51 protein-coding genes and 1 pseudogene (2 of these 52 cut by a window edge) are annotated in these 57,671 nt (G+C 55.2%); 13 read left to right on the top strand and 39 right to left on the bottom strand.

The genetic code is table 11. From position 1 onward, the window contains the following. The 7 genes from fdh3B to WD823_RS05705 all read right to left on the bottom strand — a co-directional run. Nucleotides 1-9, bottom strand: the 5' portion of a protein-coding gene (gene fdh3B / locus WD823_RS05735) for a formate dehydrogenase FDH3 subunit beta (protein WP_368428517.1). The gene continues 576 nt to the left of window position 1, outside the view; 9 of the gene's 585 nt are visible here — the first part of the coding sequence; the start codon lies at nucleotides 7-9; its stop codon lies off the left edge, out of view. Nucleotides 10-30: 21 nt separating this feature from the next. Continuing rightward, nucleotides 31-2,958: a formate dehydrogenase subunit alpha gene (locus WD823_RS05730; RefSeq protein ID WP_368428516.1), complete on the bottom strand. Its 2,928-nt coding sequence runs from the start codon at nucleotides 2,956-2,958 to the stop codon at nucleotides 31-33. Nucleotides 2,959-3,041: 83 nt separating this feature from the next. Beyond that, nucleotides 3,042-3,260, bottom strand: coding sequence for a hypothetical protein (locus WD823_RS05725; protein ID WP_368428515.1), 219 nt, complete (start codon nucleotides 3,258-3,260; stop codon nucleotides 3,042-3,044). Nucleotides 3,261-3,334: 74 nt separating this feature from the next. Continuing rightward, on the bottom strand, nucleotides 3,335-3,985 hold the full coding sequence (locus WD823_RS05720) for a molecular chaperone (protein WP_368428514.1): 651 nt from the start codon (nucleotides 3,983-3,985) through the stop codon (nucleotides 3,335-3,337). 201 nt (nucleotides 3,986-4,186) lie between these two features. Beyond that, nucleotides 4,187-5,953, bottom strand: a complete 1,767-nt coding sequence (locus WD823_RS05715; RefSeq protein WP_368428513.1) for a 4Fe-4S binding protein — start codon at nucleotides 5,951-5,953, stop codon at nucleotides 4,187-4,189. A gap of 5 nt (nucleotides 5,954-5,958) precedes the next feature. Then, the gene (locus tag WD823_RS05710) at nucleotides 5,959-6,507 is read right to left on the bottom strand and encodes a DUF3306 domain-containing protein (protein ID WP_368428512.1); all 549 of its coding nucleotides are present in this window, start codon (nucleotides 6,505-6,507) and stop codon (nucleotides 5,959-5,961) included. 76 nt (nucleotides 6,508-6,583) lie between these two features. Further along, entirely contained in the window at nucleotides 6,584-7,096 is a 513-nt protein-coding gene (locus WD823_RS05705) for a DUF3305 domain-containing protein (RefSeq protein ID WP_368428511.1), read from the bottom strand. 423 nt (nucleotides 7,097-7,519) lie between these two features. Here WD823_RS05705 and moaA point away from each other — a divergent pair, with 423 nt between their 5' ends. The 3 genes from moaA to WD823_RS05690 all read left to right on the top strand — a co-directional run bounded on the left by moaA (nucleotide 7,520) and on the right by WD823_RS05690 (nucleotide 10,378). Next, a complete protein-coding gene (gene moaA, locus WD823_RS05700; protein ID WP_368428510.1) occupies nucleotides 7,520-8,503 on the top strand; it encodes a GTP 3',8-cyclase MoaA in 984 nt (327 codons plus the stop codon). Between the two features lies 1 nt (nucleotide 8,504). Continuing rightward, nucleotides 8,505-9,395, top strand: a complete 891-nt coding sequence (locus WD823_RS05695) for a formate dehydrogenase accessory sulfurtransferase FdhD (protein WP_368428509.1) — start codon at nucleotides 8,505-8,507, stop codon at nucleotides 9,393-9,395. Between the two features lie 107 nt (nucleotides 9,396-9,502). Then, nucleotides 9,503-10,378, top strand: a complete 876-nt coding sequence (locus tag WD823_RS05690; protein WP_368428546.1) for a substrate-binding domain-containing protein — start codon at nucleotides 9,503-9,505, stop codon at nucleotides 10,376-10,378. Nucleotides 10,379-10,485: 107 nt separating this feature from the next. Here WD823_RS05690 and WD823_RS05685 read toward each other — a convergent pair whose 3' ends face one another. The 9 genes from WD823_RS05685 to WD823_RS05645 all read right to left on the bottom strand — a co-directional run bounded on the left by WD823_RS05685 (nucleotide 10,486) and on the right by WD823_RS05645 (nucleotide 19,170). Further along, a complete protein-coding gene (locus WD823_RS05685) occupies nucleotides 10,486-11,547 on the bottom strand; it encodes a tartrate dehydrogenase (RefSeq protein WP_368428508.1) in 1,062 nt (353 codons plus the stop codon). A gap of 216 nt (nucleotides 11,548-11,763) precedes the next feature. Continuing rightward, nucleotides 11,764-12,975 carry a nitrate/nitrite transporter gene (locus WD823_RS05680; RefSeq protein WP_368428507.1) on the bottom strand — a complete coding sequence of 404 codons (1,212 nt, stop codon included), beginning with the start codon at nucleotides 12,973-12,975 and terminating at the stop codon, nucleotides 11,764-11,766. 98 nt (nucleotides 12,976-13,073) lie between these two features. Continuing rightward, entirely contained in the window at nucleotides 13,074-13,403 is a 330-nt protein-coding gene (locus tag WD823_RS05675; protein WP_368428506.1) for an AzlD domain-containing protein, read from the bottom strand. Continuing rightward, nucleotides 13,400-14,080 carry an AzlC family ABC transporter permease gene (locus WD823_RS05670; protein ID WP_368428505.1) on the bottom strand — a complete coding sequence of 227 codons (681 nt, stop codon included), beginning with the start codon at nucleotides 14,078-14,080 and terminating at the stop codon, nucleotides 13,400-13,402. Before WD823_RS05670 ends, WD823_RS05675 begins: the two co-directional genes overlap by 4 nt. A 284-nt stretch (nucleotides 14,081-14,364) precedes the next feature. Beyond that, nucleotides 14,365-15,249: an ABC transporter ATP-binding protein gene (locus tag WD823_RS05665; protein ID WP_368428504.1), complete on the bottom strand. Its 885-nt coding sequence runs from the start codon at nucleotides 15,247-15,249 to the stop codon at nucleotides 14,365-14,367. Further along, nucleotides 15,249-15,992, bottom strand: a complete 744-nt coding sequence (locus tag WD823_RS05660; RefSeq protein WP_368428503.1) for an ABC transporter ATP-binding protein — start codon at nucleotides 15,990-15,992, stop codon at nucleotides 15,249-15,251. The genes WD823_RS05665 and WD823_RS05660 overlap by 1 nt, the downstream gene beginning before the upstream one ends. Next, entirely contained in the window at nucleotides 15,989-16,885 is an 897-nt protein-coding gene (locus tag WD823_RS05655) for a branched-chain amino acid ABC transporter permease (RefSeq protein WP_368428545.1), read from the bottom strand. The genes WD823_RS05660 and WD823_RS05655 overlap by 4 nt, the downstream gene beginning before the upstream one ends. 89 nt (nucleotides 16,886-16,974) lie before the next feature. Then, complete coding sequence (locus WD823_RS05650; protein ID WP_368428502.1) at nucleotides 16,975-17,874, bottom strand: branched-chain amino acid ABC transporter permease; 900 nt, start codon at nucleotides 17,872-17,874, stop codon at nucleotides 16,975-16,977. A 57-nt stretch (nucleotides 17,875-17,931) separates the two neighbouring features. After that, on the bottom strand, nucleotides 17,932-19,170 hold the full coding sequence (locus WD823_RS05645; protein ID WP_368428501.1) for an amino acid ABC transporter substrate-binding protein: 1,239 nt from the start codon (nucleotides 19,168-19,170) through the stop codon (nucleotides 17,932-17,934). 535 nt (nucleotides 19,171-19,705) lie between these two features. Here WD823_RS05645 and WD823_RS05640 point away from each other — a divergent pair. Further along, nucleotides 19,706-20,929 carry a pyridoxal phosphate-dependent aminotransferase gene (locus WD823_RS05640; protein WP_368428500.1) on the top strand — a complete coding sequence of 408 codons (1,224 nt, stop codon included), beginning with the start codon at nucleotides 19,706-19,708 and terminating at the stop codon, nucleotides 20,927-20,929. A gap of 30 nt (nucleotides 20,930-20,959) precedes the next feature. Here the strand turns inward: WD823_RS05640 and WD823_RS05635 are convergent. The 9 genes and pseudogenes from WD823_RS05635 to WD823_RS05595 all read right to left on the bottom strand — a co-directional run bounded on the left by WD823_RS05635 (nucleotide 20,960) and on the right by WD823_RS05595 (nucleotide 30,070). After that, nucleotides 20,960-22,181, bottom strand: a pseudogene (locus tag WD823_RS05635) (alpha/beta fold hydrolase). A gap of 72 nt (nucleotides 22,182-22,253) precedes the next feature. Beyond that, complete coding sequence (locus WD823_RS05630) at nucleotides 22,254-22,706, bottom strand: MaoC family dehydratase (protein ID WP_368428499.1); 453 nt, start codon at nucleotides 22,704-22,706, stop codon at nucleotides 22,254-22,256. Nucleotides 22,707-22,796: 90 nt separating this feature from the next. Beyond that, nucleotides 22,797-23,525, bottom strand: a complete 729-nt coding sequence (locus WD823_RS05625) for an amino acid ABC transporter ATP-binding protein (RefSeq protein ID WP_368428544.1) — start codon at nucleotides 23,523-23,525, stop codon at nucleotides 22,797-22,799. 22 nt (nucleotides 23,526-23,547) lie between these two features. After that, nucleotides 23,548-24,231, bottom strand: coding sequence for an amino acid ABC transporter permease (locus WD823_RS05620; protein WP_368428498.1), 684 nt, complete (start codon nucleotides 24,229-24,231; stop codon nucleotides 23,548-23,550). 7 nt (nucleotides 24,232-24,238) lie between these two features. Further along, the gene (locus tag WD823_RS05615; protein ID WP_368428497.1) at nucleotides 24,239-24,979 is read right to left on the bottom strand and encodes an amino acid ABC transporter permease; all 741 of its coding nucleotides are present in this window, start codon (nucleotides 24,977-24,979) and stop codon (nucleotides 24,239-24,241) included. Between the two features lie 158 nt (nucleotides 24,980-25,137). Then, complete coding sequence (locus WD823_RS05610) at nucleotides 25,138-26,037, bottom strand: transporter substrate-binding domain-containing protein (RefSeq protein ID WP_368428496.1); 900 nt, start codon at nucleotides 26,035-26,037, stop codon at nucleotides 25,138-25,140. Between the two features lie 197 nt (nucleotides 26,038-26,234). After that, a complete protein-coding gene (locus WD823_RS05605; protein ID WP_368428495.1) occupies nucleotides 26,235-26,456 on the bottom strand; it encodes a DUF6494 family protein in 222 nt (73 codons plus the stop codon). 45 nt (nucleotides 26,457-26,501) lie between these two features. Continuing rightward, nucleotides 26,502-28,592 (bottom strand): ATP-binding protein, encoded by a 2,091-nt coding sequence (locus WD823_RS05600; RefSeq protein ID WP_368428494.1) that lies wholly within the window; start codon nucleotides 28,590-28,592, stop codon nucleotides 26,502-26,504. Between the two features lie 41 nt (nucleotides 28,593-28,633). Then, nucleotides 28,634-30,070 (bottom strand): sigma-54-dependent transcriptional regulator, encoded by a 1,437-nt coding sequence (locus tag WD823_RS05595; RefSeq protein ID WP_368428493.1) that lies wholly within the window; start codon nucleotides 30,068-30,070, stop codon nucleotides 28,634-28,636. 323 nt (nucleotides 30,071-30,393) lie between these two features. On the opposite strand from WD823_RS05595, the gene WD823_RS05590 reads away from it, so the two are divergent. From WD823_RS05590 to glp, 4 genes are read left to right on the top strand one after another with little or no spacing between them, the layout of a single operon-like run. After that, entirely contained in the window at nucleotides 30,394-30,585 is a 192-nt protein-coding gene (locus tag WD823_RS05590) for a hypothetical protein (RefSeq protein ID WP_368428492.1), read from the top strand. 46 nt (nucleotides 30,586-30,631) lie between these two features. After that, on the top strand, nucleotides 30,632-31,264 hold the full coding sequence (mobA, locus tag WD823_RS05585; RefSeq protein WP_368428491.1) for a molybdenum cofactor guanylyltransferase MobA: 633 nt from the start codon (nucleotides 30,632-30,634) through the stop codon (nucleotides 31,262-31,264). After that, nucleotides 31,265-31,834, top strand: a complete 570-nt coding sequence (gene mobB / locus WD823_RS05580; protein ID WP_368428490.1) for a molybdopterin-guanine dinucleotide biosynthesis protein B — start codon at nucleotides 31,265-31,267, stop codon at nucleotides 31,832-31,834. A gap of 13 nt (nucleotides 31,835-31,847) precedes the next feature. Continuing rightward, complete coding sequence (gene glp, locus WD823_RS05575) at nucleotides 31,848-33,122, top strand: gephyrin-like molybdotransferase Glp (protein WP_368428489.1); 1,275 nt, start codon at nucleotides 31,848-31,850, stop codon at nucleotides 33,120-33,122. Between the two features lie 190 nt (nucleotides 33,123-33,312). Here glp and WD823_RS05570 read toward each other — a convergent pair whose 3' ends face one another. Then, entirely contained in the window at nucleotides 33,313-34,203 is an 891-nt protein-coding gene (locus WD823_RS05570) for a fumarylacetoacetate hydrolase family protein (protein ID WP_368428488.1), read from the bottom strand. Between the two features lie 111 nt (nucleotides 34,204-34,314). Between WD823_RS05570 and WD823_RS05565 the strand changes: the two genes are divergently transcribed. After that, nucleotides 34,315-34,542 (top strand): hypothetical protein, encoded by a 228-nt coding sequence (locus WD823_RS05565; RefSeq protein WP_368428487.1) that lies wholly within the window; start codon nucleotides 34,315-34,317, stop codon nucleotides 34,540-34,542. 79 nt (nucleotides 34,543-34,621) lie between these two features. On the opposite strand, the gene dctP is transcribed toward WD823_RS05565, so the two are convergent. From dctP to WD823_RS05505, 12 genes are all read right to left on the bottom strand, one after another. Next, the gene (dctP, locus tag WD823_RS05560; protein WP_368428486.1) at nucleotides 34,622-36,673 is read right to left on the bottom strand and encodes a TRAP transporter substrate-binding protein DctP; all 2,052 of its coding nucleotides are present in this window, start codon (nucleotides 36,671-36,673) and stop codon (nucleotides 34,622-34,624) included. 319 nt (nucleotides 36,674-36,992) lie between these two features. Then, nucleotides 36,993-38,384 carry an NAD(P)(+) transhydrogenase (Re/Si-specific) subunit beta gene (locus WD823_RS05555; protein ID WP_368428485.1) on the bottom strand — a complete coding sequence of 464 codons (1,392 nt, stop codon included), beginning with the start codon at nucleotides 38,382-38,384 and terminating at the stop codon, nucleotides 36,993-36,995. Between the two features lie 10 nt (nucleotides 38,385-38,394). Then, on the bottom strand, nucleotides 38,395-38,676 hold the full coding sequence (locus WD823_RS05550) for a proton-translocating transhydrogenase family protein (RefSeq protein ID WP_368428484.1): 282 nt from the start codon (nucleotides 38,674-38,676) through the stop codon (nucleotides 38,395-38,397). Nucleotides 38,677-38,678: 2 nt separating this feature from the next. Then, nucleotides 38,679-39,824 carry a Re/Si-specific NAD(P)(+) transhydrogenase subunit alpha gene (locus WD823_RS05545; RefSeq protein ID WP_368428483.1) on the bottom strand — a complete coding sequence of 382 codons (1,146 nt, stop codon included), beginning with the start codon at nucleotides 39,822-39,824 and terminating at the stop codon, nucleotides 38,679-38,681. 583 nt (nucleotides 39,825-40,407) lie between these two features. Then, nucleotides 40,408-42,543 carry an acetate--CoA ligase family protein gene (locus tag WD823_RS05540; RefSeq protein WP_368428482.1) on the bottom strand — a complete coding sequence of 712 codons (2,136 nt, stop codon included), beginning with the start codon at nucleotides 42,541-42,543 and terminating at the stop codon, nucleotides 40,408-40,410. Nucleotides 42,544-42,683: 140 nt separating this feature from the next. Beyond that, entirely contained in the window at nucleotides 42,684-43,916 is a 1,233-nt protein-coding gene (frc, locus tag WD823_RS05535) for a formyl-CoA transferase (protein ID WP_368428481.1), read from the bottom strand. Nucleotides 43,917-44,008: 92 nt separating this feature from the next. Beyond that, complete coding sequence (locus tag WD823_RS05530) at nucleotides 44,009-45,742, bottom strand: thiamine pyrophosphate-binding protein (protein ID WP_368428480.1); 1,734 nt, start codon at nucleotides 45,740-45,742, stop codon at nucleotides 44,009-44,011. A gap of 72 nt (nucleotides 45,743-45,814) precedes the next feature. Beyond that, a complete protein-coding gene (locus WD823_RS05525) occupies nucleotides 45,815-46,507 on the bottom strand; it encodes a GntR family transcriptional regulator (protein ID WP_368428479.1) in 693 nt (230 codons plus the stop codon). Nucleotides 46,508-46,754: 247 nt separating this feature from the next. Next, nucleotides 46,755-48,965 carry a formate dehydrogenase subunit alpha gene (gene fdhF, locus WD823_RS05520; RefSeq protein ID WP_368428478.1) on the bottom strand — a complete coding sequence of 737 codons (2,211 nt, stop codon included), beginning with the start codon at nucleotides 48,963-48,965 and terminating at the stop codon, nucleotides 46,755-46,757. Between the two features lie 3 nt (nucleotides 48,966-48,968). After that, nucleotides 48,969-49,643: a 2Fe-2S iron-sulfur cluster-binding protein gene (locus tag WD823_RS05515; RefSeq protein ID WP_368428477.1), complete on the bottom strand. Its 675-nt coding sequence runs from the start codon at nucleotides 49,641-49,643 to the stop codon at nucleotides 48,969-48,971. Next, a complete protein-coding gene (locus tag WD823_RS05510) occupies nucleotides 49,643-51,283 on the bottom strand; it encodes an NADH-ubiquinone oxidoreductase-F iron-sulfur binding region domain-containing protein (protein ID WP_368428476.1) in 1,641 nt (546 codons plus the stop codon). Before WD823_RS05510 ends, WD823_RS05515 begins: the two co-directional genes overlap by 1 nt. 378 nt (nucleotides 51,284-51,661) lie before the next feature. Continuing rightward, nucleotides 51,662-52,657 (bottom strand): oxidoreductase, encoded by a 996-nt coding sequence (locus WD823_RS05505; protein ID WP_368428475.1) that lies wholly within the window; start codon nucleotides 52,655-52,657, stop codon nucleotides 51,662-51,664. 371 nt (nucleotides 52,658-53,028) lie between these two features. Between WD823_RS05505 and WD823_RS05500 the strand changes: the two genes are divergently transcribed. The 4 genes from WD823_RS05500 to sucD all read left to right on the top strand — a co-directional run bounded on the left by WD823_RS05500 (nucleotide 53,029) and on the right by sucD (nucleotide 57,322). Then, nucleotides 53,029-53,796 carry a fumarylacetoacetate hydrolase family protein gene (locus WD823_RS05500; protein WP_368428474.1) on the top strand — a complete coding sequence of 256 codons (768 nt, stop codon included), beginning with the start codon at nucleotides 53,029-53,031 and terminating at the stop codon, nucleotides 53,794-53,796. Nucleotides 53,797-53,920: 124 nt separating this feature from the next. Further along, nucleotides 53,921-54,937, top strand: coding sequence for a 2-dehydropantoate 2-reductase (locus WD823_RS05495; RefSeq protein WP_368428473.1), 1,017 nt, complete (start codon nucleotides 53,921-53,923; stop codon nucleotides 54,935-54,937). Nucleotides 54,938-55,268: 331 nt separating this feature from the next. Continuing rightward, a complete protein-coding gene (sucC, locus tag WD823_RS05490) occupies nucleotides 55,269-56,441 on the top strand; it encodes an ADP-forming succinate--CoA ligase subunit beta (protein WP_368428472.1) in 1,173 nt (390 codons plus the stop codon). Between the two features lie 2 nt (nucleotides 56,442-56,443). Further along, nucleotides 56,444-57,322 carry a succinate--CoA ligase subunit alpha gene (gene sucD / locus WD823_RS05485; protein ID WP_368428471.1) on the top strand — a complete coding sequence of 293 codons (879 nt, stop codon included), beginning with the start codon at nucleotides 56,444-56,446 and terminating at the stop codon, nucleotides 57,320-57,322. Nucleotides 57,323-57,384: 62 nt separating this feature from the next. Here the strand turns inward: sucD and WD823_RS05480 are convergent, their stop codons facing one another. Further along, nucleotides 57,385-57,671, bottom strand: partial view of a cytidylate kinase family protein gene (locus tag WD823_RS05480; RefSeq protein WP_368428470.1) — the 3' end only. Its footprint extends 544 nt past the window's final position; 287 of the gene's 831 nt are visible here — the last part of the coding sequence; its start codon lies beyond the right edge, outside the window — the gene reads right to left on this strand; it ends in the stop codon at nucleotides 57,385-57,387.

Raw genomic sequence — 57,671 nt, 5'->3', positions numbered from 1 at the left:
TCGTGCCATGGTGGTTGTCTCCTAGTTAGCTCAAGCGGCCTTGATCTGGCACAGCGTGGTCTTGGTTTCTTGCATCTGGGTGACGGAGTCATATCCGTAGGTCGTGGCGGTGTTGCAGGCCTCGCCGCGAACATACGGTGCCGTCCCTTCGGGATATTTGTCGATCAGGTCCTTGCCCTGGAACCAACCACCGAAGTGGAATGGCGTCCAGACCACGCCGCGTCCGACCCGTTCCGTGACCATGGCCATTATCTTGATGCGGCCACCTTCGGGCCCTTCCAGCCAGACTGTCTGGCCGTTGCGGATACCGCGGTCGTTGGCATCCGCCGGATTGATTTCCACGAACATGTTCTGTTGCAGTTCCGCAAGCCATGCATTGGAGCGGGTTTCTTCGCCCCCGCCCTCGAATTCCGTCAGGCGGCCGCTGGTGAACACCAGTGGATACTGCTTGGAATAATCCTTGGCCTGCTGAATCGAGGCGTAGCGTGTCGGCAGCCGCCAGAATGCCTTGCGGTCGGCATAGGTCGGGAAATTCTTGACCAGGTCGTAGCGTGGTGAGTAAAGCGGCTCGCGGTGAATAGGTACGGGATCCGGCCACTCCCAGACGATGACGCGGGCCTTGGCGTTGCCGAACGGCGCGCAGCCGTGCTTGATGACCACCCGCTGGATACCACCGGAGAGATCGATTTTCCAGTTCACACCCTCGGGTTTGTCCTTGCCGATTCCCTTGATTACCGCTAATTCCTTCGCGGTCAAGTCCTTGTCCCATCCCAGTTTTTGCAGGATGCCATAGGTAAATTCCGGATAACCATCCTTGAGCTCGGACCCTTTGCTGTAAACACCGTCCGCCAGCAGGCTTGTACCCTCGCGTTCCACGCCAAAATTGGCGCGGAAAGTCAAACCGCCTTTCGCGACCGGTTTGCTTGGATCGTACAGGAGCGGCGTCCCCGGGTGTTTCATCTCGGGAGTTCCCCAGCAAGGCCATGGGAGTCCGTAGTACTCACCGTTGCAGGGGCCGCCTTTTGCTATCAGCGACGTGGTATCGAAGGTGTGCTTGTTTTCCAGATGTTTCTTCAAACGCTCCGGGCTCTGGCCCGTGTAACCGATGGTCCAGACGCCGCGGTTGATCTCGCGCAGCAGGTCTTCCACGACCGGCTCGTTTTTCACGATTTTGATGTTTTTGAACATTTCTTTCTCGAAGCCGAACTTCTTGGCGAACAAGTAGAGCACCTCCGCGTCGGTCTTGGACTCGAACACCGGATCGATGACCTTCTCACGCCATTGCAGCGAGCGGTTCGAGGCGGTCACGGAACCCGCCTGCTCCAACTGCGTGCAGGTGGGCAGCAAGTAGGTATTGTTCTTGCGATCGCTCATCACCGCCATATGGGTCGGGTACGGATCCGAGATGACCACCAACTCGACCTTCTCCAGCGCCTTTTTCATTTCAGTGCCGCGTGTCTGGCTGTTCACCGCATGTCCCTGGAAAAACACGGCGCGAATATTATCCTTCTGCGACATATTGGCTTTGTCTTCAAGAATACCGTCAATCCACCGTGAGACCGGGATGCCGGGGATTTCCATAATCGGCGTTCCCTTGCCTTTGCCTTCGTCATAGGGCTTGGAGTTATCAAAGCGGGCCTTCAGCCAATCGAAGTCTACCTCCCACACTCGCGCCCAATGTTTCCACGAACCTTCCGCCAGGCCGTAATAGCCTGGCAGTGTGTCGCTATTGGGGCCGACGTCCGTCGCCCCTTGGACGTTATCGTGACCGCGGAAAATATTGGCGCCGCCGCCGGATACGCCGATGTTGCCCAGTGCGAGTTGCAAGGCACAGTAGGCGCGCACGTTGTTATTCCCGATGTGATGCTGGGTGCCACCCATGCACCAGACGAAGGTTCCCGGCCGGTTCTCGGCCAACGTCTTGGCCGCCTGATACATCTCTTTCTCCGGGATACCAACGACGTTTTCCACCAGCTTCGGGTTCCAGTTCGCGACTTCTTTGCGTACATTATCCATGCCATACACACGCTGGCGGATATATTCTTTATCCTCCCAGCCGTTCTTGAAGATGTGGTACAGCAGGCCCCAGATGAAGGGGACATCCGTGCCCGGACGAAGGCGCAAGTGCTGATCGGCGTGTGCCGCGGTGCGCGTGAAGCGCGGGTCGCACACAATCATCTTGGAACCTCTTTCCTTGGCGCGCAGGATATGCTGCATGGCGACCGGATGCGCCTCGGCGGCGTTACTGCCGACAAAGATCATCACCTTGCTGTTATGCATGTCGTTGTACGAGTTCGTCATCGCGCCGTAGCCCCAGGTGTTGGCAACTCCCGCAACCGTCGTCGAGTGACAGATGCGCGCCTGATGGTCGCAATTATTCGAGCCCCAGAAGGCGGCGAATTTCCGCTGCAGATAGGCGCCTTCGTTGCTGGCCTTCGACGAACCCGCAAACCAGAACGCATCCGGCCCAGACTCCTTGCGAATCTTGAGGATCTTGTCACCGATTTCATTGACCGCCTCATCCCAACTGAGGCGTTTCCACTTTCCGTCCACCAGTTTCATGGGATACTGGATGCGCCGGTCGCCCATGCCATGCTCGCGGATGGAGGCGCCCTTGGCGCAGTGCGCACCGAGATTAAGCGGTGACGCGAAATCCGGTTCCTGACCGGTCCAGACTCCGTTCTGGATCTCGGCAATGACGCCGCATCCCACCGAGCAGTGCGTACAGACGGACCGGCGGATTTCGGTTTTGATTCCAGCTTTCGGAGCGAATTTGTCGGTGGCGGCGCGCGCCTTTTTCATCATGGCCACGGGCAGCGTGGTGGCGACCACGGCCCCTCCTAAGGCCAGTCCGGAGCGGCGTAAAAAGGTGCGTCGGTCTATGGCTGCGCTAAAAAGACCGCTGGATGACTGACCGGAAGATGCAGTTATCGAAATCTGCTTTTTGATCAATTTCATCGCTCAATCTCCTATTTTGTGTTCACTGACGTCGGTCAGTATCAGTACATTTAGTATTTGTTAGCTCGACTTCCCGTTATTTTTTAGAATCTGGCCCTTTCGTAGTACTCGCGAATGTGCGCCGTTTCCTGGTATCCCTTGGCCGTTTCAGTTGCTGCCGCTGCCGTTGGCTTGGCGTCCGGTTTTCCCACCGCACCGGCACTGCCAACCGCGGAGAGTGTCGCGGCACCGCCGATGGCGACCATGCCTTTCAGCAGAAAATCACGGCGGCTGTGTTTTACGGACTTGGTTTTCTTGCTCATGTTGGTCGTCTCCTTCGAGTTCGCCAGAATATTAAAATTCAAAAATGTTTTAAGCTGAAAAGCATCACCCTCATTCACATGGTCATGCCGAAATATTTTTTCTCGACTTTTATGAACTGCTCACCAAGCAGACCTATGGCGGAGTAGTATCGCGCTGATTTTGCCTTTTGTAAATCAGTAAAAAATTTTCCCATCCATGTTTCAAGATGGTTGAGGAAAAATTTTTGTTGAATCTCCAGTGGTATCTCCTTGCTATTTTCTATTATCAGACTCATCGTCTCGCACAGCGCGCTGACATGGTCTTCCGGCTCGCATACTTCCTGTTGTCGCTCTATGCCCAGTTCAGCCAGATCTCTTCGTAGCAGGGCAAGCGGCCGATCCATCATGAAACCGGTCAGGTACCACGACCCGTACGGCACCAGTTCACCACGCCCGATACCGATAAACAAATCGTGATACTCATCGTCTATAGCTTCAATCGTGGCACGCTCACTGGCGATTTTTAGCGTCTGCCACGCCTGGGCCATCCCGGTCCCGGCATCTGCATCACCAATTCCGGTACCTCCGATCTTCTGCAGAGAATCCAGCAGATCCCCGGTTACCGGTGCGGCCAGTAACCTGGCCAGCAGCCGGTAAGTATTGGCCCTGAGAACATCGATAGAAAAGCCATCCATCCGACCGCTGTTCTGATTCACGCTTTCCGGCGATAGCTGATCGGTTTCCATCACCAATCTCCGCCTTGCCAGATACTTACGTGCTCGGGCACACGTGACTTAGCAAGAAACAGGCCAAGCGCGTTGAGAAAAAGTACGGAAATTACGGATGAATACTGAAGTAACAATCTATTATTTGACAGTGCTGTTGGGGTTCTACCGGACAAAATGTCCCACGGTGCAACATTATGACGTATACACCCGATGATTGGGCTATGGCTTCTTGTAGACATGATCCATCCCTCCCGCTTGCATAAACATATCCTTGACCCGGCAATCGTCGCACATCTGGATCCGTCGCTTCGCGTCATTCGTCTGAAACATCCAGTGTCCGGCGAGCTTTTCGCTCATGCGATCCATCAACCGTTGGGTGGCAAACGGTTTGCCACAGGAGACGCAGCAGAATACCTTGTCCTCATTCAGTATTCGCGATGTCCGCCTGATATCGGGGTCGTAGACAAAACGCGCAGCACGGGTGATGACCTGCTCCGGACAGGCGGTTTCGCACAGTCCGCATTGAACACAATTCCATTCCGTAAAATTGAGCTGGGGCAGTTCTCCGCCATCAGTCAACGCGGATGAGGGGCAGACGGAGACACACGAGAGACAGAGCGTGCAACCTTTGCGGTCGACCATAATCTGTCCGAATGGCGCCCCATCCGGCAACGCCGTATACGGCTTGCGCTTGGGCGCCTGATCATACAGATGGTCCACCGCCATTCGGATCATGGTGCGTTTCTCATTCAACGCGGCAAAATTTGCCGGTTTAATTTCCGCTTGCGGCGGGTCAATAAGCGCCACGGGGGGTGCAAAATCATCATTGGTCTGAATCAGCTGCAGACACTCACTGGCATATCCCATTCCGGAAAGAATGCTGCCGGCATATTTCGCCTGGTTTTCCAATTCCTGCCGGACCGCAGGCGTAATCGCGGTCGTCATCAGAACTCTGACAGCGCTGGCGCCGTAGGCCAGAGTCGTAAGCCAGGTATCCATGCCCAGCGAGCCAACTTCTTCCACCTCGAAGGGAATGATGTATTCGGGCAATTGGGCCGCCATGCGCTCAAAACTTTGGCGGCCGATTCCGGCGTCGTAAAACAATACAACCGGTTGCCGCCCACTCTCGTTTCGATAGTACTTGAGGACCGTTCTAACTCCGTCCAGCAAGTCGCCGGGGCTGGGATAAACATAGGTGATGGCACCGGTCGGACAGGCGCTGGCACAACTGCCACCCCCCTGACAGAGATAAGGATCCACGGAAATTTTGTCGCCTATGGACGTGATTGCCAGGGTCGGGCATGCCTCGAGACACCGCTGACAACCCTTGATACCGCTGGCTCCGTGCGCGCAAATATCAGGGTTGTAATGAAAATATTTGGGTTTCTCGAACTCACCCACCATGTCCGGAATTTCGCGCAATGCCCGTTCCAGCGCCGCCGCATCATTTCCGGGCGCATAGTAGCCGAATGGCGGAATTTCACTCCCGATATGCGCGGGTGAAGTCAAATCCAGGACCAAATCAAAAGCCTTATGCGTTCTGAGTACTAGTTCAGCCAGGTTGACGTCGCCTTCTTCACCTGACACGAGCACGGTAAATTGGCCGAGACTGCCGTGCAGAGCCGTTAGTATTCCCGTGACCACGCTTACACCATCTATTTCACCTACATGAAGCGGACCTTTGCTGCCCGTCTTGGTGTTTTTCGAGGGTGATTTACTGGCATGGAATTTATGGGCATTACTGTAGACAAGCAAAGTGCAGCGTACCTCAGTTGGCAGACGTTTTATCAGTGGGATCGAATCCTTTATTTCCCCGATGACCAGGAGATGGCCTGTTGATTTATAAGACACCAGCGATACCGGCGTGCGCTCGGCTATCAGATTCGCCGATAACGCCGCCGCGCGCGCACGACCGTTCGCTGTTGTCGCTGTCAGCAAATCGGCAGTTCGCGGGATAGATTCAACGGCGGTGGCTGGTTCGCTCATCGTCTTCAACCTTTCTTGGTTTTGTCCATTGTCGACGTCTGGGTCTTTGGCGTCGGCTCATCAACTGATTCTTTCGGAAGTGCTGCAGCATGGTTAGATTCGCTGACGGGTGTTTCGCTCGCCGCCGCATCCGATGTTTTTTCGGTTACACGCTTGTCATCGGTCTCTGACGTCAAACGTTCCTTTAGGGCAATGAGCTCGCGCTCCATATGGTGGCGCATGTCCGCGGTAATAATATCGCCCAGGGGCGTGAAATTCCTAAAATCCCCGTTGCAAAAATCCAACTCGTCGCGAAAGTTATATTGCGGCAAATGAAACAGTTTTCTCATGGCCATCCGACGCAGTTTTTCGCTCACCTTGGGCGATAGAAACGCGGCAAAGTCACTGTCCTCCTTAAGCGAGTCTATTGCTGGCATATCGGCATCGGTCTTTTCGGACAGCGACAACGCGCTCGCCGCGGCGGTGCGTGCCGTATCTGCTTCGATCCGGCGCGGAACCGAGGCAGATTTTTGCCGACCACGGACCATGGCTTTGCGGCGCGACCAGCGCGCCAACCCGCTTTTCGGGAGCGACTCGGTTTGCCGAACAGTGTTTTCACCGGCGTTGGCGTTTCGACGCCGGTCCTTTGCCTTAGCCACTTTCCCCTTCCTTCGTCCAGTTCGCGCGGCGGCGTTTTTTCGGTTCCTGGGGCTGGTAGTTTTCAACCACATAGCGTTCCAGCCATTGATAGATCACCGGCGGAATCGGGGCGGAGAACACCGTTCCACTTACCTCCATAAACGCGTTGGCCTCATCGTAATTCGCGCTCACGATAAATGGCGCCATCCCGTACTCATCATGCTCCCGGCAGAGAACAAAGAGATACGGATTGGCGCCAACCAGGTTGTACCAATAACTCTCGGCGCTGTCTTTATAGAGCCTTACGGTATAACCGGTCCACAAATACTGTTCACGGCCAGCGCTTGAATGGATGACCGTGCAATGGCGATCGTCCCGGACAATATGCTCGCCGGCGACAAACCCGACAACCTTCCATTGCGGGAATGTAATATCCCGGTGTCGCACTTCGCTGCGTTCCATGATAATGGAGACGGGGAAAGAGTCGGTGATCGCATTCTCCGCCATGCTCTTTGATTTAGCCATCGATCGCCCCAGAGCCAACCGGTCCGTTAGGATGCGGATTCGGCTGGAAACCTGTCCAGCTGATTTGCAATATGCATACCACACGATATTAACAGGAAAGGTGCGGGCAATTGTACAATTGAAACTTCAAGCAGGAGACGAACTGGTACAAAATTAACCAGATTCACATGGATTGGATCAATTTGTCCCAGATAGGGGCAGGGTAATAAAAGGCTACTGATTCCAAGCCTGCTAAATAACAGCAAATTCTTCACTTGGCGCCGAAATCACATTCACGTAAATTACTAAGGTATGTTTCTTGCAGTTCAACCATTCGGCGTATAACAACAAACGCGCGACATCAGGGAAAGCAGTTACTCATAGGCTCTAGAAGGAACACAAAACGTGAACGGAGCTCCCATTACCACACCTCAGACTACGCCAATGCTTATCGATCGATTCGGCCGCAGCGTAACGTATGTACGCCTTTCGGTCACGGATCGCTGCGATTTTCGCTGTGTGTACTGCATGAGCGAAAAGATGACTTTTTTGCCTCGCGCCCAGATTCTGACACTGGAAGAAATCGCCTTTATCGCCCGCGCCTTCTCGGAACTGGGCGTGTACAAGATCCGGCTGACGGGTGGTGAGCCGCTGGTGCGGGAAAACGTAATTTGGCTGTTCCGCGAAATCGGCCAGTTACCGCAACTGCGCGAGATGGTGCTTACCACCAACGGCTCCCAGCTGGAAAGAATGGCGACCGGGCTGCGCGCCGCCGGCGTGCGGCGTATCAATATCAGCCTGGACAGCCTCGATCCTGAACGCTTCCGCCAAATCACGCGCGTGGGAGATCTGAACAAGGTTTTACGCGGCATTGCGGCGGCGCAGGCGGCCGGTTTTGAAAAAATCAAGCTCAATTCCGTGATCCTCAAAAATCGTAACCACGACGAGGTGTGCGATCTGGTCAATTTTGCCATCGACCGGGGCATGGACATCAGTTTCATCGAGGAAATGCCGCTGGGGATCATCAACGAACACGATCGCGCCGAGGCCTATTATTCGAGCGATGAAATCAAGCATGATTTGGAGCAGCGCTATACGCTCATCGCAACCACCGAAACGACCGGGGGACCCTCACGTTACTATCGCGTCACCGGAACGAACTCCCGGGTCGGTTTTATTTCCCCCCACAGCCATAATTTCTGCGCTTCGTGTAACCGCGTGCGCGTGACGACCGAAGGCCGCCTGCTGTTGTGTCTCGGTCAGGAACATTCGGTCGATTTACGCCGCGTTGTCCGCGGTTATCCCCGCGATCTCGATCGCCTCAAGCGGACTATCGCCGAGGCCATGGCGATCAAGCCCAAGGGGCACGAATTCAACCTGAAGGAACAGCCCGTTATTCTGCGCCACATGAGCGTGACCGGTGGCTGACATGTCGGATGAAGTAGCGCCCTATCGTCCGCGGCTGTCGAACGCGGGACTCGCCCCGACACACGCGGTCGTGGCGGTCGATGAATCGGGGCATGAACGCGACATGCACATTGCCGGGGAATTCCCCCTGACGCTCAAGGTCGACGGGCGTGAAGTGGTAACGCTGATGACGCTGGGTACCCGCCCCGAGGAACTCTCGCTCGGGTATCTGCGGAACCAGCGCCTGATCGAGGATATCGAACAGATCAAATCGGTTGAGGTGAACTGGGACCGGGAGGTGGTGCTGATCGAAACCACCCATGGTCAGGGCATCATCGATTGGGAACAGAAATTATCGAAACGCACCGTGACCACCGGTTGCGGCCAGGGAACGGTGTTCAGTTGCACCCTGGATAAACTCTACGATGTGAGGCTGCCGCGGGTCACGCTGCGTCAGTCGATGATTTACAAGTTGCTGCACTCCATCAGTCAATACAACGAAATTTACAAGCAGGCCGGTGCGGTACACGGTTGCGCGCTGTGTCGGGCCGATGAAGTCCTGATTTTCGTCGAGGATGTCGGCCGGCACAACGCCGCCGACGCCATCTCGGGGAGGATGTGGCTGGACCGGGTCACGGGCGAAGACAAGATCTTCTACACCACGGGCCGTCTCACCTCGGAAATCGTCATGAAGGCCGCGCACATGGGGATACCGGTGCTGTTGTCACGCTCGGGGATCACCCACATGGGACTGGAGCTGGCGCGCGAGCTGGGAATAATCATGATCGCCCGCACCAAGGGCAGGCATTTCCTGGTCTACCACGGGTCCGACGACATCGTCTTCGATGAACCGCCGGCAAACAAAAATATGCCGCCCCAGTCCAAGGCGGCCGGCTTTTCAGGCGACGCATGACGCAATCGATCGCGGACAAATCGGCCTCCGCCGTTTCGCCGGCGCTCAAGCTCGTTGACGAAACCCCGCGCGCGGCCAAGACGGCGGTCGAAGAACCGCCGCGCTTCATGAGCGTCCGGCAGGTGGCCGACTATTTGCATCTGAACGAGAAAAAAATCTATGCCCTGGCCAGCGAGGGCAATATCCCGGCGACAAAGATAACCGGCAAATGGCTGTTCCCGCGCCACCTCATCGACCAGTGGTTGCTGGAATCGAGTCACGGCGGCGTGCTCACCGACCGGATAGTACTGGTGGGAAGCGACGATCCGTTGATCAATCGCGCCATCATGCTGCTCACCAACCAGATTCAGACGCGCGCGCTGGTCAGCTACACCTGTACCGGGACACAACTCGGTCTGTCGTTGCTGGCGCGGCATCGCGCAGATATCTGCGCCATTCATTGGGGACCGGCCGCGGAAAGCGAAAAGCGGCATCCAGCCCTGATTGCCCAATTCCCGCAGCACCGCGATTGGGTGGTGGTTCGGGCATTTTATCGGGAACAGGGCCTCATTCTGGCGCCCGGATTCAAAAACCCGACCGACGATATCATGTGCCTGTTCGCGCCCGAGGTTCGCTGGGGGATGCGTCAGGAAGGCGCCGGATCGCAGCGATTTCTCGCCGAGACGCTCGCGATGCATAACGTCGATCCCTCCCGGCTCCGGGTTACGGCCCGGGCCAATTCAGAACGCGAGGTATCCTCCCTGATTTCCATGGGACAGGCGGACGTGGCTCCCGGCGCGCGCAGCGCGGCCACCGAGTTCGGGCTCGATTTTATTCCCATCGGGTGGGAAGCGTACGATTTCGCGTTGTACCGGGGTGTTTATTTCCGTGCCCTGTTCCGGAAACTTCTGGAACAATTGCGAGGACCGGAGTGTCAGCGCCTGGCGCAATTACTCGGCGGCTACGATTTCACCGACATGGAACGTCTGGTGTGGAGCGATTAACCACCGGTCAGGTTCGCGTTGCGTTGAAAGTTCAATGTAACTTGTAACGCCAGGGAGACGGATACCCAGCGTTTGAATACCCTTGCCCACTCCAAAACCTGTCACTATCACTTAACCAGTTCAGCGATCGCCTTGCCGAGGTCCACGGTTTTGGCGCGACCCCCCATGTCCGGAGTCAGCAGCCGAGGATCTTGCATCACCTTTTCAATCGCCCGTTCGATGGCGGCGGCCGCTTCCTTGTGGCCCAGATGCTCAAGCATCATGGCGCCCGACCATATCTGGCCAACGGGGTTGGCGATACCCTTGCCGGCGATGTCGGGCGCCGAACCGTGCACGGGCTCGAACATGCTGGGGAAATTTCGCTCCGGATTGATATTGCACGACGGCGCGATGCCGATCGTGCCCACGACCGCAGCGCCGAGATCGGACAATATATCGCCGAACAGGTTACTGGCCACGACAATATCGAACCGGTCGGGATGCAAGACAAAATGGGCCGACAGGATGTCTATATGATATTGATCCGTCCGGATATCGGGGTATTCGCGGGAAATCGCGGCAAATCGTTCGTCCCAGTATGGCATGGTGTGGATGATGCCGTTTGATTTTGTGGCCGACGTGACATGGCGCGCCTTGCGTGTGCGCGCGAGTTCGAACGCATAACGCATGATGCGATCGACTCCGGTGCGGGTAAACACGGATTCCTGCATGGCCATTTCGGCCGCAGTGCCGGCATAGATTCGACCACCGATGTTGGAATACTCGCCTTCGTTGTTTTCGCGCACCACCAGAAAATCAATGTCGCCGACCTGGCGGTCGCGCAACGGGCAAGGCAGGCCTTTCATCAGCCGCAGCGGGCGCAGCGAGACGTATTGCTGAAATTCCCGCCGGATAGGGATCAACAGTCCCCAGAGAGAAATATGATCCGGCACGCCGGGATAGCCGACGGCCCCGAGGTAAATCGCATCGTAATCACGCAAGGTCGCCAGCCCGTCGTCCGGCATCATGCGCCCCGTTTTATGATAGACCTCGCAGCTCCAGGGAAAGTGATCCCAGGAAAAACCAAAACCGAAGCGGCGGCCGGCCGACTCGAGTACCCGTATCCCTTCGGGCACGACTTCCTTGCCAATTCCGTCACCGGGTATCGTCGCGATTTTGTAACGCTTCATCGGCATTCCTCGTAATAAAATCAAATATTTCGGTGAATGGCATTTATCGTGCCGCCGGCGAAAGGATGGAATCTCCGGGGCGACTTGCAGCATTGCCGTCGCCGGTCCCTGCCGCGATTAAATCACGTTTTCCGGCTTCCCTGGCATTTCATATTCTCGTATTGTGCAAAGTACTTTACGCAGCACTGCCGATGAACCGGCACGCGCGGAGGACACTTAGCGTTGCCGGGACGGCGGCATGTAACCACGCAGCCATAGCAACACCAGTGGTCCGAAAACATAGCCCAGCGCGAGACTGGCGAATGCAAATCCCCATGCCAGGGGACTGTTGTTTCCTCCGGCAATATCGAGCACGCCGCCAAACACGACCGGCGCGACAAAGCCCGCTCCGAAACCCAGCATGGAATAGACCGCCATGGTGGCCCCACGCTGAGTCGTGAACGACGTGGCGACGACCCCGGCGGTCAATGCGGCCGAATCTCCCATGATGACAAGAAAGTACACAATGATCGTTGCCAGCACCAGACTCCAGGGTAGCGTGGCGGAAAATCCGACGACGCAAGCCAGTACGATGGAGGCCGTCATTATCGCTAACACCACGCGTCGGCGTCCCCAGTGCACAGCCAGTTCGTTCCCGATAATGCTCGCGCCAGGCCCCAGCAGATTGACGATGGCCGCGAACGTGGCGGCACTCCGGATCGGATGTTCCGTCCCCGATTGCAGGCTCAGCGCAAAGGCGAAAAAAACCACAACCCAGGAACGGAATCCGAACAATTCCCAGCAATGCGCGGCATAGGCCAGGATGTATCGGGTGGCGGATCGATTGCGGAATATGGGGCGAAAATCGAGCAAGTGGCTTGTGTGCGCGTGCGCCTGATCAGGCGATTTCGGTGGGAAAACGCCCATCACCAGCATCCCCGCGATCGCCGGCCCGATCGCAGCCAGGCCGAATGCCCAGCGCCAGTCAACCGCGGTGGCGATGGTTCCGGCGAACCACAGCGACAGGCTTGCACCCACGCCGAACGTTGACGTATAAAACGCCACGGATCGCGATTGTCTTTTTCCGGCGATGTGGTCGGAAAGGATCTTCAATCCCGGCATGTAGGTACCCGCCAATCCGGCTCCGGCAATGGCCTGAAACAGCAATGCCGACCAGAAACCATCCGCCCACAGCGCAAAACCCGAAGCACCGATCAGGGAAAGCGTGGTGGCGAACAGATAGATCCGGCGCGCGTCAATCCGGTCGGTAAGACTCGTAAGCACGGGAACGGCCGCCATGTAACCGGCGAAAAAAATACCGGTGATGAGACCGGCCTGAGAATTTGACAGACTCCAGGTATCGATCAGCAACGACAGCAAGGCCGGAGCCGTGGCAAACGGAATCATGCTCAGCACCTCTGCCGTGCATAGCACAACGACCACCTTCATATCGGGTAATTGAGTGGAGACGGTTCGGGTCACGTCAGCATACCGTCAGTTTAATATCCCGCTGGGAAATATAGACTCTGGCCAAAATACTTCATGACTTACATCGTCAGCCATTTCCACAACACAGCCACACCGACACCGCCGAACAGCGCGACAAGCAGATTTTTCGTTCGATACTGAATGATCAGCGCCGTCATCACGGCAGCCACCTTGATGGCCAATTCCGGCGGCTGCCCGACCGAACCCCCGTCGAACACGATCGAACGCGCCACAATACCGGCGGCGATGGCGAGCGATACGAAGGTCAAAAAGCGTAGATTGTTTTGGCCGACACGGTAAAGCCGGAGGGACATAAACGGGGCGACGCGGAGGGCATAAGTGCCAAATCCCGCTCCGGCGATCACCAGAGTCCATTCGATGGCGTTCATCTTTTTTCCGCAACGGTAATCGCGGCGCCCACACCCAGTGCGCTGACAAACACACCCCAACCGGGAAGTAACATTTCTACCGGCGGGGTAAAAACGAAACCGCACAGCACCGCCATGATTTCGTACCGGCCTTTGACGTCACTGGATAACAACAACGCGAAGTAAACCGGAAGAAACAGGGAGGCGCCGAACATAAACGCCGGTGGGAGATTGGCCCCGAAGGCGACGCCGATCAGCGTTCCAACCACGGCGGCGGGAAATACCACCACCGCCATACTGATAAAAAACTCGTGAAGATTAACGTGCTCGCTTTTTTTGCGCGATTGGAAAAAAGTCAACAGAAACGTCGATGCCGCCACAAATTGCGCCGAGGCCAGCATCCGGAGTCGTGGTACGCCGCTGAAGAGATGCGCCAACGTCAGGCTCATGAGGAAGAATCTCAGGTTTATCAGGACGCCGGCAAAAATCATTTGCACGATTGCCGCCGCACCCTGACCCGTGAGTTCGATTATCGCGAATTGGGCCGGAGCCGCGAATATAGCGATCGTAAGCAATACCGCGGCCGGCGCGGGCACGTCCGCCACACGAGCCGCGACGCCAAAACCGATGAAGATAGCTATAAAACTGGGGATTACTGAAACGCCCGCCCTGAACCCTTGCTTGCGGCTTGCATTCATATATTCATTTAAGGTTAAAACGTGATGCGCTACCTTGTCAGGTAACCATCGCGAAGCAATTCCCGTATCATGGACAAGACGCAAAGCCCGGCAATGGCCCATCTACCGGTGCACCCGGGATAACCGCCAGACAACCGGCCAACCCAACCGGGCATGGGCAATTACGGATAGCACCGGGTCAGAGCCGGACGTAACATCCGGGAAAATGACTGTGTTCGCGGGACGAGTCGCACACCAACGCATGCTTCACTGCAAACACATTCCTTGCTCGTGCGCTGCGGTTTTCAACCGCCAAGAAACAACCGGCCGACGTCGGGGTGCTCCAGCAGTTCACGTCCCTTGCCGGCTATGGCGACTGAACCGGACACCAGAACATATCCGATGTTGGCAAATTCAAGACCTTTCTTGGCATTCTGTTCCACCATCACGATAGCCTTGCCTTCGCTCCGTTGCAGATCGGTTAAAATTTCGAACACCATACCGATGAAGCGCGGCTCGAGTCCGATCGATGGCTCGTCGACCAGCAACACGCGCGGGTTCATTACCAGCGCGCGCGAAATTTCGAGCAAACGGCGCTCGCCGCCGGAAAGCACCCGCGCGGGCTGATTTCGGCGCTTGGCCAAACGATCGTATTTTTCAAACACACGTTCCGCCGATTCTTTGGCTTGGTCGGTTTGTTCCATCAGATATCCGCCCATCCACAGGTTTTCCTCGACGGTCATGTCGGGAAATACCGAGTTATCCTGAAGAATGTAGGCGATCCCCGCCTGCTTGAGTTTCTGGTTGGGGGATAACTTGGTGACGTCCTGGCCATCAAGGGAGATGCCGCCGGAAAAAATGCGCGTGAAGCCGTAAATCGAATGCAAGATCGTGGACTTGCCGGCGCCGTTCGGACCGATGAGACAAAGCGACTGGCCCGATGCCACCTGCAGGTTGATGCCGTGCAGAATTTCCATCATGCCGTAGCCGGCGACCAAATTGTCAATGCGGAGCAGCGGCGCGTGATTCGCAAGTTCGCCGATGCGTTCGATACCCGGACCTTGCTTGGCGAGCTGCGCGGCCTTTTCATCGACATCGTCAACCGACAGGATGTCATCGCCGGTTTTAGCACCCAGCACATAATCGTGCCCCGTGTCTTTGCAGGTGGAAGATTTGCGCTTTTTCGCCATCAGTGCGCGCCCAGATAGGCGTCGATCACGCGCTGGTCGTTTTGTATCTGGTCAGGCTTGCCTTCGGCGAGGAGTTCCCCGTGCGCCAGGCAATAAATGTATTCCGCGAGGTTCATGATCACGCGCATGTTGTGTTCGATGACGAACAGGGTAATGCCGAATTCCGTGTTGACCCGCTTCAAACGGTTCATCAGACCGTTGATCAAGGTAGGATTAATGCCCGCGGTTGGTTCATCGAGCAACAGCATCTTGGGTTTGGTCATCAGCGCCATGGCAAATTCGAGCAGCTTTTGCTGGCCGAAAGAAAGATCGCCGGCGCGCAGGCGGCGCTTGGAGTAAAGTCCCACGAACTCGAGCAGGCTCTCGGCCTTTTCCGTATCTTCGGCGTCCAGCCGGGAAAACATCGAATACCATGTCGCTTCACGCTGCGGGAGGCTGATGAGCATGTTTTGTACGCAGGTCATCTTGCCGTAGATGCGCGTCTGCTGAAACGTGCGTAACATCCCACGCCGCGCGATCTGCGGAACGCGCAGTTTCGAAATTTCATCGCCTTCAAAGCGGATGGTGCCGGCGTCGATGGGATGATAGCCGACGATTGAATTGAAAAGCGTGGTCTTGCCCGATCCGTTGGGACCGATCAGCCCGATGATCCTGCCTTCGTGTACCTTGAGGCTGATGTCATTGTTGGCGACGACTCCGCCAAAGGTCTTGCGCACGCGGCTCACTTCGAGGATCGATTTCACTCCGTCGCCCTCGCGTCGGGTTTTTCCTCAACCACGTGGCCGAAACGCTCCGGCCAGCGCTCGCGCGCCCAGCCCAGGATGCCGAGCGGGAAAAACACGACAATCAACACGATGAGCAGGCCCAGCGCCACGCGTTGCCAGCCCAGCAAATACGTCCAGAAAACCTCCTGGGTAACGTGAAACACCACGGCCCCGAGCACCGGTCCCCAGAGTGTTCCCTTGCCGCCGAGGATCGCCATGAGAACCATCCATACCCCGAAGGTCGGGCCGGCGAACGCCACGTCGCGCGGGTCGATAAATCCGATCATGTTTCCGACCACCGCGCCCGTCAAACCTAGAAAAAATGCCGAGATACACCAGGCCGTGATTTTGTACCGTGTTGTATGGATCCCCATCGCCTCGGCTTTATCCTCATCGTCGCGGATGGCGTTGAGCGCCAAACCAAATCTTCCGGAATACAACCAGCGCAAAACCGGAAACGTGATCACGGCCAAGGCAAACATGACGTAGTAAAAGAATTTCTCGCGGCCCCCCGGTTCTCCGGGGAAGATCGGTGTCACCATGCCGGAGCCGGCCCCGATGTAATCCCACCCGCTGGCGAATTCACCCGCCGCGATGCCGAGCCCAAGCGTGCAAATCGCGAAGTAGTGGCCCCGCAATCCCAGTATGCCTGATCCGAAAATCGCCGCGAAAACGACCGCGACCAGCGCACCCGCACCCATCCCCAGGAAGAGCGCGGGGTAATATCCCAAACCGGAGTCGCGTTGGATGACGGCACAGACATACATGCCGACACCGAAGAACAGAATATTGCCAAACGAGTTATAACCCATTTGGCCGCCGAGGATGTCCCACGTCAGCGCGAAAACAACCATCACCCACAGGAAAGCCATTTGCGTGCGATAATCCGGGGCGACCGAAGGGGCGGCGAGCGCCACGGCCACGATAATTGAATAAAACAATATGCGTTTGACCGTATCCGTCATTTCAAATACCGGCGCTGGCGGTTCAGCCAGAAGCGACGCCACATCAGGATAATCACCAGCAGTCCGAATACGAACGCCGCCTGGTATTCGGCGCCGAAAATAAATCCGGCGAAGTTTTCCGCCGCGCCGAGCCCCAGGCCCGCGGCCAACACCGCGGCCACGTTACCCAACCCCGCCACGATCACGATCATGAAGGAGCGGATGGTATACGGCAGTCCGAGATAAGGATGGATGATCCAGGTCATGGCGACGAGCGCGCCGGCGGCGCCGCAGATCGCGGCGTTGAGGCCGAAGGTGGCGGCGTAAACCCGGTCGGTGTCGATGCCCATGATGCGTGCGGCCCGCGCGTTCTGCGCCGTGGCGCGAATCGCCTGTCCGAGTCGCGATTGCTTGAGAAACAACAGCAGCAGCCCCCCGAGTGCCAGGGCCGCAATGAAGGCGACGAGCTTGATCTCCGCGACCGTTACCTGACCGTCGAATAACACCAGCGTTCCAAATCCGGACTCGGCGGTACGGACGTCGGCGCCGAAAAGTTCGTTGGCGAGCTGTTGCAGCAGGATACTGAGGCCGAATGTCGCCAGGATTGAAATGAACAGATCCTTGTCGACGACGCGAAAGATGATGGTTTTATACAGCGACCACCCGAAAATAAACAACACGACCGCGGCCAATGGAATGCCGAAGAACGGATGGATACCGGCGGCGTAAAGAAAGAAGGCGACATATCCCCCGAGCATCACGAACTCGCCCTGGGCGATATTGATCACGTTCATGACGCCCCAGACCAGCGCCATGCCGAAGGCGGCCAGGGCGAAGATGGCGCCGATCAGCATGCCGTCGAGCAGCAGTTGCACCGACAACACCGGGGCCTGAAAGAGAAGCTGGATACTGTCCATGGCCGTAGAAATCGCCCCGCCCGGACTTTATTGCCGGGACGGGGCGTTTACTTTTTTTTATTGCGGCAACTTGCGTGGGTACTCCAGCTTCGCGGCCGCGTACTTGGACGGCGCCACCACGTTGTACTGTCCCTTCTGGATTTGGTAGAGCACCATCGGCTTCGCGGTGTTCATGCCGGTCTTGTCGAACTTGACGGGCCCATAAAACGTCATGAGGTCCGTGGCGGCAATGGCATCGCGTACCTTTTCTTTGTCGAACGATTGGGCGCGCGTGAAGGCATCGATGTAGACCAGCGCCGCCGCCGTCGACTCGGCCGCCTGGTAAGGAGGAGTATAATTAAACTCCGCCGCGAACCGGTTGGCATAATCGTCTGCCGATCCAAACCATTTGTCACGATAGCTTAACGTCCGGTCCCACTGCGATGCACAAAGAAGGCCTTCCGACTCAGCGGGCATGGTCTGGGCCAGTTTAGCCGAGTCGCAATGGGTCGTGGCAATCATAGGAACGTCCACTTTCATGTCCTTCACTTGGCGCGCGACAAGTACCGCACCCTTGGCATGACCCGAAACAACCAGCAGATCGGGTTTCACCGCCTTGACCTTGGTCAGCGTGGCCGACATGTCGTTGAGTTCGGGCGGCAGCTTGTCGTCGATCACGATCTTCATGCCGTGACGCTTGGCGTCTTCAACGACGCCGTCCCGCACGTCCTGGCTGAAGGGGTCATTCTCAAACGCCATGGCGATCTTCAGCTTGGAGGGGTCTTTACCCTGACTTTTTGCCATTTCAGCCGCCAAGTTTACGGCCTCGCGCAAATAATAGTCCGAGGTCGACAGCACGGCGAACAGATAGCGGTAGCCTTGCGTGAACAGCTCGCGGGCGGCGCCGTTGCCTTCCACATGCGGGATTTTGTACTTCTCGGTTACCGGCGCGATGGCCTTGGTGAGTCCCGAGCTGTACGGCCCAAGGAGGAATTGCACCCCGTCCTGGTTGATCAGCCGTTCGGCGAGCTGCGCGCCGCGGGCGGGCGTGGATTCATCGTCGTAGTAGGTTACCTTGAGCTTGTAGGATTTCCCGCCGACTTTGACACCACCCATTTCATTAATGCGCTTGACGGCAAGATCGTAGCCGTCCTTCGTGTTCTTGCCGTTGGTGGAATACTTGCCGGTCAAGGATACCGCGGCGCCCAGAACTATCGTATCGCCCTCTACTTTGGCGTTGCCGGTACCGGACACCGCGAGAAACAGCGATGCGACACCGAGCGCCAAAAACAATCGTGTGTTCTCAAATTTCACCATTTGCCCCTCCTGTTTCGTTTAAGTTGGTGTAATGGGTTCCGATCCGAATTCCGGCTCGACCCTATCCGCTGTTGTAAAAACCAAGTCAGTCTAACGTACATTATCCGCTCTGGCGAGCCACCCCGGATTCAAATCTTGCCCTACAACATCAAGGAAATTATGTGTCACCGGTATATTTGCAAACATGCGCCAGCACCATGGCATCAGCATACCTGACGAAGCATGTATCGCCAACTGTAGCGAAACATATCCCGTAAACTGTCTCCGGAGCTGTATATATGGATGGAGTATTTAATGTGAGAAAGCGGTTACCTTGCGATTATTTGTGAAAAACAATCGATTAAGTCTATTAATCTTTTCAATTCAAACACAATTTCCATTATTAATCAGTTATCATGATACGGAAAATTATTCCTGACTGAATCGACGGTTTGTTCGTATTGCTTTAAAATCATTCTTAAAATTGACCCCTAAACCGGGCGCATGATATATCACGTCCGGACGAATCCCGGTTTTCCCCGGAGGAAATCACCAGATGCCCGTCCTTAGCCGCCGTACCAGTGAGCTCGGTACCGAAAATGCCTTCGTGGTACTGGCGGAAGTCAGCGATCTGCAACGACAAGGCCAGGACATCATCTCGTTCTGCATCGGCCAACCCGACTTTCCCACTCCGGTCAATATTCAGCAAGCGGCGATCAAGGCGATTCATGACAACAAGCACGGTTACACGCCCTCTGCCGGCATTCTCGAGCTGCGCGAAGCGGTGGCCCGGGACATTGGGCAACGGCGCGGCGTTCCGGTCAGTCCGGACGATGTGGTGGTGGGCGCGGGAGCCAAACCGTTTATCGCCTATACCATTCTTTCGGTTACAGATCACGGCGCGGGCGATGAGGTCATCTACCCGAATCCCGGATTTCCGATATACGAATCGCAGATTCGCGCCCTGGGCGCGGTACCGGTACCGATCCCGCTGCACGAGGCGCGCGGATTTAATTTCGAACCGCGCGAGCTGGAATCCAGAATCACGCCGAAAACCAGGCTGCTGATTCTGAATTCACCGCACAATCCAACCGGCGGAATCATCCCGCGCCCGGCGATGGAGGCCATCGCGAATATTCTGCGCCAACATCCGCAGGTATGGATTTTCGCCGACGAGGTTTATTCCCGCCTGGTGTACGAGGGCGATTTTGTCTCGATCGCGCAATTTCCCAGCCTGCTTGAGCGCACCATCATTTGTGACGGCGCGTCAAAAACCTGGGCCATGACCGGATGGCGTCTGGGCTATGCGGTAAACAAGACGCTGGCGCCCACCTTCGCCCGCTGGGTAACCAATACCGAGTCCTGCGCCTCGCACATCAGCCAGTGGGCCGCGGTCGAAGCCATCAACGGCCCGCAGGACGCGGCCGGACAGATGCGCGATCGTTTTATGGAACGCCGCAATTTGATCGTCAATCTGCTCAACCAGGTGCCGGGAGTCAACTGCCAGAACCCGGGCGGCGCGTTTTACGTGTGGCCGAATGTGACCACAGCGTGCGCGCTGATCGGCGCCAAGGACTCGGAGGAATTTCGCTCGCGGCTACTGAACGATGCCGGTGTCGCGGTGCTTGCCGATATTCATTTCGGTGCGCGCGTGCTGAATGAAGGTCAGCACATTCGTTTCAGTTACGCGGCTTCCCGGCAAGCCATTGAGCAAGGTGTGGCGCGCCTGGCGGATTTCATCCGCGCCAATACCCGGGTCAGGGAAAAAGTCGTTACCTAAAAACTCCCCGGCGACGGGCTATGACTGGGGTCAGTCGATGAGCCGTGTCGGAACAATCACTTCGGAATACAGTGTCCGGTGCACCGGGCATTTGTTGGCAATGTCGAGCAATCGCGCGCGCTGGGAAGCATCGAGAGCGCCCTGCAACTCAATCTCCCGATCGATCCTGTCGATCTTTCCCTCCTTCGTTTCGCATTCGGCGCAGTCCCGGGCATGGATCTTTTCATGCTTGAGACGCACTGTGACATGCTCCAACGGCCAATTTTTCCGATCGGCATACAGACGCAGCGTCATGGACGTGCAGGCGCCGAGACTCGCCAGCAGCAAATCGTAGGGCGAGGGACCGGTATCGGTGCCGCCAAAGCTTTCCGGCTCGTCGGCGCGCAGATGATGACCGCCGACGGCGATCGATTGCGTGAATTTGTTCTCCAGCGTTTCGCTGACGGTCACCACGCCTGCTTCCGCAGGAACAGCCGGGCGGCGGAGCCGGTTTGACATAACGGCTGGCCCACGAGGCCAGAACGGAAGCGACATAAAGCGCGTCTTCCTTTCGCGTCAGGAGATGGTCGGCGTCGTCGAGCGATATAAAACTTTTCGGATGCTTCGCGGCCGCAAAGATCATCCCCGCATTCTCGATACTGACCGTGGTATCGCGGGGAGAGTGAAATATCAATAACGCCTTGCGCAGATGGGCAAGGTACCGGTTGCTGTTCTGACTGGAAATATCGTCCAGAAACTGCTGTTTGATGCGGAATTTTCTTCCGGCAATCGTGACATCGGCCGCCCCCGCCGCCTCGATTTCCGGTGTCACTCCCTCCAGCAAACGGCGCACATGCGCCGGATCGTACGGCGCGCCGATCGTGGACACTGCCGCCGATTCAGGAATTTGTTCCGCCGCAGCCAGGACGGCCGCTCCCCCCAGACTGTGACCGACCAGAATACGGGGAGCCTGATGGTGCTCACGCAGCCACGAAGCCGCCGCGACGAGATCGGCGACATTGGAGGAAAAATTCGTGTTGGCAAAATCTCCTTCGCTCGCGCCCAGACCGGTAAAATCAAACCGTAAAACACCCAGGCCGTTATCGGTCAGCGCGGCGCTGATGCGGGACGCGGCGAGGCTGTCCTTGGAACAAGTGAAACAATGGGCAAACAGGGCGAACGCCGCGGGCGGCGTTACGGGCAGATCAAGACGGGCCGCGAGCCGGTCTCCCAGGGCGCCGGGAAAATGGATCAGTGCGCGAATCTTGCTCATGAGGTAGTCCTCCAGGATTCAAGTCAGATGCCGGCGATCCGGCTCATGGCGAGGAGTGTGCAGCGATTCAAGTCACCGCTTTTCATTCTTTTTCAGCAAGTGGTTTAACACAAATGACAACACCTCATCACCGTGCTGGTTCATGGCGGAGTAACGCAGCCGCAGAATTCCCCGGTCTGGTTTCGACGAGGATGGCTTGATTTCCAGCACTTCGGTTCTGGTTTTCAGGGTATCGCCGGGTCGCACGGGCGCGCGCCATTTCAGATCGTCGATTCCCGGCGATCCCAGGCTCGATTTCGCCAAAATTCCTTTCTGGATGAACAGGCGGAAACAGACGGCCAATGTCTGGAATCCGCTCGCAATCAATCCTCCGTAAATGGAATCTGCCGCCGCATTAACGTCCAGATGAAAATGTTGCGGATCGTATTTCAGGGCGAAGTCGATGATTTCGCTTTCCGTGATCGTTACGCCGTCAGACAGGAAAGTATCTCCTGCCTTGAAGTCGTCCAAAAACAATTCCGCCATGATAAATTTCCCCAGAATTTAGAAAAAATAGAACTGCGGGTAAACGCTGAGCGCGACAAACCTCATCTATTCTTTCGGGCGAATCGTGCCCTAATCATGCAGGATTTTCGACAGAAATTCCCTTGCCCGCTCGCTGCGCGGCGTTCCGAAAAATTCTTCCCTTCCGGCATCCTCGACGATCCGGCCTTCATCCATGAAAACAACCCGGTGAGCGACCTTCTTGGCGAAACCCATTTCGTGGGTGACCACCATCATGGTCATGCCTTCCTTGGCCAGTTCCACCATCACATCCAGCACTTCATTAATCATTTCCGGATCCAGAGCGGAGGTCGGCTCGTCGAACAACATGCAGATCGGATCCATGGCCAAGGCCCGGGCAATCGCGACGCGCTGTTGCTGGCCGCCGGAAAGCTGGCCGGGGTATTTGTGCGCCTGTTCGGTCAATCCCACCCGCTTCAGGAGTTTTTGACCTCGCTCCTCCGCCTCCTCCCGGGTACGACCGCGCACCTTGGTCTGCGCCAGACAGAGATTATCGATGATGGTCATGTGAGGGAACAGTTCAAAGTGCTGAAACACCATGCCCACCCGCGACCGGAGTTTCGAAAGCTTGGTTGTGGGAGCGCCCACCGAGATCCCGTCAACAGAAATTTCGCCCTGCTGGAACGGCTCGAGCCCGTTGACACACTTGATCAGCGTGCTCTTGCCGGACCCGGAAGGACCGCACACGACGACCACCTCGCCCTTGTGAATTTCGGTCGAACAGTCGTTCAATACCTGGAACTTGCCGTACCACTTGCTTACATGCTTTGCGACAATCATCGGTTCCGGCATGATACGATCCTCAGTGAACGATGGCGATCCGGCTCTGCAACCGCTTCACCATTTGGGACACGGTGAAACAAATCACTGAGTAGACAAGAGCGACGAACAGATACATTTCCACCAGACGACCGTCGCGCTGGGCGACCTTGGCGGCCGCGCCCACGAAGTCCGTCGCCGAAATGACGTAAACCAGCGAGGTGTCCTGGAAGAGAATAATAAGCTGGGTAAGCAATACCGGGATCATGTTGCGAAACGCCTGCGGCAGAATCACCAGGCGCATGGTCTGGGCGTAGGTCAGTCCGAGCGCGTAGGCCGCGTACACCTGGCCTTTTGGAATCGACTGAATACCGGCACGCATGATCTCGCAAAAGTAGGCTGCTTCGAACATAATGAAGGTAATAATCGCCGTCCGTTCGGCGCCCATCTGCGGCGGACGCTCGGCACCGGAAATGCCCTGCACTACCAGAGGAACCAGAAAGAAAAACCAGAAGATAACCAGGATGAGCGGAATGGAGCGCATCAGGTTCACGTAGCCGGCGGCAACATAAGCCAGAAATTTGACCGCGGAAAGCCGGGCAAGCGCCAACAACGTGCCGAAGAAGAGTCCGCCGAGTGCCGCCGTGCCAGTCAACTGGACGGTGTACTGGAACCCTTTCCAGAGATAGGGCAGTGAGCGCTGAATGACGTCGAAATCGAGCGTCATGGGCGGTTTACCTCGATCCACCGGCGATAAAGCCGGGGACGGCGGTTTTTCGTTCGATAGTCGCCATGACCCGGTTGGCGGTCATCGCAATGACGATATAGATCAAGGTCGCGGCCGTGAACGCCTCAAAGAAATTAAACGTGTATTCACCCATCTCGCGCGCACGGAACGTCAACTCCGCAAGGCCGATGGTCAAGGCAATCGAGGAATTCTTGATCAGGTTCATGCTCTCGCTGGTCAGCGGCGGAATGACGATGCGAAACGCCATCGGCAGCAATACATGCCGATAAACCTGCGTTGGCGTAAGCCCGAGCGCCATGCCGGCATAACGCTGACCGGTCGACAACGACTGAATGCCGGCGCGAACCTGTTCGGCAATCCGGGCCGACGTGAACAGCCCCAGGCACACGATCGCCGCCAGAAATTGAGCGGTTCCCGGATCGACTTGAATCACCCAGCGCTTGAGCGGCGGAATAAGTTCCGGCGCCACGAAATACCAGAGAAACATCTGCACCAGCAAGGGTATGTTGCGAAAGACCTCAACCCATGTCTTGGCCAGGAGCACCAACCAGGGATTGGTTGTCGTGCGAATAGTGCCGATCACAGAACCGAGCGCCAGGGCGATAACCCAGGCGCAGGCCGACACGGCCAGCGTCCAGCCGATTCCCGCTACGATCAGCTCCCAGTAATACTCACCGCCGCCAGGAACTTCCTGAAAGAAGACGCCCCAGTTCCAGTGATAATTCATCGAACACCATGCCCTCAAGCTGGCGCCACGGGAAGCGGCGCAACATTTTTCGTTTTACGGCATATATCAGCGGCTAGACAATTTACCAAAAAAAGGGCCGGCAGCGGTTTCTCGCGCTCCGGCCCATGATTATTTCAGCGGGCTGAGGACGGTCCCGATTATTCAACGCCTTTGTCGTTCGGGTTCTTAAATGCTTCCTTGATCTGGGGCGTCTGCGGGAAATTCATGTTGATCCCCTTCGGCGGGATCGGATTGTTAAACCACTTGGCGTAGATCTTGTCGATTTCACCGGATTTCATGACGCCCCCGACGGCTTTATCAACCAAGGCCTTGAATGGCGGATCGTCCCTGCGCAGCATCATGCTGTAAGGTTCCTGCCGCAGCGATTCCTTGAGTATCGTGAAATCACCCGGGTTGCTTGAATTGGCAATCTGCCCGGCGAGCAGGATATCGTCCATAATGAACGCCGCGGAGCGATCCTGCGCCAGAAGGAGAAACGATTCGGCGTGATCCTTGCCGTAAATCTCCTTTACGCTCACATTGGCGGTTTTTTCATATTTCTTGAGCAATGGAACCGAGGTGGTGCCCGATGTGGTTGAAATCGTTTTGCCGTTCAGGTTAGCCAGGCTCCTGATGCCTGAATTCTTCTTGACCGCCGCGGTGACGTTGATCACGAAATACGTCGGGCCAAAAGCCACCTGCTGTTGCCGGGAAACGGAATTGGTGGTCGAACCGCATTCGAGATCGATGGTGCCGTTCTGCATCAGCGGAATCCGGTTGGCCGAGGTAACCGGCTGGAGATTGACTTTCAGATTCGGCATCTTGAGCTCGGTTTTGACCGCGTCAACAATCTTCATGCATAGGTCCATCGCATAGCCCACCGGCTGCTGCTTATCGTCGAGGTATGAAAAAGGGATCGAGGATTCCCGGTGTCCGATGGTGATCGAGCCTGTGTCCTTGATTTTTTTTAGCGTACCGGTCAATTGCTCCGCCATCGCGGGAGCGACCAGCAAACCGAATGACACTACCCAAAGCAGCAAACTTGCCGAACGTTTCATGATACCTCCTACCGCCTGATGTTATTGTGAGGTGCCGACCCTTAAAATAGAACGACACAGCTAAAATCCGTGCAATCTAGACTACCCATTGGACGGGATATTGTCCATATTGTGCCCGCGGCGCAGTAACTTCCCATTAGTGCCGCCCGTGAATTTTTCCGTCGTTGCTGAACCGGCCTCGGGACGGCCTTAAAGATTTATCCCAGAGTTATGTCATCCTCCACGGTATGGCGCAAGCCAATTCCTTTTATTTCAAGCGTCATTTGCGCCTTGAGATTATCGCCCGCTTTTACTTTACCCGCGTGATGACTCTCACGCACGGCGCGCTCAATTTCGCGCTGCGAGGTGATACCGACTTTTTTCAGAAATTTGCGAATTGCCATGTTAAGTTTCTCTTCATCAATGGATGATTTAGTCATACTTTTTCTCCATAACGCACGACCGTTCATAAGCCCGGCGCCGGTTCAAGCTTGCAGCGAATAATCTATCACCTCAAGCTGTGGCGCGAATACCGGTTCTTGAGGGAGCCAGACATGGAATACGCTGCCCTTGCCCGGCTCCGATTCCACCGTTATGTCGCCGCCGTAACGGTGTATGAGACCATAACTGATCGACAGACCAAGACCCGTTCGCCGTTGCGGGTCGGTGGTAAAAAACTGGTCAAAGATACGATGCAGCATTTCCGGCGGAATACCAATACCGTCATCCCGTACACTGATGACCACGCCCCGGTGATCCCAGTCTGCCGTGCTGATCTCAACGATTCCGCCCGGCGACACGGCATGATACGCGTTAATCGTCAGATTGATCAAAACCGCCTCGAGATCATAAGGATTGATCCGAATCAGCCGGGTTGCGGCAAGGCGCTGGCGGAATGTGATGGACCTTTCCTCCACCATATGTCGCACCAGGGGCACGGTATTTTTTATCAGCTGGTTAATCTCGACTTCCACCACCTCGCCGGTTTCCCGAGATGGCCGCGAGAATTGCAGTAACCGGTTGACAATATGGCGTATTCTTTCCACCTGCTGCATGATCAAATCAATTTCGGTCCTGACCGGGTCGATGGCCGAGCCGAGTTCAGTGGCCAGGATGTCCAGATTTCCCAGAATAACCGCCGTGGGATTGTGGATATCGTGTGCCACGCCGGCTGCCAACTCTCCAACGGCCGCAAGTTTTTCCGCCATCACCAGTTGTTGCCGAGTCTTGTGCAACAGATCCACTGTCGCCTCGAGATCGGTGTTCTTCATTTCCAGTTCATGTGTGCGTTCCTCGACCTTGGTTTCGAGCTCAGCCGCGGCCCGCTGAATTTCGCGGTTTCGTTGCTGCAACAAATCCAGCATAGAGTCGAATTGGCGCGCGAGTTCCCGGAGCTCGTCTCTCGAATCAATCTCACCGATACGCCGTTCAAGCCCCGCTTGCGTGGCCCGTACTACCGCCATCATTTGCCCGACCGGTTTGAGAATTCTCTTGGCGCCGCGATAAGCAACCCATGCCGACGCGCTGAACAGGGCCAGTAATATCAGCAAGTGCAACAGTGCCGCCCAATAATAAGCGCGCCGATACGGCGCTTCGAGAAAGCCCGCATGCAGCACTCCAACACCCCGATCATGCACGTCGAAGAGCGGCGCATAACCGGAGATATACCATTGACCTCCATGAAAACTCCGGTTCACCAGCATTTCACCGTTTTCCAGAACTTTTTGCCTAATTTCCTGGGCGGCACGCCCTCCGACCGAATCAGTTCCTTGCTGGTTCGGGATATTGCTGCTGACGGTAACGTCATCCAGCATAAACACCACGACACCTAGCCCGCCTGTCGGCAGCGTACCGGGGCCGTAAATCCGGTCACGCACGGCATTTACCACCTCGGTGTCGTTATTGATCATCACCCCGCCGTCCAATACCGCCATGAGGTTTCCCTGCTTATCGGTTACGGGATAAACCATGCGCAATATCAAGGCACGTTCCTCGAACACGGGTACGCGGGCTGGTTGCGGCGCTCGATAAATTTGCTGCACGGCATTTTCTTTAATGCCCAAACGCGCACGGGACAACAGGCCCGGGTCTTCGCGCCGGAGATTTTCCGCGGTGAAAACTTCCAATGACATGCCCGTCAGGCCGCGAACGGCGCGACTGGTAAGCGGCGTCGGTTTGCTACTGGCGTTTTTCTGTTGATTGCCCTCGAAGAGCCAGTTGCCCAGTTCGCCCGTGACGTGCAAAAAAGCAAAAGTCTGCTCCTTTTGCAATTGTTTCAAGGCACGAGTGATGGATGCTGCATCGCTATTACGGATCATTGCGCGGAATTCATATGAATCCGCCAACCGTTGGAGGGCGGCAAGATAACGTTCTCTCCCGACTTGTTGAATGGACTGCTGCGCGAGCGCCAGGTCTGCCTTGGCCTTGAGGAACAGGTTGTCCCGTGTGATGCCGTTAAACCAGTAAAAGGTGTATCCCAGCGTGGTGATCATCGCGAGGACGGTGGGGAGCAATACCAGGGCAAATAATTTATTGCGGAGTGATGATCCAATCCGTTCGCGGAATTTGACAAACATGACTCGCTACCGTTAACCCGCGGAAAGACAACCGGTGAATATCAGGATAATTCGGGCCAGGAGCGCAGCTTGCGTTCCATGGTTTTTCGCGAGATCCCCAGACGTCGCGCGGCTTCCGATTTATTTCCATCGGCCGCACTAAGGACCTGCAGCATGTGCTGTTTTTCAACCTGTTCCAGTGTCAAATCAGCGGAAAACTCAAGCGTAGTTTGGTTTGGGGTCGCGGATTCCGCCTGGCCGGAATTACCGGATATGGCCTCCCAGGGAAAACTACCGAGCAGCAACGCGCGCTCCACCAGGTTTTTCAATTCACGGACGTTGCCCGGCCAACGGTAGGATTGCAAGCGCGCCATATCATCCTGGCTGAAGGAAAACGGTTTGACACCCAATTCCAGGGCGAGGGATTGTGTAAAGATACCGACCATTTCCGGTATATCTTCAACATGATCTCTCAGCGGCGGGCATTTTATCGTCACCACGTTAAGACGATAATAAAGATCTTCGCGGAAGGTACCCGCTATCACCGCATCTTCAAGACAGCGGTTGCTGGCCGCGATAAGCCGAACATCCACGTTTATCTCCCGGTTGGATCCCACCGGACGGACCCGGTGGTTTTCAAGGACGCGCAGTATTTTAGCCTGCAACGGCGATGGCATTTCCGAAATTTCATCGAGAAACAACGTGCCACCGTTGGCAAAGCTGAACAGCCCGTCACGCGATTGATGAGCGCCGGTAAACGCGCCTTTGGTGTGGCCGAACAGTTCACTTTCAAACAAATCGGGCGAAATGGCCACGCAATTAACCGGCACGAATGCCCCTTCGCGTCCGCTAAGACGATGAATGGCGCTCGCCGCCAGTTCCTTGCCGGTGCCGGTTTCTCCTTCGATCAAAACCGAACTTGGCGTCGAGGCCACTCGCTTGATCATGTCGCTGACGGTTTTCATCGCCGAACTCCGGCCCAGTATTCCCGAATTCCCATAAAGCCGCTCGGAAATGTCATTTACTTGCCGGCGCAGTGTAAGATTTTCCCGAGCCAGCATGCGCCGCTCGAAACTGCGCTCGACTGAAGCCAGTATTTGTTCAAGACGGAAAGGTTTGAGAATAAAATCAGTTGCCCCCGAACGCAGTGCGCTGATTGTCGTGGTGAGATCGGCATAGGCGGTTATGAAAATGACGTCGACGGTATTTCCGCGGCGACGCAGTTCTTCCACCCATTCCAGACCCGAGCGATCGGAAAGCCGGATATCCACGATTAACAGATCAAAATGGCACCGCTGACGAAGCTCTTCCGCCGTCTCCACCGACTCAGCGACTTCGACCAGGCCGTATTCTTTGATGAGGGCGCGATGAAGGAAATTTCTGATCCCTGCCTCGTCATCAACCACCAGGATCGAACCGCTCCGTTTCGAAGGCAGTTCAGTCCGGGAGTATTTCTCGGACGGCAGGGATGACGCTTGTTGAACCGTGCTGATGGACATAATCTTTACGCCTCAATAAACTTTGTGACACAAGCGGTTCACTTACGAACTGTGGGCACACCAACCATCGGAAAATAACTCATGAAAATCAACAGAATCACAAAATCAATGCGACAATCTGACGCAACGCAGGATTAAGGTGCGCCAATTTGACGCGGTTGTCAAACTGTTGTGTTTCATGAAGTAAAAAGGCCCCATGTAATATGCATGAAAATGATCATAAAAAGAAATGGCACCGGAATTGCACTAACTGGAGCTAAAAAAGCACATCGTAAAGGAGATTCTCTTACAATTCACGTCTGCATTATGGCGCTTCCTGCTGCATGGCGATCCGCTATCCAGCATGGATCTTGAATCGCGAGAACGCACCCATTTATCTGATTCAACGATTCATTACGGAAAAAAGTGGCGTCGTCATTACCTGCCGTGAATTACAGCAGGCCGCCGCAATCGGGGATGGTCTTCTGCGATTGCATGACAGAAAATACATCTGGTGGATGATCTTTCCGACATGAATCAAGGATTTCCTGCAGCAGTCAACCGGGGGGTACGAGTGGAATCATGAATCCCTCCATGCCTTCACCTTCAACTTTCAGGCGGGAAATTACCGCGGTCATTCTCGCCGGCGGACGTGCCCAGCGGATGGGGGGAATCGATAAAGGGCTGGTAATTTTGAATGGCAAACCCATGGTCGAACATGTCATCAATGCCCTACGGCGTGAAGTCGATAATATTTTTATTAACGCAAACCGAAATCTTGAGCAGTATCGAGCCTTCGGTTTTCGGGTAATACCGGACATAATGGATGGATTTCAAGGTCCCCTCGCCGGTATGGCGAGCGGAATGCAGGCGGCCCGGACTAAATATATCGTCACCGTGCCATGCGACTCACCGCTCATCAGCGATGGCCTGGTCAGACGCCTGCATGAGGCCATGGAGCGCGAGAACGCGGATATCAGCAGCGTCCATGACGGGGACCGGACGCACCCCGTGTTTGCATTGATCCGATGCGTTCTGTTGCCTGACTTACTTGAGTTTTTAAACGCCGGTGAGCGGAAGATTGACCGCTGGTACGCCCGGCACCGGTTGGCCATCGCCTATTTTGATGACACACCCAATTCGTTTCTCAATGTAAACAGTCCGGAAGAACGTGCCGATCTGGAAAACAAACTGGTCGCGGAGCGAAACCAATAAATGCTGAAAAACACTGCCATTCCTATAGTGGGTTTTGCCGCCTTCAGCGGCGTGGGCAAGACAACGCTATTGGTAAAACTGGTGACCGCGCTCCGCCGCAGCGGATATCGTGTCGGCGTGGTAAAACACGCGCATCACAGCTTCGATATCGATGTACCGGGGAAAGACAGCTATGAGTTACGCAAGGCCGGCGCCATCCAGACTCTGGTGGGGTCGCGACATCGATGGGCGCTGGTCGTCGAAACGGAACCTGCTCAGGAACCGTGTCTGGAAGAACTGCTGCATCACCTCGACCAGTCATCTTTGGACTTCATTCTGGTGGAAGGATTCAAAGCCGAGCAATTTCCGAAGATCGAACTCCATCGTCCGAGCCTGGGGCACCCGTTGCTTTATCCCGATGACAGCTCGATTATCGCCATTGCCTCTGATGCTCCATTGGCGGTAAAAACAAGTCTGCCGAGACTTGATCTCAATCGACCGGAGGAAATATCCGAATTTATCGTGGGATTTCTGGATAAATCGGCAGGAAAGCCGGTTCATGCATCGAACAACCCGAAACGCAACTTATAGTACAGACAAAATCATGAGCGATGGCAAAACTTCTTCCCTCCCTGCTTGCGGCGACAAACAAGCTGCTTCCGCCCTGAGCGTGGATGAAGCACGAAAACGCATCGAGTCCGGTGTAAACCCTGTTTCCGGCGCCGAGAAAATCGCTCTGCGCAGCGCGCTGGGGCGTATCCTGGACGAAGATATCCGCTCTCCCATCAACGTTCCATCACACACCAATTCCGCCGTGGACGGATACGCCTTCGTTCATGCTGATCTGGCCGCTGCCGGAACGGCTGCGTTGCGCGTAATCGGAACGGCTTGGGCCGGAAGGCCGTTCGATGGCCATGTTCACGCCGGTGAATGCATACGCATCATGACAGGCGCGGCGGTCCCGGCGGGTGCCGACACGGTCGTGATGCAAGAAAATGTGCGAATCGAAAATAACATGATCCGGATCGGAACTGCCTTAAAAGAGGGAGAAAACATTCGTGCCGCCGGCGAAGATCTGGCAACAGGCCAAGTGGCGCTTACCAGCGGGAAACAGATTATGCCCCCCGAACTGGGCTTGCTGGCTTCGATCGGACTCGGGGAAGTATCGGTCAGACGGCGGATTCGCGTTGCCTTTTTTTCGACCGGCGATGAATTGCGCTCTATCGGTCAACCCATCACTGAAGGACAGATTTACGACAGCAATCGCTACACACTCTACGGGATGCTCACGCGCCTGGCCGTAGACATACAGGACATGGGTGTCATCCGCGACGATCGCGACGCCATCAAAAAGGCGTTTATCGAGGCATCGGAGAATGCCGACGTCGTCATCACTTCCGGCGGTGTTTCCGTAGGGGAAGCCGATTACGTAAAAGAAACGCTCGAGGCACTCGGTGAAATCGGTTTCTGGCAAATCGCCATGAAGCCGGGTCGTCCACTCGCTTTCGGACGAGTGCGGGGAGCGACATTCTTCGGTCTTCCGGGTAATCCGGTTTCAGTCATGGTGACTTTTTACCAATTTGTCGAACCGGCGCTGCGCCGAATGATGGGCCAAACCGGCACACATGCCGGGATGATGACCTACAAGGTTCGATGTATATCGAGATTTCAGAAAAGGCCGGGGCGAACGGAATTCCAGCGTGCCGTGCTGGAACGCGACGTCAGTGGAGATTTGATTGTCCGGGCCACCGGGAAACAAGGTTCGGGCATTTTACGCTCCATGAGCGAGGCCAACTGTTTTGTGATCCTTCCACAGGATAGCAATGCCGTTGAACCGGGAACAATTGTGGACGTGCAGCCTTTTTACGGCATGCTTTGAAGTTCACGGAGTTTTCAGGATTGACAATCCTAGACGCGAACAGAGAGGAACCATGACCTCACCTCCACGCTTCACTCCCGCACGCTGGCAGCTGGATTACCGGAGGCAACCGTGCAACCTGGTGGAGTTAATGCCGCGTCTACTTGAGTTGTAATTCTTGAAACATGGAACAATGCGTTTTTTCATTCTTCTAGGCCACTGCGTTCTCCAGCCTGCCGATACGATCAACGGTAACGACGACCACATCGCCTTTTTTTAAATATTTTGGCTGCTTGAACCCGGCACCCACTCCGGCCGGCGTTCCCGTGGCGATAATGTCGCCCGTCTCGAGCGTCATCGTGCGCGACAAAACCTCGATCAAAGTTGGAATATCAAAGATCAATTCAGAAATAAGCGCCTGCTGTCGCAATTCACCGTTCACGTGGGTCTGCAAGCGCGATGAACCGATATCCGGCACTTCATCGACGGTAACGAGAGCCGGACCCATGGGGCAGTAACCGTCGAGACTTTTCCCGAGAAACCACTGCGCATGGCGACGCTGCAACCCGCGCGATGTTATGTCGTTGATAATCGTGTAACCGTAAACATGCCGCATGGCTTCGGCGCGGGTAATGCCGCGCCCCCCGGAACCGATAATCACGCCGAGCTCGCCCTCGTAATCGGTGGAGGATTCCGGATCGAGCCATCCCGGAATCGGTTCGTTCGGTCCGATCACGGATGAGGTTGCCTTGGTGAAAAAAATCGGGACTTCGGGAATAATCTCCCCGGAATTGTCGTTCAGCACATTGCTCGATTGCAGTTCCCTGGCATGCTCGCGGTAATTCTTGCCAACACATAAGATATTTCGGCGCGGATTCGGCATCGGTGCGAGCAGACGTACTGCCGAGACCGGGACGCGTCCTGTCCCGCGCTTGATGGCAAGCCTGGCCTCGGTCAGTCCCGCGTTTCCCAGGGCAATGAACGACTGCATCGTATCCGGCAAGTCCGGCGCGGCTTGGGAAAAATCGGTAATTTCAGCGGATGAAGGATCGAGTATCCCGATACGACTCCGGCCAGCACTCTGGAAAGTAACAAGATGCATGCTGTTATATTAATTCAGCCCGGGAATGAAGCTTCGCTGTTATTTTTCCGGAGAGAGGGAACAGGGAGCTGGTCTACAATGTTCCTGGCACCGAAACTCTGCGCATATAACTTGAATAATACGCATCTGGCTTGGCGCGCGATAGAGTTCGAAGCGGGGAATTTAACGCCAATCGTACATGAATATCCCATCATCTCAAAGCACGATTTTCGTACCGGCGCCACGATTGCTGTCGACGCACCGGTTCATACCAGTCTGCGAGGATCGATTGATCAGAACCTAGAAGTAAAAAAACAATATCCCCAAGCCGGAACCAAGCCCACGCGTCACGACCTGTAATGACCTCAAAATCGACAGTCGCGCTGACAGGTGAGACTCTGGAATCTTTATTGTCGTTAACAAACGATTCGAACAAATTTCAACGATGTGAAACCCGGCGAGGCGCGTGCGCGCCCTTAATCCGATGCCCCGCCTGGCGTTGGATTTGTGTCATGACGCTATCGCCGATCACCCCGCAGAATTGCTCCCAGACCGGATGCATTTTCTCAACAAATGCGTCTCGCTCATCCTGAGTCAACTGTACAACCTTTACTCCATGGGCCTGCATAGCAGCCAAAGCCTCGGCTTCGGCCTTTTGCGCCAGTTCTCGCTGCCAGGGAATGGACTGACGAATCGTATTGTCAAGAATTTCACGCATTTCCGGAGACAGGTTATTGATAACCTGCTCTGATCCGAGTATCGCCATGGCACCCTGGGTATGTCCGTCAAGTGTCAAGTAGCGGTGATACCGGTGAATGCCCAACTGATAAATAGTCGGCAAGGGATTTTCTTGTACCTCGACGGCTCCCGTGCGTACGGCTTCGACCAGTTCGTTATAAGGCACTGCCTTCGGCTTGGCGCCCAGCGCATGGCACAGCGCCTTGAAAAGGCTGGATTCCATCACCCGTATTACCAGTCCACGCAAATCTTCGGGACGATGTATCGGCTGCTTGTTATTGGTAAAGTGTCGCGCTCCATAGTGCAAATAACCATAAGGAATCATGCCCAGCTGACGCAACGGATCGAGCAGACTGGTGCCCAGAGGTCCATCCAGAACCCGGAAGGCTTCATCCGCATTACGGAAGGCATAAGGCAGATCCAACGCGTTGAGCGCGGGCGCATAGTTTGCGAGCACGGCCGAGGTGGCGATACCCAGGGCGAACTCGCCGCTGCGCAATCCCCGCAGGATGTCCCGATCGCCAAGACCGGTTTGTTTGCCGGCGACTATTTCTCCCTTTAGACGACCTTTTGAGGCTTGCTCGATTTCTCCGGCTATCCGTATGAGCGTCTGGGCAATCGGATGCGTGGTTTCAAGCATTGTGACCAAAGGCAAAATCGTCCCGCGTCCACGCCGACGCACACGATGTTGGTGTGTCGCCGCAAAGCCGGATTTTATTTCATCGGCCAATACCCAAATGCTCTGGCTGGCCTGTGACACGCGCATCGCTTCAGAGGAAGAGGTGGTTGACGCGGCCGCAACTTGCTCCATGGCTTGGGTCACATCCATGGTGGCATGCGCCTGCTGATCAGCCGCTTCGGCGATTTGCCCGATTCGCCCACGAACTTCACTGACTCGCTGTTCAATTTGGGTAAAACTTTCACCGGCATATTCCACCAACTGCACACCGCTTTCCACATCACCGCTGATTGTTCTCAACACTCCGCCGGCGTCGTTGATTTGCTGCATCAATTGTTCGATCATCTTGCTGATTTCCGTCGTGGCGGCGGCCGTCCGTTGTGCCAGGTTGCGCACCTCACCCGCCACCACCGCGAAACCGGCGCCGTATTTTCCCACGCGCGCGGCTTCGATCGTTGCATTCAGCGCCAGCAGATTTGTCTCGTTGGCGACTTCTTCGATCACACCTACAACCTGACCGATCTGCAATTGCACCTTATCCAGGCTCTCGACCGCCCCGGCTGCCTTATCAACTGCCTTTGCCATGCGCTGGATCGCGGCGACGGCTTCCCGCGCGCGCTCCGATCCCGTGTGCGCCGTCTCGAACGCTTGCTCTGCTTCGTTTGAGACCTGTTGCGTATGGGTCGCTACTTCCTCAATCGAGGCCGACAGTTCTTCCATCGACGCGGCGACTTGTGATGTGCCTAACGCCTGTCCTTGCGAGCCGGCGGCTATTCGATCGGCTAATTCCGCCAGCGTTTGAGAAGTGGTCACCAGTTCGGGAACCATGCGTCCAATGACTTGCGTCCGTCCATCGCTCTGGCGGGTCATCCCGGCCATAAAGCGCAACCCCCAGTAACACAAACCCCCTGCACCCAGAACCGCAGCCGCGAGCAAAGTTATCCACCCGCCCCACAACGCCCAGATAATCGCCAGTACCAGGAATGTTCCGGCGATTCCGATTCCCCAAAACCACTTCCTCGAACTCAGGAACGAGGCTTGATCCATGTTTTCCATGACATTTTCAATTTTCACTCGGTGTGCTCCCCTGCCTGATATCGACAAGATTAATATGCAACTTATATGCCGAAAAATCGTGTAAGTTCATTATCTTGGCCATGTCTGCTCACGAGAAAAATTTGTATGAGTGACGAAATTGCTTCGCGACACTGACGGTCAACGCTGGACATGTGCCCTAGGGAAAGTATAGACACTGGATATTGATGTGAAATGGAACCGCAGGCCGCAAGACGCAGATAAGCAAAAACTGCTTATTACATTGATTTTATATGTTTTTCAGAGCGCGGCTTAAGAGAGCGCGCTCCAACATAAGGGGGAAATGAGCGGATTTCGGCTAAACAGACCTTAACTCCGCGGCCATATTCTCGCAGACCTTCTTGGCATCGCCGAAGATGAGCGCGCAGTTATCCTGGTAGAACAGCAGGTTGTCCACACCGGAATAACCCGGGCTCATGCTGCGCTTGATGAAGAACACCTGCCTGGCCTTATACACATCCAAGATTGGCATTCCGTAGATCGGGCTTGTTTTTTCGCTCTTTGCGGCGGGATTGGTTACATCGTTCGCCCCGACAACGATTACCACATCCGCCGTGGAAAATTCCGGATTGATTTCATCCATTTCAAACACGCGGTCATACGGTACGTCGGCCTCGGCCAGCAAGACATTCATATGTCCCGGCATTCGCCCGGCCACTGGATGAATGGCGAACCGGATGTTGACTCCCTTGCTTTCCAGCAGATCCATGAGTTCCTTCAACGCGTGCTGCGCTTGCGCCACGGCCATTCCGTAGCCCGGCGCGATAATCACCTTGCTGGCATTGGCCATGAGAAATACCGCGTCTTCCACGGAGGCGGTTTTGACTCTTCTGTCGGCCGCAACGGCGACCGCTTGATCACTTCCCCCGCCGCTTCCGAAACCCCCCAAAATGATCGAGACAATCGAGCGGTTCATGGCGCGCGACATGATGTAAGACAAAATAGCTCCGGAAAATCCGACCAGCGCGCCGGTTATAATCAGCAGATTGTTTTCCAGCGTAAAGCCGGTGGCGGTCGCGGCCCAGCCGGAATAGGAATTAAGCATGGACACCACCACCGGCATGTCAGCCCCACCGATGGGAACAATCAGCAGGACACCGAGTAACAACGCCAGCGCGAGCATTATGAAAAGTGCGAGCAGATTGTCGTGCATCACAAATTCGATTCCGCACGCCACCGCCACCAGGGAAACAACAAGATTAACCAGATGTTGTCCCCTGAAAACCAGTGGTTTGCCGGATATCAGCGCCTGCAATTTTCCGAATGCGACAAGCGACCCGGTAAATGTTATGGCACCGATGAATGCACCGATAAACAATTCAGTCATCAGCACCGGGTCCGGAGAACCGAGGACCGCGCGGTCATAATATGTGCCGACCGCCACCAGCACCGCTGTGAGCCCAACAAAGCTATGCAGCAAGGCCACCAGTTGTGGCATGGCGGTCATCTTTATCTTGAGTGCGATGACCGTGCCGATCACCGCCCCGATCACTACACCGGCGATTATGAAGGAATACGACTTCATCGCCGGGTTGAGCAATGTCGCCACCACGGCCAGAATCATTCCCGCCATGGCATAATAGTTACCGCGGCGCGCCGAAGCCGGGTGGGTCAGTCCCTTTAAGCCCAGAATGAACAGGGTCGCGGATACAAGATAGGCCAGTGCCAATAAATCGGTACCGAGTTGCATGGGAAAGTATTTATTTTTTCTTTTTAAACATGGATAGCATGCGTTGTGTCACCACGAAGCCGCCAAAGATATTGATCGAGGCAAATAGCACGGCCAGGAAACCGAGAAAATCGGCGATACCTCCTGTGCCGGCGCCCGCCACCAGAATCGCGCCGACGACAATAATGCCGGAGATGGCATTGGTCAGCGAGATAAGCGGCGTGTGCAGTGACGGCGTGACGCCCCAGATAACCCAGTATCCTACAAAACACGCGAGCACGAAGGCATACAATGCGGCCATGGTTTCTGACATGGTTAGCCGGCTCCTTTCTTTTTAGCCATTTTCGTTGTTTCGAAACGCACTTTAGCCTGATGGGTGATAAGGGTCATGTTGGTGATTTCATCGGCGAAAAAATCCCTGAATCGCAATTCACCGTCTTTGTCCTCGATCATCAGCATAAGAAAATTATAAAGATTGCGTGCGAAAAAATTGCTGGCGTCGCTCGGCATCAGGGCAGGAAAATTCGTGATCCCGCAGATAATCACTCCATGCTTGATCACGACCTGATCGGGAACGGTAAGCGGGCAATTTCCACCTGTCGCCGCGGCCATGTCGACAATGACAGCGCCTTCATGCATGCCGCGAACAGCCTCCTCGGTAATCAGCACGGGGGCCGGCATGCACGGTATCAATGCGGTGGAAATAATGACGTCGGCCTTCTTGAGTTCATCGGTCAGCATCTGCTCCTCTTTCTTGCGCGCTTCGGGAGAAAGCTGCTTGGCATAACCACCTTGGCCCGTTCCGGACTCTCCCAATTCGAACTCAATAAATTTCGCGCCAAGCGACTGTACTTGCTCTTTTACTTCAGGACGCACGTCATAGGCCCAAATTTGCGCACCGAGTCTCCGCGCAGTGGCGATCGCCTGAAGGCCGGCCACTCCGGCACCGATTACTATCACACGTGCCGGTTTGGCCGATCCGGCCGAAGTCATCATCATCGGTAAAAAACGCCCATAGAGCCGCGCCGCTTCCAGGACCGCGCGATATCCGGCAATCCCGGCCTGCGAAGAAAGCGTATCCATGGCCTGGGCGCGCGCAATGCGTGGTATCATTTCGAGCGCGAAGCTGTTTACGCCCTGGTCGGCCAGCGCATCGAAAGTGCCATCGTCATGACACATGTCGAGCATCGAGACCGACACCGAACCGCTTTTCATGTGTCGAATTTCATCAAATGTCGGTTTGTGCACCTTGAACACCACGTCGGCGGAGAGTGCGCTGACATGATCCACGATCTCGGCACCAGCCATACGATACGCGTCATCCGTGAAGTGGGCGCCTTCACCCGCGCGGTTTTCCACGGCAACCGCCAATCCCTTGGCCCGCAGTTTACGGGTCGTTTCCGGAGTCGCCGCCACACGGGTCTCACCCGGCATGATTTCTTTAGGTACGCCGACTTTCATCAATATTGACCTGTCAATTATCACCTGAACATGCTTTCTGCGGCCCAGCGTGAAACGGTGATGAATAAAGCCAAGCCGGGGACAGTCTCGATCTGGAGGAGTCAATTTTACCGGAGGATGCAACGTCGATACTTGGCATAATATCGATGGATACGGCCTTCCACTGGGCCGAATCACTAGAGGTTAACTTCATCGCGACCATAAGCTCCATATTCCTTGACCAATCACATCAAGACTAGAACCTATCTCAAAATACCCTGTTTCTGTTTTCGTAGGGTGCGTCCCACGCACCAATGGCTTCGTTTAAACCGTAGATCGGTGCGCAGGGCGCACCCTACATCGTTTTGAGACAGGTTCTAAATATTAATCACCCCTGGCAGAAACGGGATGGACGCTGGAGGACGCGGGATGGCCTTATTGCGTCCTCGGTAAAGATTTACCGGGTGACAGCGGGGCTACGCCCGCGCCGGGATTGCGGCACACCTGCTCACGCGCATTACCAAGCCAAGGCCCGCCATGAATCCACCGGTGCTGGTTTCTCCTTGCGCGCCTAATCGCGCTATACACCTTCCGGCCTATCCGGTTACAGCAAACCGGCGTTTCTCGCCCAGCGGTATTTGGCGCCGAGCACAGTAACCGGAATTTCCGTGGTGTAGGGGTACGCAACGATTTTACGATCGAATAAATAATCGCATGCCTGCTCCACCTGCACGTCACCGACGAGCGACGCCACGACCGGTTTATTGATTCCTTTTTGACGGCATTCCTCAACCACTTCTGCCAGGAGTTCGGCGAAAACCATCGGTGGGGTCACGATCGTATGCCAGTATCCCAGAATCACCGCATGAATGCGCTCATCTTCCAAGCCGAGCTTGATTGTATTTTTATAAGTGCTGGGCGGTTCGCCACCGGTAATATCGACCGGGTTGCCGGAGGCGCCAAACGGCGGAATAAATTTCTTGAACGCCTCATCCAGATCCTTCGGCATTTTCATCAGTTGCAACCCGTTATCCACACACGCATCCGATAGCAGTACACCGGAACCGCCGGCACCTGTGATGATGATCACGTTCTCGCCCTTCGGAGTCGGCAGGATCGGCAAACACCGGGCGAACTCCAGCATATCGCGCATGTTGTAGGCGCGTATTACGCCACTCTGGCGCAGCACATCATCGTAAATCTTGTCGTTGCCTGCCAGCGCGCCGGTATGTGAACTCGCGGCACGCGCGCCCATGGACGTCCGCCCTGCTTTCAGCATTATCACCGGCTTCTTTTTCGATACTCGACTCGCGATCTCGGCAAACGAACGCCCGTCTTTCAGGTCCTCCGCATGCATGGCAATCGCCTGAGTATTGGGGTCCTGCTCGAAGAAGGTAAGCAGATCATCCTCATCGATATCGGATTTGTTGCCCAAACCCACAATCGCGGATACGCCCATCTTGGCCGAACGACTAAACCCGATTATCGCCATGCCGACGCCGCCGCTCTGAGACGACAGCGCCACTTGTCCTTTGACATCGTAGGGGGTGCAGAATGTGGCGCACAAGTTTTTAGGGGTGTAATAAAACCCGTAAATATTCGGTCCCATGAGGCGTACGTTGTACTTGCGCGCCACCGCCACGACTTCCTTTTGCAGCTCCACTTCCCCGATCTCGGCAAAGCCGGAGGGGATCAGAATCGCGCCCGGAATCTTCTTATCGCCAACCTCAGCAAGGGCCTGTGCGACGAATTTGGCCGGGATGGCGAAAACGGCGATATCCACTTGCCCGGGTATGTCTTTAACGCTCTTGTAGCATTTTTTCCCAAGAATCTCGTCGGCCTTGGGATTGATCGGATAAATTGCACCTTGGTAACCGCCGTTGATCAGGTTCTTCATGACTGCATTACCTATCTTCCCTTCTTCCGAGGAAGCGCCGATCACGGCGACGGAATCCGGCTTCATAATACGATTCATCGCGCTCAGGATCTCTTCCTGGCTCGGACGATAACGCGGTATGGCCGGCGTGAAGTCGACAACAATACGCACGTCTACGGCCGTAACCCCATCCGGGCCGGCAAAAACCGGATTAAGGTCCATTTCGGATATTTCCGGAAAATCGGTCACGAGTTGCGAAACGTTCACTATCAGCGTGGATAAGGATTTGCGGTCTACGCCCCGCGCGCCACGCACACCGCGCAAAATTTGCGATGCGGCGATGCCGTCCAGCATGGACAATGCTTCTTGCTGGGTCGTCGGAGCGAGGCGAAAGGTCACGTCTTTTAACACCTCCACCAGCACGCCGCCCAAACCGAAAGCGACCACCTTGTCAAAACTGGGATCGGTCACGGCACCGATAATGACCTCCTGGGCTTCGCCCTTGGTGAGCATTTGCTGCACCTGAACACCGATAATCTCGGCATTCTTTTTGTAGGCCTTGGCGCTTTTGATGATTTTGGCATAGGCCTTTTCGACTTCGACGGGCTTGCTGAGGCCGACGATAACCCCACCGGCTTCGGTCTTGTGGAGGATGTCGGGCGAAACAATCTTCAGGACAACGGGGAAGCCCACTTTTTTTGCCAGTTTGGCCGCCTCCTTCGACGACGTGGCCAGCCCCTCTTTTGGCACCGGGATACCGTAGGCATTACAGACTTTTTTGCCTTCCGGAGCAGTCAAAGAGGATCGTTTCTCGGCCCGAACCGTATCCAATACTTTTTGAACGACAGTTTTTTTATTGCTCATGGTTATCCTCGCAAAAGAATTCATTCAATCCAGTTTCATCTTGGGCGCGTGTCGGCACAAGAGAGATGCGCTGAGTTTAATTTTCCAAATTACCGTTTTGTTCCTTTTCCAGCTTGCTTCCGGACGCATCTTGTCTGTGTCTAAATTGCGCCTTCGGCGCGCAGCTGTGAAATCGCTTTATCGTCGTACTTGAGTACCTGTTTGAGAATTTCATCGGTGTGCTCTCCCAGCAAGGGGGACGACCACACCTCGACGGGAGAGTCGGAAAGATTAATCGGGCAGCCCACGTTTTTAAACACGCCGCGCTGTGGGTGCTTAACATCAACCATGATTCCGCGTTCCTGCAATGATTTATCTTCAATCAGGTCCTTCATGCTGAGTATCGGCCCGCACGGTACGTCGATCTCGTTCAACATACGCATGACTTCAAATTTGGTGTATTTAAGCGACCAACCCTCGATATTCTTCCACATTTCATCCTGGTGCTTGCGGCGTTCACCGATCTTGGCAAACTTGGGATCGGTGAGCATGTCTTCGCGCCCGATCAGCTTCATAAACGGTTCCCAAATAGCCTCTTGTGCGATGACATAGATATAATCATTCTGGCCGCCCGGCTTGCACCGCAAACCATGCCCAAGCTGGCCTCCGCCGGAGGCGTTTCCCGATCGCGGAACTTCATCGCTGAAAGTTTTGTTCGGGTATTCCGTCAATGGTCCGTGCTTGAGGCGTTGCTGGTCACGCATTTTGACACGGCACAAATTCAGCACCGCGTCCTGCATGGCAACCTCGACCCGTTGGCCCCTGCCGGTGACGGTGCGCTGAAACAGCGCCGCGAGTATTCCCGCCAAGGCATGAACGCCGGTTCCTGAGTCGCCGATTTGCGCGCCGGTGCTGGTCGGCGGTCCGTCCGGCCATCCGGTGGTGCTCATGGCGCCGCCCATGGCCTGCGCGGCGGTTTCGTAGGCCTTACAGTCGGCGTAGGGACCGGGCCCGAATCCTTTGATGGAGGCGTAGATCACCCGCGGATTGATCTGCCGGATTTTTTCCCAGGTAAATCCTTGTCGATCCAGCGCGCCGGGGGCAAAATTTTCCACCAAAATGTCCGATATCTTCAGAAGTTCTTCGATAATCTTCTTACCTTTCTCGGATTTCATATTAACCGTGATGCTGCGTTTGTTGCAGTTCAGCATCGTGAAATAAAGGCTATCCACGTTCGGGATATCGCGTAATTGACCGCGCGTCGCATCGCCCTTCCCGGGCAGCTCAACCTTGATAACGTCGGCGCCAAACCACCCCAAAATTTGAGTACAGGAAGGACCTGCCTGTACATGGCTCATGTCCAGCACTCGAACACCGTCCAATGCTTTTGCCATCGTAGACCTCGTTAACTAGTAGTGTGAAGTATTGTCATAAGCGACAAAACAGAAACGGAGCCAGCGCGGCTCCGTTTCTGCAAAGTTTCGCATTACTTGTACATCGTCTGGTTCTTGGTACCCGGCGCCCAGACGTCGATATCGACCCAGATGTTGACCAGTGCCGGCTTGCCGCCGGCAACCGCCGCGCGCGCGCGATCCAGCGCCGGACGGATCTGCTTTGGATCGCGAACCTCTTCCCCATGACCGCCCAGCATCTTGGCGAATTCACCGTAGGGGACGTCGCCGAGCATATTGCCGACATTGCCGCGCTCCTTGCCGTACTTCATGATTTGGCCGCAGCGTATCTGGTTCATGGCGGAGTTGTTGCCGACAACGCCCAGGAACGGCAGGTTGAACCGCACGCAGGTTTCAAAATCCCATCCGGTGAGCGAGAACGCTCCATCCCCGAAGTAACACAACACTTCCTTTTTCGGGTGCGCGAATTTGGCAGCCATGGCGAACGGCACGCCGACGCCGAGGGTTCCGAGCGGGCCGGGATCCATCCAGTGCCCCGGCGAACGCGGCTGCACGGCTTGCGCGGTAATCGTGACCACGTCGCCGCCGTCGCCGATATAGATGGTGTCTTCGGTCAGAAACTCGTTCAGTTCCCAGGCGACCCGGTAGGGATTGATCGGCGTCGACTCCGATCTGAACTCGGGCTCCAATTTCTCATAGGCCTTCTTCTCCGCGGCATGCAACTCGTCGATCCACGCCTGGCGTTTCTTGGCACCGTTGTCGCTGCGGCCGGTGGCTGCTGCCGTCACTGACTTGAGTATCATCCCGACGTCGCCCACGATTCCGAGGGAAACGTCGCGATTTTTTCCGACGGTACGGTAATCCATGTCGATCTGCACCACGGTCTCGGCACGCAGGCGTTTGCCGTATCCCATGCGGAAGTCGAACGGGGTACCCACGATCACGATAACGTCGGCCTTTTCAAACGCATAACTGCGCGTCCGGTGGAGGTGGTGCGGGTCTCCCGGCGGCAGCGTTCCACGACCGGCGCCGTTCATGTAGGCCGGGATATTCAGCTTGCGCACAAACTCCTTGGCGGCATCGTACGCCTTACACGTGGCGACCTGGGTACCGAGCAGTACGCACGGACGTTGCGATTTCACCAGAATGTCGGCGAGCTTCTGAATATCATCGGGGTCGCCGAGACTGCGTGTCGATGCCCGATAATGTCCCGCCTGCGGAAACCTGACTTTGGTCACATCAACCTTGGTATCGAGCACATCGCGCGGAATCTCGAGGAATGACGGTCCCGGCGCGCCGTGATAGCACTCGCGAAACGCCATGCTGATCATGTCGGGGATGCGCTCGGTCGTTTGCACCTGCGATGCGAACTTGGTGATCGGCCTCATCATGTCAACATGCGGCAGATTTTGCAGCCCACCCATCATGTGCTGGGACAGCGCGCTTTGACCGCCGATCAACAGGAACGGACTTTCGGCGCGCAGCGCGTTGGCCACTCCCGTTACCGCGTCGGTCGTGCCCGGGCCGGCGGTGACCACGGCGCAACCGGGTTTCCCGGTCATGCGCGCATAACCATCGGCCGCATGGGCCGCGACTTGTTCGTGCCTGACATCGATGATCTTGATCCCCTCGTCCAGACAGCCATCGTAGATATCGATGATGTGTCCGCCACATAGGGTGAAGATCACATCGATGCCTTCCGCCTTGAGCGCTTTGGCGACAAGGTGTCCGCCGGATATTTTTTCAACGGAAGCTTCGGTCTTACCCTCATCTTTAGCTGCTTTGGGTTCTATCGCTACTTGTGCCATGTTATCGCTCCTTCTACCAAAAGACTGATAGTTAATCGTTTAGATTGAGTTCGTCGTCATGATTGCCGTCAGTTAACTGATTTCGTCGTACATATTTTTTTCCACATGGGCCGCAAGATCCAGCGTGTGCTGGCGTACCAGTTTCTCCGCCAATCCGGTGTCGCGCTTTTCGAGCGCTTCTATGATATGCATGTGGTCAATAATGGATTTTTCCACGCGGTTGTCTTGCGAAATCGTGCGTTGGCGGATCGAACGCATATGGGTAAACAGATTTTCCGTCATCTCGTTCAGCAAGTCGCAGTGACTCATGTTGATGATGGATTGATGGAATTGAATGTTAGTATCCGAATACTCGTCAATCTTGGCGCGCACTTCGTTGCTGTCAAACGCCGCAAACATCTTGCGCAGACCGGATATCTCCTCGTCGGTAGCATGCAAGGTAATCAACCGTGCGGCCATGCTTTCCAGTGCGGCCCATACCATGATCATCTCCAGAATTTCCCGCTTGGTCTTGCGTACGACAAACGTGCCTCTCCGTTGCTGGATTCGTACAAATCCCTCTTGCTCCAAACGCGCCAAGGCTTCCCGAATCGGAGTCCGGCTTACTCCCAGATCCTTTGATAATTGATGCTCGTCCAGGCGATGCTCTCTGTCATGTCCTTGAATGATCATCGACGTAATGGCCAGTTTTAAGGAGTCGTAGATTTTGTCTTTTAAGCTGAAATTGCTCTCAATGGGCTGAACCACTAGCTTCGGCGTTGACACGGGTTATTACTCCTGATTGCGTACCGCTTGATTTGCAAGTGTTAACTGCTTATTAGTTTGAAAGCAGTTTTTTTGAGGCTATGTTAGTCAGGTTGAAAAAATACAAAATACAATATACCAACCGCTATTGTTGAATACAACTCTACCCTGCATTAACTGAAAAGCATTCCCGACCTTGAATCAGCCATTGGGTAGTATGTTGCAGTAAGTTGCTCAACAATTGCATAACGATTGAGAAGCTCATGTTCTACGGTCTTGAACCCAGCCGGGTGAGTCCCACGGCACAAAACTTGAAGCCTGGAATTTTCCCGATCGGGTCGATGGCCGGGTTGGTCAGCACATTGGCGGCCGCTTCTCGGAAGTGCATGGGTATGAATACCGAGCCTTGGTTGGTGCGGTCATGCACCCGAACTTTCAGTGTAATTTCGCCCCGCCGGGATTTGACCTTTACCCAGTCGCCCTCGCTCAATCCAAGCACCTTGGCATCGAGAGGATGCACCTCAACAAACGCCTCGGGTTCGATGGTGTCAAGGGCTCGTGAACGCCGGGTCATGCTTCCGGTATGCCAGTGTTCCAGGACACGACCGGTGTTGAGCACATACGGGTATTCATTACTGGGCAGCTCATCCGGTTCGGTTACCTGTGCAGGAACCAACTTGGCTTTGCCTGAAGGGAACGTATCTCCGAATACGATCTTTTCTCCCTGCGAGGTCTTGGGATCGGCACACGGATACCATTTGCCGAAGGCGCCGAGGTTCTGGTAATTCAGTGTTTTGTATTCGTTAGTGCAGGCGGCAAACTCGTCGAATACCTGCTCCACCGAGTCGTACTTCATCTGGAAACCCATGCGATTGCTGATTTCGCAGATGAGTTCCCAGTCCTGGCGCGCCTCGCCGGGTGGTTGCAAGGCGGGGCGCCCGATCTGCACGCGCCGATCGGTGTTGGTGTAGGTACCGGTCTTTTCCATGAACGAACTGGCCGGCAGGATCACATCCGCGAACTCCGCCGTTTCCGTGAAGAAGATGTCCTGCACCACGAGGAATTCCAAAGCCGATAAGGCTTTGCGAACCTTGTTGATATCGGGATCGGACAAAAACGGGTTTTCCCCCATCATGTACATACCCTTGACCGATCCTTTCAGCGCCGCATGCATGATCTCGGTGACGGTTAAACCGACCTGGGGAGACAATTTTACCCCCCAGTATTTCTCGAACTTCTCCTGAATCCTGGGATCCTTCACGCTTTGATAATCCGGATACACCATGGGAATCAAACCGGAATCCGACGCGCCCTGCACGTTGTTCTGGCCGCGCAATGGGTGTAAACCGGTGCCAGGTCGTCCGACATTACCGGTGATCATCGCCAAGGCGATCAAACACCGGGCGTTGTCGGTTCCGAATGTTTGCTGACTGATGCCCATGCCCCAGAAAATCATGGCGGCCTTGGCGGAACCGAACAGGCGTCCGGCACGAATGATATCTGCCGCGGATAGCCCGGTAAGCTTGGCCACCTGATCGGGGGTATATTCAGCGACCACTTTTTTGAGCGCGTCAAAACCCTCCACGCGCTTCGCAATAAAATCACGGTCGATCAAGTTCTCGGTGATCATCACGTGCATCATGCCGTTATACAGCGCCACATCGCTGCCCGGTTTCGGCCGCAAATACATTTCGGCGAAATCGGCGATTTGCGGCCGGCGCGGATTGATCACGATCAACTTGGTGCCCTTGGTGGCCGCGTCCTTCATAAACGTCGCCGCCACCGGGTGGTTTTCGGTGGGATTACAGCCAGTAACGATCGCCACCTCGGCATTCTCGATATCACGCACGACATTGGTTACGGCTCCGGACCCGATGCCTTCCAGGAGGGCGGCGACGGACGAGGCATGACAGAGCCGCGTGCAATGATCGACGTTATTTGTGCCAAACACCACGCGCACCAACTTCTGGAAAAGATACGCTTCTTCGTTCGAGCCCTTGGCCGAGCCAAAGCCGGCCAGCGCGCCGCCGCCGTGGGTGTCGCGAATTTGCTTCAACCGGCTGGCCGCGAGATCGAGTGCCTCATCCCAACCGGCTTCGCGAAAGTGTGGCATTAATTCGTTGTAATCCACGCGTCCGCCGGGCTTACGCGCTCCGGTGCTGTCTTTAGCCGCAGACGAAAGCGGGCCCTTGGGGTAACTGCCGGCCTTGCGTATGAGCGGCTGCGTTAATCGCTGCTCGTGCATGGCGTAATCAAATCCATACCGGCCTTTGACGCACAGGCGCTCGGCATTCGGCGCCCCGTCGCGTCCACGGGTATAGAGAATCCGGTTTTTATCCTCGTCGACCACGAACGTGAGGGCGCACCCCACGCCACAATAAGGACACAGTGAATCGACTTCCTTTACCTTCGCCGGCCTGACCGCGGTGGCAGAACCGCTGTCTTGCGCTTTGATGTCATTCAGAAAAAAGGCCTTCATGGTTCACCTCACTTGCATTTCCGCGAAGACGGATTTATTGGTCAGCGCGCCGGTGGGACACACCGCCATGCATTCGCCGCAGGCAACGCAGGTACTTTCGCCCATGGGATTGTTCAAATCAAACGCAATACGCGCGGTATACCCTTTCCCGGTGCGGGTGATCACGTCGTTGTGCTGCAGCTCATCACAACCGCGAATACATTTATCGCACAAAATACAGGCCTGATGGTCGACGGCAATCACGGGCGACGACATATCGGTGCCGCGCGGCATCCCCGTGGCGCCGTCCGCGAAGGGGATATCCTGGATCGCGTATTTTTTTGCGAGCGCGAGTAATTGATCGTTACTCGTACTCATTTCACGCGCGCTGTATTCAGGGTAATCGGACAACAGCAGGCTGGTCAGCATCTTGCGGTGCTGGTCCACTTTGGCGGAGCTTGCCTCGACCTTCATGCCTTCCTCGCACGGGCGCACACACGAGGCCGCCATGGTGCGCTGACCGATATCGACCACGCACATACGGCATACTCCCACCGGACGCATACGCGGGCTGTGGCACAATACCGGAATGTCGATACCGAGCCGGCGCGCCGCGTCCCAGATGGAAGTTCCCTCGGGCACCTGGACCGGCTTGCCGTCAATCGTCAGGTTGATTAATTTTCTGTCGTCATCCGCCATTACTTCCTCCGTCCGGAGCCTTCCAATTTCGGTAAAACGTCATCCGGGAAATAACTGATTACACTCATGAGTGGCGCCATGGCAACCTGGCCCAAGCCGCAGATTGACGTTTGTGCGAGCGTGGCATTCAAATCCTCGAGCAAATGTACCAGTCGGGGCGCCGGTTTGCCCGCCAGCGCGGCCTCCACCAGATCCACGGCCTTGTGGCTACCGACGCGGCACGGCACGCATTTGCCGCACGATTCGTTACGAAAAAATTTGACTTCGCTGATGGCCAGTTCGAGCACGTCGCGTCCTTCGGCCATAAACACCATGGCGCCCGTACCGAGACTGCTCCCCGCCTCCTGCATGGCCTTAAAATCCAGCGCGGTTTGGCGTTTGGACGCCGGTAAAAAGTTGGTCGAGGCGCCGCCCGGCGAAAAGGCGTGCAAGCCCTTGGCTTCCGGAATTCCACCGCAGAGAGTCAGCAATTCATCCACCGTCGTGCCCCACGGGACGCAATACACACCCGGTTTGGCGACATCGCCGGACACGCACATGTATTTCAACCCCTTGTAATTCCCTTTGCCCTGCGCCGCCCACCAGCTGGCGCCACGTTCGAGGATGATGGGGATGGCGGAAAAAGTTTCGACGTTGTTCATCAACGTTGGCTTGCCCCAAAGACCGTGATTAGTGGGAAAAGGCGGCTTATTCCGTGGCTCGCCGCGCTTGTCTTCGAGCGCTTCCAGCAGGGCGGTCTCTTCGCCCATGATGTAACCGCCGGGGGAAACGAATATTTGCAAATCAAAATCGACTTCGGACCCAAAAATTTTCTTGCCCAGCGCGCCGGCGCCACGGGCTTTTTCAATCGCCGCCTGCAGCGCCTGTTTTTCCTTCGCATACTCGTGCCGGATATAGACGATCCCTTCCTCGGCGCCGATCATCCAGCCACCCAGAATCATGGCTTCAATCAGAAGATGCGGCAACTCTTCCAGGATAACCCGGTCCTTGAAGGTACCGGGCTCGCTTTCATCCGCGTTACATATGACGTATTTCGGCGTACCGGGTGCCTGGCGGGTGAATTCCCATTTCATTCCGGTGGGAAATGCGGCTCCGCCCAGTCCACGCAAGTCTGCTGCTTTCAGGATCTTGATCACTTCATCCCGCTGACGGTCATCGCCTGGTCTGAGAAATTTCTTTAATACCCCGTAGTGTTCTTTTTCATTCGTGTAGGGATCGGTCGGCCAGCGGCGCGGAGTGGGTGTGGGTGCATGGGCGGGAAGCGGTTTTTTGCCGGTCGCATACGCGACAATATTTTCCACCGAACCGGTGACGGGCACTTCATTAATCGTGGCGGCCGGCGCCGTGTCGCATCTGCCTACGCAGGAAACCTCCTCGATTTCCACGCCGGGTTCGCCGGTCAATGCCGATTTTACTTTTCGGCAGAATTGCGGACCGCCCTTCATCAGGCAAACTATGTCGCGGCACACCTGGACATGCGTCTTACTTCCGGGCGTCCGTCGAAACACCGGGTAGAATCCGCGCAAACCTTCCAGCCGGTGGAGCGGAATACCCTCCGATTTCGACAAATCACGCAACATGGAGTCGGTAACGACGCCGTGCTGCTCCTGCAAATGCATCATTTTTGCCAGCAACTTCATGTTCGCTTCCAGAATCAGGGATTAAAGCCGTGATTGATCAATTAATGCATGCGCCTCGGTGATCAGGGCGCTTCCAATTCTCGATTCCAAAACACTAGGGCTCATCGTATGAGGTATACAATATACTTGCAAGATTTCTGTAAGGAACAATGTATGGAGCGTCAGAATTTTATTGTTTAGAAAAGATTGGAAACGCAAGAAAAGCCATGACAAGGTGGCGATTAATGACGACGTACCTTGGGATCGCTTTGCCTGGTAAGCAATCCCTCTGCTTTATGTTGACACTGAAAAAATTACCCGGCGACAGATTTGACTACATTGATTTCCTGCTTCCCGGAGGATCGCGTCACTACCCCATGGTCCGTTGATCGCGACACGTTAGTCACCATGCAACTTGACCAGGGTCCGGCCGCGTATTCGGCCTTTTAATATGGTATCAAATACTCCCGGCAGTTCATCAAGCGATACGGTTTTGGTTACAATTTTGTCCAGATGGCGCGGGCGGAGGTCAGTCGCCAGACGTTCCCAGAGTTTGCGGCGCAAGGGCATGGGGCACCCGGCGGAATTGATACCCAGCAGGCTGATACCCCGAAGGATGAAAGGCATCACGGTGGTGTGCAATTCATGCCCCCCCGCCAAACCGACCGCGGCAATACTCCCCCAAGGCTCGATGGTGCGGGTAAGCCATGCCAGCATATCACCACCCACATTGTCGACCGCGCCACCCCAAAGGGCTTTTTCCAGTGGCCGAGAACCATAATCGATTTTTTTTCGATCCAGGATTTCATGGGCGCCCAGCCCTTTGAGGTAATCGTGCTCCGATTCCTTGCCGGTCACGGCGGTGACCCGGTATCCCAACTTTGAAAGGATATCGATGGCAACGCTCCCGACTCCGCCGGTGGCGCCGGTTACTACGACGGGGCCGTTTTCCGGTTTCAGTCCATTGATCTCCAGGCGATGCACACACAATGCAGCGGTGAATCCCGCGGTACCCAGCGACATGACGTCGCGCAAAGTCAGGCCCTGAGGCAGTGGCACCACCCAATCAGCGGGGAGGCGGGCGTATTCAGCATAACCGCCATCGTGCTCTTCGCCGAAACCGCATCCGGTAACCAATACCGCGTCCCCCGTTTTGTAGCGGGTGTCGCTCGAAGAAACCACTTTCCCGGCCACATCCACGCCCGCGACCATCGGAAACCGCCGCAATATTTTTCCGGCACCGGTTGCGCCAAGCGCATCTTTATAATTCACGCTGGAATAGCCCGTGCGGATCACCACTTCGCCCGGAGACAGCGACTCCAAATCCAGCACTTCTAGACGACCCTGGATTTTGCCGTTTTCATTGTAAACGCGGAATGCCTTAAATTTTTCCATAACAGCGAACCATCCTCATTATTATCCACGGATAGTAAAACCTTTTTAGAATATGCGCATCCTTTCACCGGTCGGTTTAAGAAACATTTTGCATAATCCGAAAATCGGGATATCGCCGAGGCGGTAACGTGTCAAACACGGGACATTATTGACCAAGATCAATGCCAAATACGTGAAATTGAACATAAACATCTAGTGATGTCCGGGCAGAAATGATATTTTTCGTGCCTAAAAATTTAACGATTGCTGCTAAACCGATATGGTGTTCATCGGCACACACGCAGACAGATCCGGGGAAACCGGTCAAATCATGATTACTTTGCTGTTCAAGTTAATTTTCTCACGCACATGTAAAGCATAAAGGATCACACATGCCACATTGGATTCGCTTCGAGCACGCGGGAAAAGCCCGTTTTGGCACATTGCAGAACGGAATGATCAAGGTTCACGAAGGCAACATGTTTGACATGCCAACCGCCACGCGGGAAATACTCCCGCTGGATGCGATAACGGTCTTGACTCCCACGCAAGCAACCAAAATGGTGGCGATGTGGAACAATTTTCATGCCTTGGCCGCGAAATTGGGTTTGTCGGCGCCACCAGAGCCGCTTTACCTCATCAAGACCCCGAATTCCTATCTGGCCAGCGGTCAATTGATTAAATCGTCTCCTTCGTACACGGGTAAAGTCACGTTTGAAGGCGAATTGGGGATAGTAATAGGCAAACACTGCAAAGCCGTGTCAGTGGCCGACGCGGATAAATATATATTCGGCTATACCTGCGTCAATGATGTGACATGCGCAGAGTTGATTTACAAGGATTCGACATTCCAGCAATGGACGCGCGCCAAGAATTTCGACACCTTTGGCGTGTTCGGACCGGTAATCGCCACGGGATTGAACCCCGCCGAGCTGACGGTCAAGTCGATCTTGAACGGACAAGAACGGCAAAACTACCCGATTAGCGACATGATCCGTTCGGCACAAGAACTGGTAAGCATCATTTCACAGGATTTTTCATTTTCCCCGGGCGATGTCATCGCATGCGGTACCTCCGTTGGTGTTGGCTCGATGAAACCGGGCAGCAAAATCGAGATCGTCATTGATGGAATCGGTACCCTGAGCAACGAATTCAAATAGCCGACGTTTTGCGCGATTTCATCACGGATGCTTAAAGTGATGTGCGGACGTTTTCAGAGAAAAAACTGCTTATTGCAGGTAAATGTTACATCAAGACATGATTCGTTTCTGAGGAGCAAGGCTCATGAAAATATGTATTATTGGTGCCGGTGCGATTGGCGGATATTTAGCAGTAAAACTGGCGTTGGCAGGAGAACATGTCACCGTAATTGATCATGGGCCCAAGGTGGATGTAATTCGAAAAAACGGCCTGAAATTAATGATGCATGACGGCCGTGAACATGCCGCAAGGAATGTCAAAGCTACCGGCAATATGAAGGAAGTCGGCGCGCAAGACATCGTCATACTTGCCGTAAAGGCGCATCAAGTCGAGTCGGCGACCAAGGAAATACAGGCATTGTTCGGGCCAGACACAGTCGTTGTAACAACACAGAATGGCATACCATGGTGGTACTTCTACAAACACGGTGGTGAATTCGAGGGACGTCGTGTAGAAATGGTCGATCCGAACGGTGCCACGGCAAATCACCTCGATGTCAATCGCGTTATCGGATGCGTGGTATATCCCGCCGCTGAAGTGGTTCAGCCCGGTGTAATACGACATATTGAGGGTGATCGCTTCCCGGTCGGGGAACTGGACGGCACCGAGACAGCGCGCGTCAAAAAAGTCTCCGAAGCTTTTATTAAGGCCGGTTTCAAGTCACCGATCCTGCCCAATGTTCGTTCGGAGATCTGGCTGAAATTATGGGGGAATCTGACTTTTAACCCCATCAGCGCGCTGACACACGCCACCCTGGTCGATATCTGCCAGTTTCCTCTGACGCGAAATCTCGCGGCGATGATGATGACGGAATCGCAAACGATCGCGAACAAACTCGGTATCGAATTCCGCGTGCCGCTGGAGAAGCGCATCGCCGGTGCGGAAAAAGTCGGTAAACACAAAACCTCGATGTTGCAGGACGTCGAGGCCGGTCGCGGCATTGAAATCGACGCCTTGATCGGATCTGTCGTCGAGTTGGGGAAACTCACCCAAACGCCGACTCCGCACATTGACACGGTGTACGCCGTCGTCAGCCTATTGGCAAAAACCCTCACGGACGAAGGCGCGCGGCTTAAGGCGGAAAAACTCCCCGCTGGGTAAAATTAATATTCACGCTTGCGTGAAACAACGGTTAATCATTCCGGGATAAGGCAGGTTGCTCTCCTGCCACGGGTCATGACTGAGATTTAGTTAGCAGACCAATGAAGAGAGATTGATCTTGTATATGGTATACCGAATACCATAGAATCTCCGATCGGCATGGCCATAAGAGAATGCCGATTTTTAGTGCCAAATCTGCAGCAAACACAAATGAACGTCTGCCGGTTTGTCGCGCATCAATGACTTTATTTTAAAGAAGCTTCGGTTTTTTAGTCCCGGCCAGTTATTAGTAATGGGTATTCCTTATTTTTGTCCTGACGAAAGGATAATCATGAAGATCCATGAGTACCAGGCAAAGGAAATTTTAAGAAAGTACGGCGTGGCGACGCCGCGTGGCGTGCCCTGCTTTTCCGTCGAGGAAGCGGTAACGGCGGCAAAAGAATTAGGCGGGAAAGTCTGGGTCGTCAAGGCACAGATACACGCGGGCGGGCGTGGAAAAGGCGGGGGCGTGAAACTGGCCAAGTCACTTGACGAGGTCAAAAAATTCGCCGGCGCCATTCTCGGCATGAATCTCGTGACACATCAGACAGGGCCGGAAGGCCGTATAGTAAAACGCTTGCTGATCGAGGAAGGGGCGGATATCCAGTCCGAGTTATATGTCGGTATGGTCGTGGACCGTGGCAGCCAGCGTGTTGCCTTGATGGCGAGTTCCGAAGGTGGAACCGAGATCGAGGTAGTGGCCGCTAATACCCCAGAAAAAATCCACAAGATTTTCGTCAATCCAGACACCGGGTTGACCGATTCGGAAGCGAAAGACATCGCGGGAAAGATCGGCATTCCCGCGGCGGCCATGGAAGAGGCAAAGAAATTCCTTCAAGGTTTGTATAATGCCTTTGTTGAAACGGATGCCTCGCTGGCCGAGATCAATCCCCTGATCCTCACACGCGATCAGCGCGTCCTCGCGTTGGACGCCAAGATCAACTTTGACAGCAATGCCTTGTATCGGCATCCGGATATTCAGTCTCTGAGAGACCTTGACGAAGAAGACGAGGCTGAAATTGAAGCATCGAAGCACGATCTCAGTTATATCTCCCTGGATGGAAATATCGCCTGTCTGGTCAATGGCGCCGGATTGGCCATGGCGACCATGGATATCATCAAGCTCTATGGCGGTTCCCCGGCTAACTTTCTCGACGTCGGCGGCGGCGCGAGCACGGAGAAAGTAACGGAAGCGTTCAAGATCATGCTGAAGAATTCAAAAGTAAAGGCCATCCTGGTAAACATATTCGGGGGCATCATGAAATGCGACGTCATTGCACAAGGGGTGGTGACGGCAGCGAAGCAAACCAGTCTCCCGGTTCCGTTGATTGTGCGTCTGGAAGGAACAAACGTGGAAATCGGGAAAAAAATACTTGCCGAATCGGGCCTTCCGATTATCTCGGCTAACAACATGGCCGACGCCGCGGAAAAAGCGGTGAAAGCGGTGAAAGCGGCTGGAAGGTGAGCATGTCGATACTGGTCAATAAAAACACCAAAGTGATCACCCAGGGTATTACCGGCAAAACCGGCATGTTTCACACCCAGAATTGCGTCAACTATGCCTTCGGCAAACAAGCTTTTGTCGCCGGCGTCACTCCCAAGAAAGGCGGTCAGAATTTCGAAGGGATACCCATTTTCAATACCGTCGCTGAAGCCAGGAAGGAAACCGGCGCCACTTGCTCGGTAATCTACGTTCCACCGGGTTTTGCCGCGGCGGCCATCGATGAAGCTGTTGAGGCCGGTATTGAATTCATTGTGTGCATTACCGAAGGAATTCCGGTTCTGGATATGGTCCGCTCCAAGCACAAAATGAAAAAGAAAGAGACATTATTGCTGGGACCGAATTGTCCCGGCATCATCACACCCGACGAGATCAAGATCGGCATCATGCCCGGACACATTCACAAGCAGGGACCTGTTGGCGTGGTGTCCCGTTCCGGCACGCTGACCTATGAAGCAGTCGGACAACTCATGGAGCTGGGCCTGGGTCAAACCACTTGCGTCGGTATCGGCGGAGACCCGGTGAACGGGTTAAAACACATCGATGTGATGAAATTGTTCAATGACGATCCGCAAACCGAGGCAGTGATAATGGTGGGAGAAATCGGTGGCAGCGACGAGGAGGATTGCGCGCACTGGGTTAAGGACAACATGAAAAAACCGGTTGTCGGCTTTATCGCCGGCGTGACGGCACCGCCGGGCAAACGCATGGGTCATGCGGGCGCCATTATCTCGGGCGGCAAGGGCACGGCTACGGAAAAACTTTCGGTGATGGAGGAGTGCGGGATTAAAATCACCCGAAACCCCGCGGAGATGGGAAAACAGCTCAAGTCGGTACTGAAATAAAATAGTTTATCCGGGGATGGGGGACTGCGCGTTTATCCGCGGCAACACTATTGGGGTGTGAATTACATCCTCGCCGAAGGGAAAAATTTCCCATCCCTCATTATTTTCAATTTATTTTCAACTTGCTTGACACCCGCGACCTTTGCGGTTGTTTCCCCCGTCGCGCGCTTTTCTTCTTCGCTGAGAACGATTCCCTGCAGAACAATCTTTCCATCATCCACGTTGATTGTTATTTCGACTTCGGCAGTTGCCGGATTGCTTTGCAGTGCCGAACGAATGTGATATTCGAGAGTGAGAATTTCCAGTTGTGCGCGTGATGCCGCCGTCTCCTGAAATTCCGGCTGCTTTG

Origin of the sequence: Sulfuricaulis sp. (assembly GCF_040901545.1) — a bacterium.
Classification (GTDB): domain Bacteria; phylum Pseudomonadota; class Gammaproteobacteria; order Acidiferrobacterales; family Sulfurifustaceae; genus Sulfuricaulis.
Note: the sequence above shows the minus strand (reverse complement) of the source record. Positions and strands in the feature narration are given on the sequence as shown.

Coding starts and splice junctions, on each gene's coding strand:
- WD823_RS05600 (WP_368428494.1), bottom strand. CDS start 28,592: ATGTTTGTCAAATTCCGCGAACGGATTGGATCATCACTCCGCAATAAA.
- WD823_RS05705 (WP_368428511.1), bottom strand. CDS start 7,096: ATGGCTAAATCAAAGAGCATGGCGGAGAATGCGATCACCGACTCTTTC.
- WD823_RS05695 (WP_368428509.1), top strand. CDS start 8,505: ATGTCGGATGAAGTAGCGCCCTATCGTCCGCGGCTGTCGAACGCGGGA.
- WD823_RS05590 (WP_368428492.1), top strand. CDS start 30,394: ATGGCGATCCGCTATCCAGCATGGATCTTGAATCGCGAGAACGCACCC.
- WD823_RS05670 (WP_368428505.1), bottom strand. CDS start 14,080: ATGAATGCAAGCCGCAAGCAAGGGTTCAGGGCGGGCGTTTCAGTAATC.
- WD823_RS05510 (WP_368428476.1), bottom strand. CDS start 51,283: ATGAAGTTGCTGGCAAAAATGATGCATTTGCAGGAGCAGCACGGCGTC.
- WD823_RS05555 (WP_368428485.1), bottom strand. CDS start 38,384: ATGCAACTCGGTACCGATTTATTGGCACTGGCCTATCTTGTATCCGCG.
- WD823_RS05515 (WP_368428477.1), bottom strand. CDS start 49,643: ATGGCGGATGACGACAGAAAATTAATCAACCTGACGATTGACGGCAAG.
- WD823_RS05630 (WP_368428499.1), bottom strand. CDS start 22,706: ATGGCGGAATTGTTTTTGGACGACTTCAAGGCAGGAGATACTTTCCTG.
- WD823_RS05725 (WP_368428515.1), bottom strand. CDS start 3,260: ATGAGCAAGAAAACCAAGTCCGTAAAACACAGCCGCCGTGATTTTCTG.
- WD823_RS05550 (WP_368428484.1), bottom strand. CDS start 38,676: ATGTCAGAAACCATGGCCGCATTGTATGCCTTCGTGCTCGCGTGTTTT.
- WD823_RS05495 (WP_368428473.1), top strand. CDS start 53,921: ATGAAAATATGTATTATTGGTGCCGGTGCGATTGGCGGATATTTAGCA.
- WD823_RS05545 (WP_368428483.1), bottom strand. CDS start 39,824: ATGAAAGTCGGCGTACCTAAAGAAATCATGCCGGGTGAGACCCGTGTG.
- WD823_RS05650 (WP_368428502.1), bottom strand. CDS start 17,874: ATGGACAGTATCCAGCTTCTCTTTCAGGCCCCGGTGTTGTCGGTGCAA.
- WD823_RS05530 (WP_368428480.1), bottom strand. CDS start 45,742: ATGGCACAAGTAGCGATAGAACCCAAAGCAGCTAAAGATGAGGGTAAG.
- WD823_RS05645 (WP_368428501.1), bottom strand. CDS start 19,170: ATGGTGAAATTTGAGAACACACGATTGTTTTTGGCGCTCGGTGTCGCA.
- glp (WP_368428489.1), top strand. CDS start 31,848: ATGAGCGATGGCAAAACTTCTTCCCTCCCTGCTTGCGGCGACAAACAA.
- WD823_RS05655 (WP_368428545.1), bottom strand. CDS start 16,885: ATGGCTTTCCTGTGGGTGATGGTTGTTTTCGCGCTGACGTGGGACATC.
- WD823_RS05595 (WP_368428493.1), bottom strand. CDS start 30,070: ATGTCCATCAGCACGGTTCAACAAGCGTCATCCCTGCCGTCCGAGAAA.
- WD823_RS05690 (WP_368428546.1), top strand. CDS start 9,503: ATGAGCGTCCGGCAGGTGGCCGACTATTTGCATCTGAACGAGAAAAAA.
- sucD (WP_368428471.1), top strand. CDS start 56,444: ATGTCGATACTGGTCAATAAAAACACCAAAGTGATCACCCAGGGTATT.
- WD823_RS05540 (WP_368428482.1), bottom strand. CDS start 42,543: ATGAGCAATAAAAAAACTGTCGTTCAAAAAGTATTGGATACGGTTCGG.
- mobB (WP_368428490.1), top strand. CDS start 31,265: ATGCTGAAAAACACTGCCATTCCTATAGTGGGTTTTGCCGCCTTCAGC.
- WD823_RS05615 (WP_368428497.1), bottom strand. CDS start 24,979: ATGAATTATCACTGGAACTGGGGCGTCTTCTTTCAGGAAGTTCCTGGC.
- WD823_RS05570 (WP_368428488.1), bottom strand. CDS start 34,203: ATGCATCTTGTTACTTTCCAGAGTGCTGGCCGGAGTCGTATCGGGATA.
- frc (WP_368428481.1), bottom strand. CDS start 43,916: ATGGCAAAAGCATTGGACGGTGTTCGAGTGCTGGACATGAGCCATGTA.
- fdhF (WP_368428478.1), bottom strand. CDS start 48,965: ATGAAGGCCTTTTTTCTGAATGACATCAAAGCGCAAGACAGCGGTTCT.
- WD823_RS05680 (WP_368428507.1), bottom strand. CDS start 12,975: ATGAAGGTGGTCGTTGTGCTATGCACGGCAGAGGTGCTGAGCATGATT.
- mobA (WP_368428491.1), top strand. CDS start 30,632: ATGAATCCCTCCATGCCTTCACCTTCAACTTTCAGGCGGGAAATTACC.
- WD823_RS05665 (WP_368428504.1), bottom strand. CDS start 15,249: ATGGCGAAAAAGCGCAAATCTTCCACCTGCAAAGACACGGGGCACGAT.
- WD823_RS05685 (WP_368428508.1), bottom strand. CDS start 11,547: ATGAAGCGTTACAAAATCGCGACGATACCCGGTGACGGAATTGGCAAG.
- sucC (WP_368428472.1), top strand. CDS start 55,269: ATGAAGATCCATGAGTACCAGGCAAAGGAAATTTTAAGAAAGTACGGC.
- WD823_RS05505 (WP_368428475.1), bottom strand. CDS start 52,657: ATGGAAAAATTTAAGGCATTCCGCGTTTACAATGAAAACGGCAAAATC.
- WD823_RS05500 (WP_368428474.1), top strand. CDS start 53,029: ATGCCACATTGGATTCGCTTCGAGCACGCGGGAAAAGCCCGTTTTGGC.
- WD823_RS05720 (WP_368428514.1), bottom strand. CDS start 3,985: ATGGAAACCGATCAGCTATCGCCGGAAAGCGTGAATCAGAACAGCGGT.
- WD823_RS05715 (WP_368428513.1), bottom strand. CDS start 5,953: ATGAGCGAACCAGCCACCGCCGTTGAATCTATCCCGCGAACTGCCGAT.
- WD823_RS05730 (WP_368428516.1), bottom strand. CDS start 2,958: ATGAAATTGATCAAAAAGCAGATTTCGATAACTGCATCTTCCGGTCAG.
- moaA (WP_368428510.1), top strand. CDS start 7,520: ATGCTTATCGATCGATTCGGCCGCAGCGTAACGTATGTACGCCTTTCG.
- WD823_RS05610 (WP_368428496.1), bottom strand. CDS start 26,037: ATGAAACGTTCGGCAAGTTTGCTGCTTTGGGTAGTGTCATTCGGTTTG.
- WD823_RS05625 (WP_368428544.1), bottom strand. CDS start 23,525: ATGATTGTCGCAAAGCATGTAAGCAAGTGGTACGGCAAGTTCCAGGTA.
- WD823_RS05675 (WP_368428506.1), bottom strand. CDS start 13,403: ATGAACGCCATCGAATGGACTCTGGTGATCGCCGGAGCGGGATTTGGC.
- WD823_RS05605 (WP_368428495.1), bottom strand. CDS start 26,456: ATGACTAAATCATCCATTGATGAAGAGAAACTTAACATGGCAATTCGC.
- WD823_RS05640 (WP_368428500.1), top strand. CDS start 19,706: ATGCCCGTCCTTAGCCGCCGTACCAGTGAGCTCGGTACCGAAAATGCC.
- WD823_RS05620 (WP_368428498.1), bottom strand. CDS start 24,231: ATGACGCTCGATTTCGACGTCATTCAGCGCTCACTGCCCTATCTCTGG.